The 54744-nt window shown below is 72.0% G+C and carries 59 protein-coding genes and 2 pseudogenes (1 of these 61 only partly in view); 34 read left to right on the top strand and 27 right to left on the bottom strand.

Annotated features, from left to right (window positions below):
- The 4 genes in view from E1286_RS11405 to E1286_RS11390 are tightly spaced (at most 27 nt apart) and all read left to right on the top strand, a layout consistent with a single transcriptional unit that may run on beyond the window.
- On the top strand, positions 1–188 hold the final stretch of the coding sequence (locus E1286_RS11405; RefSeq protein ID WP_132611499.1) for an AMIN-like domain-containing (lipo)protein. It extends 430 nt beyond the left edge of the window; the window shows 188 of its 618 coding nt (coding positions 431–618); its start codon lies off the left edge, out of view; the stop codon is at positions 186–188.
- Between the two features lie 5 nt (positions 189–193).
- The gene (locus tag E1286_RS11400; protein ID WP_132611497.1) at positions 194–544 is read left to right on the top strand and encodes a cupin domain-containing protein; all 351 of its coding nucleotides are present in this window, start codon (positions 194–196) and stop codon (positions 542–544) included.
- 27 nt (positions 545–571) lie between these two features.
- Positions 572–1645: an adenosine deaminase gene (locus tag E1286_RS11395; protein WP_132611495.1), complete on the top strand. Its 1074-nt coding sequence runs from the start codon at positions 572–574 to the stop codon at positions 1643–1645.
- On the top strand, positions 1642–2253 hold the full coding sequence (locus E1286_RS11390; RefSeq protein WP_132611493.1) for a PH domain-containing protein: 612 nt from the start codon (positions 1642–1644) through the stop codon (positions 2251–2253). The genes E1286_RS11395 and E1286_RS11390 overlap by 4 nt, the downstream gene beginning before the upstream one ends.
- A gap of 5 nt (positions 2254–2258) precedes the next feature.
- Here the strand turns inward: E1286_RS11390 and E1286_RS47755 are convergent, their stop codons facing one another.
- Positions 2259–2426 (bottom strand): hypothetical protein, encoded by a 168-nt coding sequence (locus tag E1286_RS47755; RefSeq protein WP_165969685.1) that lies wholly within the window; start codon positions 2424–2426, stop codon positions 2259–2261.
- Here E1286_RS47755 and E1286_RS11385 point away from each other — a divergent pair.
- The gene (locus E1286_RS11385) at positions 2425–3084 is read left to right on the top strand and encodes an MmyB family transcriptional regulator (protein WP_246074734.1); all 660 of its coding nucleotides are present in this window, start codon (positions 2425–2427) and stop codon (positions 3082–3084) included. The genes E1286_RS47755 and E1286_RS11385 overlap by 2 nt on opposite strands.
- Here E1286_RS11385 and E1286_RS11380 read toward each other — a convergent pair.
- Genes E1286_RS11380 through E1286_RS11370 form a run of 3 tightly spaced genes read right to left on the bottom strand, consistent with a single transcriptional unit; the run spans position 3065 to position 5917 of the window.
- Positions 3065–3793 (bottom strand): enoyl-CoA hydratase/isomerase family protein, encoded by a 729-nt coding sequence (locus E1286_RS11380; protein ID WP_132611491.1) that lies wholly within the window; start codon positions 3791–3793, stop codon positions 3065–3067. The genes E1286_RS11385 and E1286_RS11380 overlap by 20 nt on opposite strands.
- The gene (locus E1286_RS11375; protein WP_246074733.1) at positions 3790–5262 is read right to left on the bottom strand and encodes an AMP-binding protein; all 1473 of its coding nucleotides are present in this window, start codon (positions 5260–5262) and stop codon (positions 3790–3792) included. Before E1286_RS11375 ends, E1286_RS11380 begins: the two co-directional genes overlap by 4 nt.
- Positions 5222–5917 (bottom strand): TetR/AcrR family transcriptional regulator, encoded by a 696-nt coding sequence (locus E1286_RS11370; protein WP_165969689.1) that lies wholly within the window; start codon positions 5915–5917, stop codon positions 5222–5224. Before E1286_RS11370 ends, E1286_RS11375 begins: the two co-directional genes overlap by 41 nt.
- Before the next feature lie 109 nt (positions 5918–6026).
- Between E1286_RS11370 and E1286_RS11365 the strand changes: the two genes are divergently transcribed.
- Genes E1286_RS11365 through E1286_RS11355 form a run of 3 tightly spaced genes read left to right on the top strand, consistent with a single transcriptional unit; the run spans position 6027 to position 7676 of the window.
- A complete protein-coding gene (locus tag E1286_RS11365; RefSeq protein WP_132611487.1) occupies positions 6027–6251 on the top strand; it encodes a hypothetical protein in 225 nt (74 codons plus the stop codon).
- Positions 6248–7180 carry a sigma-70 family RNA polymerase sigma factor gene (locus E1286_RS11360; RefSeq protein ID WP_246074732.1) on the top strand — a complete coding sequence of 311 codons (933 nt, stop codon included), beginning with the start codon at positions 6248–6250 and terminating at the stop codon, positions 7178–7180. The genes E1286_RS11365 and E1286_RS11360 overlap by 4 nt, the downstream gene beginning before the upstream one ends.
- Positions 7181–7190: 10 nt before the next feature.
- Positions 7191–7676 carry a GyrI-like domain-containing protein gene (locus E1286_RS11355; protein ID WP_223189814.1) on the top strand — a complete coding sequence of 162 codons (486 nt, stop codon included), beginning with the start codon at positions 7191–7193 and terminating at the stop codon, positions 7674–7676.
- Between the two features lie 508 nt (positions 7677–8184).
- Here E1286_RS11355 and E1286_RS11350 read toward each other — a convergent pair.
- Genes E1286_RS11350 through E1286_RS11335 form a run of 4 tightly spaced genes read right to left on the bottom strand, consistent with a single transcriptional unit; the run spans position 8185 to position 12913 of the window.
- Positions 8185–9816: a phospho-sugar mutase gene (locus E1286_RS11350; RefSeq protein WP_132611482.1), complete on the bottom strand. Its 1632-nt coding sequence runs from the start codon at positions 9814–9816 to the stop codon at positions 8185–8187.
- The gene (locus E1286_RS11345) at positions 9813–10616 is read right to left on the bottom strand and encodes a purine-nucleoside phosphorylase (RefSeq protein WP_132611480.1); all 804 of its coding nucleotides are present in this window, start codon (positions 10614–10616) and stop codon (positions 9813–9815) included. The genes E1286_RS11350 and E1286_RS11345 overlap by 4 nt, the downstream gene beginning before the upstream one ends.
- Positions 10617–10619: 3 nt before the next feature.
- A complete protein-coding gene (locus E1286_RS11340) occupies positions 10620–11924 on the bottom strand; it encodes a M20/M25/M40 family metallo-hydrolase (protein ID WP_132611478.1) in 1305 nt (434 codons plus the stop codon).
- On the bottom strand, positions 11921–12913 hold the full coding sequence (locus E1286_RS11335) for an Lrp/AsnC family transcriptional regulator (RefSeq protein WP_132611476.1): 993 nt from the start codon (positions 12911–12913) through the stop codon (positions 11921–11923). Before E1286_RS11335 ends, E1286_RS11340 begins: the two co-directional genes overlap by 4 nt.
- A 110-nt stretch (positions 12914–13023) precedes the next feature.
- On the opposite strand from E1286_RS11335, the gene E1286_RS11330 reads away from it, so the two are divergent.
- A complete protein-coding gene (locus tag E1286_RS11330; RefSeq protein ID WP_246074731.1) occupies positions 13024–14328 on the top strand; it encodes an MFS transporter in 1305 nt (434 codons plus the stop codon).
- 10 nt (positions 14329–14338) lie between these two features.
- Positions 14339–15250, top strand: coding sequence for a phosphotransferase (locus tag E1286_RS11325; protein ID WP_132611474.1), 912 nt, complete (start codon positions 14339–14341; stop codon positions 15248–15250).
- Here the strand turns inward: E1286_RS11325 and E1286_RS11320 are convergent.
- Positions 15247–15735: a gamma-glutamylcyclotransferase family protein gene (locus E1286_RS11320; RefSeq protein WP_281282655.1), complete on the bottom strand. Its 489-nt coding sequence runs from the start codon at positions 15733–15735 to the stop codon at positions 15247–15249. The genes E1286_RS11325 and E1286_RS11320 overlap by 4 nt on opposite strands.
- A 123-nt stretch (positions 15736–15858) precedes the next feature.
- On the opposite strand from E1286_RS11320, the gene E1286_RS11315 reads away from it, so the two are divergent.
- Positions 15859–17280, top strand: a complete 1422-nt coding sequence (locus E1286_RS11315) for a vWA domain-containing protein (RefSeq protein ID WP_132611470.1) — start codon at positions 15859–15861, stop codon at positions 17278–17280.
- 26 nt (positions 17281–17306) lie between these two features.
- Complete coding sequence (locus tag E1286_RS11310) at positions 17307–18872, top strand: hypothetical protein (RefSeq protein WP_132611468.1); 1566 nt, start codon at positions 17307–17309, stop codon at positions 18870–18872.
- Positions 18873–18876: 4 nt separating this feature from the next.
- Here the strand turns inward: E1286_RS11310 and E1286_RS11305 are convergent, their stop codons facing one another.
- Positions 18877–20223: an SDR family NAD(P)-dependent oxidoreductase gene (locus E1286_RS11305; RefSeq protein WP_132611466.1), complete on the bottom strand. Its 1347-nt coding sequence runs from the start codon at positions 20221–20223 to the stop codon at positions 18877–18879.
- Between the two features lie 87 nt (positions 20224–20310).
- Between E1286_RS11305 and E1286_RS11300 the strand changes: the two genes are divergently transcribed.
- Positions 20311–22170 (top strand): ATP-binding protein, encoded by a 1860-nt coding sequence (locus E1286_RS11300; protein WP_223189812.1) that lies wholly within the window; start codon positions 20311–20313, stop codon positions 22168–22170.
- Entirely contained in the window at positions 22167–23555 is a 1389-nt protein-coding gene (locus E1286_RS11295) for an NAD(P)H-quinone dehydrogenase (RefSeq protein ID WP_132611464.1), read from the top strand. The genes E1286_RS11300 and E1286_RS11295 overlap by 4 nt, the downstream gene beginning before the upstream one ends.
- A gap of 97 nt (positions 23556–23652) precedes the next feature.
- Here the strand turns inward: E1286_RS11295 and E1286_RS11290 are convergent, their stop codons facing one another.
- Both E1286_RS11290 and E1286_RS11285 read right to left on the bottom strand, forming a co-directional pair.
- The gene (locus tag E1286_RS11290) at positions 23653–24162 is read right to left on the bottom strand and encodes a signal peptidase II (protein ID WP_132611462.1); all 510 of its coding nucleotides are present in this window, start codon (positions 24160–24162) and stop codon (positions 23653–23655) included.
- A 76-nt stretch (positions 24163–24238) separates the two neighbouring features.
- A complete protein-coding gene (locus E1286_RS11285; RefSeq protein WP_132611460.1) occupies positions 24239–24649 on the bottom strand; it encodes a VOC family protein in 411 nt (136 codons plus the stop codon).
- An 86-nt stretch (positions 24650–24735) separates the two neighbouring features.
- Between E1286_RS11285 and E1286_RS11280 the strand changes: the two genes are divergently transcribed.
- The gene (locus E1286_RS11280) at positions 24736–25680 is read left to right on the top strand and encodes a helix-turn-helix transcriptional regulator (RefSeq protein WP_132611458.1); all 945 of its coding nucleotides are present in this window, start codon (positions 24736–24738) and stop codon (positions 25678–25680) included.
- Between the two features lie 91 nt (positions 25681–25771).
- Here the strand turns inward: E1286_RS11280 and E1286_RS11275 are convergent, their stop codons facing one another.
- Entirely contained in the window at positions 25772–26890 is a 1119-nt protein-coding gene (locus E1286_RS11275) for an acetamidase/formamidase family protein (protein ID WP_132611456.1), read from the bottom strand.
- 59 nt (positions 26891–26949) lie between these two features.
- A complete protein-coding gene (locus E1286_RS11270) occupies positions 26950–27402 on the bottom strand; it encodes a hypothetical protein (RefSeq protein ID WP_132611454.1) in 453 nt (150 codons plus the stop codon).
- Positions 27403–27619: 217 nt separating this feature from the next.
- Between E1286_RS11270 and gvpJ the strand changes: the two genes are divergently transcribed.
- From gvpJ to E1286_RS11220, 10 genes are all read left to right on the top strand, one after another.
- Positions 27620–28072 carry a gas vesicle protein GvpJ gene (gene gvpJ, locus E1286_RS11265; RefSeq protein WP_132611452.1) on the top strand — a complete coding sequence of 151 codons (453 nt, stop codon included), beginning with the start codon at positions 27620–27622 and terminating at the stop codon, positions 28070–28072.
- A 34-nt stretch (positions 28073–28106) separates the two neighbouring features.
- On the top strand, positions 28107–28886 hold the full coding sequence (locus E1286_RS11260; protein ID WP_246074727.1) for a GvpL/GvpF family gas vesicle protein: 780 nt from the start codon (positions 28107–28109) through the stop codon (positions 28884–28886).
- A gap of 3 nt (positions 28887–28889) precedes the next feature.
- Positions 28890–29123 (top strand): gas vesicle protein GvpG, encoded by a 234-nt coding sequence (locus tag E1286_RS11255; protein WP_132611448.1) that lies wholly within the window; start codon positions 28890–28892, stop codon positions 29121–29123.
- A 4-nt stretch (positions 29124–29127) separates the two neighbouring features.
- Complete coding sequence (gvpO, locus tag E1286_RS11250) at positions 29128–29562, top strand: gas vesicle protein GvpO (protein WP_132611446.1); 435 nt, start codon at positions 29128–29130, stop codon at positions 29560–29562.
- A gap of 11 nt (positions 29563–29573) precedes the next feature.
- Positions 29574–29969: a gas vesicle protein gene (locus E1286_RS50120; RefSeq protein ID WP_246074737.1), complete on the top strand. Its 396-nt coding sequence runs from the start codon at positions 29574–29576 to the stop codon at positions 29967–29969.
- A complete protein-coding gene (locus tag E1286_RS11240) occupies positions 29962–30762 on the top strand; it encodes a GvpL/GvpF family gas vesicle protein (protein WP_132611444.1) in 801 nt (266 codons plus the stop codon). The genes E1286_RS50120 and E1286_RS11240 overlap by 8 nt, the downstream gene beginning before the upstream one ends.
- A complete protein-coding gene (locus E1286_RS11235) occupies positions 30762–30962 on the top strand; it encodes a gas vesicle protein (RefSeq protein WP_132611442.1) in 201 nt (66 codons plus the stop codon). The genes E1286_RS11240 and E1286_RS11235 overlap by 1 nt, the downstream gene beginning before the upstream one ends.
- Positions 30959–31255: a gas vesicle protein K gene (locus E1286_RS11230; protein ID WP_132611440.1), complete on the top strand. Its 297-nt coding sequence runs from the start codon at positions 30959–30961 to the stop codon at positions 31253–31255. Before E1286_RS11235 ends, E1286_RS11230 begins: the two co-directional genes overlap by 4 nt.
- A gap of 76 nt (positions 31256–31331) precedes the next feature.
- Positions 31332–32213: an RNA polymerase sigma factor SigJ gene (gene sigJ / locus E1286_RS11225; protein WP_132611438.1), complete on the top strand. Its 882-nt coding sequence runs from the start codon at positions 31332–31334 to the stop codon at positions 32211–32213.
- 73 nt (positions 32214–32286) lie between these two features.
- On the top strand, positions 32287–33384 hold the full coding sequence (locus E1286_RS11220; RefSeq protein ID WP_132611436.1) for an NAD(P)/FAD-dependent oxidoreductase: 1098 nt from the start codon (positions 32287–32289) through the stop codon (positions 33382–33384).
- On the opposite strand, the gene E1286_RS11215 is transcribed toward E1286_RS11220, so the two are convergent.
- Positions 33344–33865, bottom strand: coding sequence for an NUDIX hydrolase (locus tag E1286_RS11215; RefSeq protein WP_132611434.1), 522 nt, complete (start codon positions 33863–33865; stop codon positions 33344–33346). The genes E1286_RS11220 and E1286_RS11215 overlap by 41 nt on opposite strands.
- Positions 33862–34398 (bottom strand): GNAT family N-acetyltransferase, encoded by a 537-nt coding sequence (locus tag E1286_RS11210; protein WP_223189810.1) that lies wholly within the window; start codon positions 34396–34398, stop codon positions 33862–33864. Before E1286_RS11210 ends, E1286_RS11215 begins: the two co-directional genes overlap by 4 nt.
- A 226-nt stretch (positions 34399–34624) precedes the next feature.
- On the opposite strand from E1286_RS11210, the pseudogene E1286_RS50115 reads away from it, so the two are divergent.
- The 3 genes and pseudogenes from E1286_RS50115 to E1286_RS11200 all read left to right on the top strand — a co-directional run.
- Positions 34625–35077 (top strand): annotated as a pseudogene (locus E1286_RS50115) (class I SAM-dependent methyltransferase); the annotation flags it as partial.
- 183 nt (positions 35078–35260) lie between these two features.
- Positions 35261–35872 (top strand): GNAT family N-acetyltransferase, encoded by a 612-nt coding sequence (locus E1286_RS50110; protein WP_246074736.1) that lies wholly within the window; start codon positions 35261–35263, stop codon positions 35870–35872.
- A 25-nt stretch (positions 35873–35897) separates the two neighbouring features.
- Positions 35898–36401 (top strand): P-loop nucleotide/nucleoside kinase family protein, encoded by a 504-nt coding sequence (locus tag E1286_RS11200; protein ID WP_132611428.1) that lies wholly within the window; start codon positions 35898–35900, stop codon positions 36399–36401.
- Positions 36402–36510: 109 nt separating this feature from the next.
- On the opposite strand, the gene E1286_RS11195 is transcribed toward E1286_RS11200, so the two are convergent.
- The 4 genes and pseudogenes from E1286_RS11195 to E1286_RS51995 all read right to left on the bottom strand — a co-directional run.
- Entirely contained in the window at positions 36511–37884 is a 1374-nt protein-coding gene (locus E1286_RS11195; protein WP_246074725.1) for a hypothetical protein, read from the bottom strand.
- Positions 37885–38072: 188 nt separating this feature from the next.
- Positions 38073–39833: an acetyl/propionyl/methylcrotonyl-CoA carboxylase subunit alpha gene (locus E1286_RS11190; protein ID WP_132611426.1), complete on the bottom strand. Its 1761-nt coding sequence runs from the start codon at positions 39831–39833 to the stop codon at positions 38073–38075.
- Between the two features lie 35 nt (positions 39834–39868).
- The gene (locus E1286_RS50105) at positions 39869–39964 is read right to left on the bottom strand and encodes a hypothetical protein (protein ID WP_246074723.1); all 96 of its coding nucleotides are present in this window, start codon (positions 39962–39964) and stop codon (positions 39869–39871) included.
- A 131-nt stretch (positions 39965–40095) separates the two neighbouring features.
- Positions 40096–40245: pseudogene (locus tag E1286_RS51995) on the bottom strand (hypothetical protein); the annotation flags it as partial.
- A 128-nt stretch (positions 40246–40373) separates the two neighbouring features.
- On the opposite strand from E1286_RS51995, the gene E1286_RS11180 reads away from it, so the two are divergent.
- From E1286_RS11180 to E1286_RS11160, 5 genes are all read left to right on the top strand, one after another.
- Positions 40374–40646, top strand: a complete 273-nt coding sequence (locus E1286_RS11180; protein WP_165969688.1) for a WXG100 family type VII secretion target — start codon at positions 40374–40376, stop codon at positions 40644–40646.
- An 83-nt stretch (positions 40647–40729) separates the two neighbouring features.
- Complete coding sequence (locus E1286_RS11175; protein WP_132611424.1) at positions 40730–41002, top strand: hypothetical protein; 273 nt, start codon at positions 40730–40732, stop codon at positions 41000–41002.
- Between the two features lie 75 nt (positions 41003–41077).
- Complete coding sequence (locus tag E1286_RS11170; RefSeq protein WP_132611422.1) at positions 41078–43252, top strand: serine/threonine-protein kinase; 2175 nt, start codon at positions 41078–41080, stop codon at positions 43250–43252.
- A gap of 175 nt (positions 43253–43427) precedes the next feature.
- On the top strand, positions 43428–44576 hold the full coding sequence (locus E1286_RS11165) for a S8 family serine peptidase (RefSeq protein ID WP_132611420.1): 1149 nt from the start codon (positions 43428–43430) through the stop codon (positions 44574–44576).
- 63 nt (positions 44577–44639) lie between these two features.
- A complete protein-coding gene (locus E1286_RS11160) occupies positions 44640–46922 on the top strand; it encodes a serine/threonine protein kinase (protein ID WP_132611418.1) in 2283 nt (760 codons plus the stop codon).
- A 69-nt stretch (positions 46923–46991) separates the two neighbouring features.
- On the opposite strand, the gene E1286_RS11155 is transcribed toward E1286_RS11160, so the two are convergent.
- From E1286_RS11155 to E1286_RS11140, 4 genes are read right to left on the bottom strand one after another with little or no spacing between them, the layout of a single operon-like run.
- Positions 46992–47279 (bottom strand): YbaB/EbfC family nucleoid-associated protein, encoded by a 288-nt coding sequence (locus E1286_RS11155; RefSeq protein WP_246074735.1) that lies wholly within the window; start codon positions 47277–47279, stop codon positions 46992–46994.
- 11 nt (positions 47280–47290) lie between these two features.
- The gene (locus E1286_RS11150; RefSeq protein WP_132611414.1) at positions 47291–47671 is read right to left on the bottom strand and encodes a YbaB/EbfC family nucleoid-associated protein; all 381 of its coding nucleotides are present in this window, start codon (positions 47669–47671) and stop codon (positions 47291–47293) included.
- The gene (locus tag E1286_RS11145; RefSeq protein WP_132611412.1) at positions 47668–48525 is read right to left on the bottom strand and encodes a hypothetical protein; all 858 of its coding nucleotides are present in this window, start codon (positions 48523–48525) and stop codon (positions 47668–47670) included. Before E1286_RS11145 ends, E1286_RS11150 begins: the two co-directional genes overlap by 4 nt.
- 3 nt (positions 48526–48528) lie before the next feature.
- Entirely contained in the window at positions 48529–48777 is a 249-nt protein-coding gene (locus tag E1286_RS11140) for a hypothetical protein (RefSeq protein ID WP_132611410.1), read from the bottom strand.
- A 109-nt stretch (positions 48778–48886) separates the two neighbouring features.
- Here E1286_RS11140 and E1286_RS11135 point away from each other — a divergent pair, with 109 nt between their 5' ends.
- Entirely contained in the window at positions 48887–49129 is a 243-nt protein-coding gene (locus E1286_RS11135; protein ID WP_132611408.1) for a hypothetical protein, read from the top strand.
- Positions 49130–49308: 179 nt separating this feature from the next.
- Here the strand turns inward: E1286_RS11135 and E1286_RS11130 are convergent, their stop codons facing one another.
- The 3 genes from E1286_RS11130 to eccCa are packed head-to-tail and all read right to left on the bottom strand — an operon-like array spanning position 49309 to position 54729.
- Positions 49309–50427, bottom strand: coding sequence for a WXG100 family type VII secretion target (locus E1286_RS11130; RefSeq protein WP_132611406.1), 1119 nt, complete (start codon positions 50425–50427; stop codon positions 49309–49311).
- A complete protein-coding gene (locus E1286_RS11125) occupies positions 50424–50729 on the bottom strand; it encodes a hypothetical protein (protein ID WP_132611404.1) in 306 nt (101 codons plus the stop codon). The genes E1286_RS11130 and E1286_RS11125 overlap by 4 nt, the downstream gene beginning before the upstream one ends.
- Positions 50730–50778: 49 nt before the next feature.
- Positions 50779–54729, bottom strand: a complete 3951-nt coding sequence (gene eccCa, locus E1286_RS11120) for a type VII secretion protein EccCa (RefSeq protein ID WP_132611402.1) — start codon at positions 54727–54729, stop codon at positions 50779–50781.
- Between the last annotated feature and the right edge of the window lie 15 nt (positions 54730–54744).

Genomic DNA, 54744 nt, shown 5'->3' with positions numbered 1-54744 from the left:
AGAAGGGGCGGCTCACCTGGGAGGGCGGCCCGGTCTACCAGGCGGGGCTGGGCAACCTCACCGGCGTCGTCAGGACCGGTGACTTCGAGGCCCGCGTGGGCATCGCCCTGGTGCTCGACAGGAAGGCCCCGTTCGAGGTGAAGGAGATGGGCTCGCCCAACCGGCTCGTCATCGACGTGGCACACTGACGTCCGTGGTGAAAAAGATCGAGGGCCCGGCCCGCATCCCCGTCCCCGGCGGCAAGGTGATCGACGAGCACGTGGGCCGGGTGGCCGGCGGCGACGAGGCCGTCTCCATCGCCCATATGACCGCCCCGCCCGGATGGGAGGAACCGCCGCAGACGCCGTCGTTCACCGAATACACCGTGGTGCTGCGCGGCACGGTCATCGTGGAGCACGACGGGGGCGTCACCCGGGTCGAGGCCGGGCAGTCGGTGGTGACGTCGCCGGGGGAGAAGGTCCGCTACAGCGTCGGCCCCGAGGGCGCGGAGTACATCGCCGTGTGCCTGCCCGCGTTCTCGCCGGAGGCCGCGGGGCGCGACTGAGCCCGACGGTGCTCATATCATGGCCAGATGAGTCTCACGCTTGACGAGATCCGGCGGGCTCCCAAGGTTCTGCTCCACGATCATCTCGACGGCGGGCTGCGCGCCGAGACGATCGCCGAGCTGGCCAGGGAGTCCGGCTACGAGCGGCTGCCCACCCACGATCCCGACAACCTGCGCCGGTGGTTCGAGGAGGCGTCCGACTCCGGTTCGCTCGAGCGCTACCTCGAGACGTTCGCGCACACGGTCGGCGTCATGCAGACCCGCGAGTCCCTCGTCCGCGTGGCCGCCGAGTGCGCGGAAGACCTCTCCGCCGACGGCGTCGTCTACGCCGAGGTGCGCTTCGCGCCCGAGCAGCACACCACCACGGGGCTCAGCCTCGACCAGGTGGTGGAGGCCGTGCTGGAGGGGTTCGAGCAGGGCTCGCGCGGGCGCGGCATCCGCGTCGGCACGCTGCTGACCGCCATGCGGCACCAGGCCCGCTCCCGTGAGATCGCCGAGCTGGCCGTGCGCTACCGCGACGGCGGCGTCGTGGGCTTCGACATCGCCGGCGCCGAGGCCGGCTACCCGCCCACGCGCCACCTCGACGCCTTCGAATACCTGCAGCGCGAGAACGCCCACTTCACCATCCACGCCGGCGAGGCGTTCGGGCTGCCGTCGATCTGGCAGGCCATCCAGTGGTGCGGCGCCGACCGGCTCGGCCACGGCGTGCGCATCATCGACGACATCTCCGTGGCCGAGGACGGCACGGCCAAGCTGGGCCGGCTGGCGGCGTACGTCCGCGACAAGCGCATCCCGCTGGAGATGTGCCCGACCTCCAACCTGCAGACGGGGGCCGCCGCGTCGATCTCCGAGCACCCGATCGGGCTGCTGCGGCGGCTCTACTTCCGGGTCACGGTCAACACCGACAACCGGCTGATGAGCTCGACCAGCGTGTCGCTGGAGTTCCACAAGCTGGTCGAGGCGTTCGGCTACGGCTGGGACGACCTGCAGTGGTTCACGGTCAACGCCATGAAGTCGGCGTTCCTCCCCTTCGACGAGCGGCTGGCGCTGATCAACGGCGTGATCAAGCCGGGGTTCGCCCAACTCAAATGGCAGCCATGAAGCAGACCTTCCGTTCCAAGACCGCGTTCGTGCTGGCGTGGGTGTGGCTGGCGTTCGTCGCGCTCAACGTCTGGGACCTGATCGCCCGCTACACCGGCAAGCCGTCGCTGGTGGCGCTGGCCGTGCTGGCGTTGCTGACGTCCCTCGTGTACGCGATCGCGCTGCGCCCCGCCACCGTCCTCACCGAGGAGGGGCTGCTGGGGCGCAACCCGTTCCGCAACACGTTCGTGCCGTGGGCCGCCATCGACGACGTGAGCGTGTCGCACGCCATCGCCGTCCGCTACGGCGACGAGCAGGTGCTGCGGCTCTGGACGCCGATGAGCAGCGCCCGCGAGCGGGCCAAGGCGCAGCGCCGCGGCACGGTGCCGGAGCGGCGCGGGCGGTTCCAGACCGAGCCGACGCTGCCCAAGGCCGAGCAGGCGGCGGCCGAGGCGTTCGCGGGCAAGACCCACGCCGACTGGGTGGGCGACCAGATCCGTGAGCGCGCCGAGAAGGCGAGGCTCCGTGACGAGGCCGCGGCACCGGCCCGGATCACGTGGTCGTACGACTCGATCGCCTTCGTGGTGGTCACGGTCGTGCTGCTCGTCGGGGTCGTCGCCTTCGCGTAGCGCCGTCAGGCGCTCCCACCCCTGGGCAGCCGGCGCAGCCCGACGTACTCGAGCGCGGCGTAGACCGCGACCACCAGCGCGCCGGTCAGCAGGAAGGCGACCCCCAGGCCGGTCAGCGCGGCGCGGCACCTGTCGTACATGGAGAACGGCCGGGCGCGCCCGAGCCGGGCCATGCTGCTGCGCCTGTCCGCCGCTCTCGACGTGCCGCTGCGGGAGCGCAACACCCTGCTGCTGGCCGCCGACTACGCGCCGGCCTACCGGGAGAGCAGCCTCGATGACGGCTACATGACCTCGATCCGCTCGGCGCTGGAGACCATGCTGACGGCGCATGAGCCGTACCCGGCGGTCGTGGTCGACCGGCTGTGGAACGTGTTGCTGACCAACCGGGCCATGGGCGTCCTCATGGACGGGATCCCGCCGCACCTGCTGGAGCCGCTGCCGAACGTGTTCCGGCCGGCCCTGCACCCCGACGGGCTGGCCGCGCGGCTGGCCAACCTGGGCGAGGTGCGGGAGCTCTTCCTCGAACGGCTGTCACGCCAGGCCGACGCGACCGGCGACGCCGAGCTCCGGGCGCTGCACGAGGAGGTGGCCGGCTACCCCGTGACCGCGCGGGACGACGGCCCCTCGCGGCACCAGCCCAGCCCGATCCAGGTGCCGTTGCGGATCCGCACCCCGCTGGGTGAGCTGGCGATGTTCAGCACCATGGCGACGTTCGGCGCGCCGGCCGACGTCACGCTGTCGGAGCTGGCGATCGAGCTCTTCTATCCCCTCGACGCCTTCACCGCCGGCACCCTGCGCGCCCTGGGAGAGCTCACGGCCGGGGGCGGTTGACGAAGGCCGCCATGCCGGCCTGGGCGATGCCGGACGACTCCACCTGCCGGGCCGCCTCCGTCTCCGCCGCGAAGGCCCGTTCGACCTCCTCCGGCGCGGGGCGGAGCAGGGCGAGGTGGACGGACGTGGCCGTGCCCGGCTCGGTCCACCGGCGGACCCGGGCGATCGCCGTCTCCACCAGCGCCTCGGGGGCGACGATCTCGTCCAGCAGGCCGAGGGAGAGGGCGTCGGCGGCGCTCATGCGGGTCGAGTCGAGCACCAACCGCAGCGCCCGCGCGCCGACCAGTCGGGGGAGCAGGTAGCCGGCCGCGTTCGAGACCGACAGGCCGATGTGGTTCTCCGGGAAGAAGTACTCGGCCGCCGGGGCGCCGACGCGGGCGTCGAAGCTGAGCGTCCATTCGGCGGCGCCGCCGACGCACAGGCCGTTGACCGCCGCCACGACCGGGACTCGCGTTTCGAGCACGGCCCTGGTCATGTCGTGGAAGAGCTCCACCTCCTCGACCAGCGACCGGCCGACGGCCTGGTGCAGGTCCTCGCCCGCGCAGAACGCCCGCCCGGCGCCGGTCACCACGATCCCTCTCGTGCCGCTGCCGTGTTCGCGGACGGCCGCCGCGAGGTCCTCGCGCATGCCGGCGGTGAGGGCGTTGAGCTTCTCGGGGCGGGCGAGGGTGATCAGGGCCACCTCGTCGCGTACGGTCACGTCGATCATCGGGTCTCCTTGTCGACCTGGATGGCGGGGGCGGCGCGCTGGTCGCGCTCCGGCTGGAGGAGATGGCGTTTCTCGATGCGGGCCGACGGGGTGAGCGAGAACTCCTCGACGAACTCGACGTACGCCGGGATCTTGAAGCGGGCCAGGCGTTCCCTGGCGTGCTCGACCACGCTCACGGCGGTCTCCTCGGTCGGCGGGAATCCCGGGCGGAGCTGGAGGAACGCCTTCGGCAGCTCGCCGAACAGGTCGTCGGGGACGGGCACGAGCGCTGCCGACAGGACCGCCGGGTGCTGGGCGAGGACGTTCTCGACCTCGGCGCACGAGATGTTCTCGCCGCCCCTGCGGACCATGTCCTTGATCCGCCCGGCGTGGCGGATGTAGCCCCGGTCGTCGCGGACGCCGAGGTCGCCGGTGTGGTACCAGCCGCCCCTGAAGACGTGGGCGGTCGCCTCGGGGTGGTTCCAGTAGCCCTTCATCATGGGGACGCCCCTGACCAGGATCTCGCCGGTCTCCTCGTCGACGACCACCTCCTTGCCCGGCGGGGCGAGGCCCATCGCGCCCGTTCCCACCGTGTCCTTCGCCTCGACGGGCATCACCAGGTCGGGGCCGCTCTCCGTGGAGCCGTACAGCTCGCGCCAGGGGACGCCCCACCGTTCCTCGAACGTGCGGTGCAGGTCGGGCTGGATGCCGGAGCAGAGCACGAGCCGCATGCGGTGGTCGCGGTCGTGCGGGGCGGGCGGCTGCTTGTGCATGAGGAGGGGCATCGTGCCCAGCACGTACGTGAGCGTCGCCCCGTGCTCGCCGGCGGCGGGCCAGAAGCCGGAGGCGGAGAAGCGGGGGAGCACCACGAGCGGGATGCCGCCGATCAGCGCGAGCACGGTGACCCACTGCGGGTCCATGTACGAGTACGCCTGGGCCATCATGATCACGTCGTCGTCGCGCAGGCCCACCTGGTCGGCGACGACCTGCGCGCATCTGAGCCAGTAGTCGTGGGTGAGCATGCAGGCCTTGGGGAAGCCCGTCGTACCCGACGTGTACTGAAAATTCGCGACATCGTCGGGATTGATGCGAATGGCGGGAGAGGTCCCGTCGGTCAGGGCGTCGAAGAGGTGCACCGTGCCGGGGATGTGCGGGGCGTGCCCGGCGGTGGTGACGGTCGCGACGGCGCCCGAGTCGCGCAGGACGTGCTCCAGGTCGGCGGCGCGATAACGGACGTTCACCGGCACCGCTGTCGCGCCCGCCTTGAGCACGCCGAGCCACGTCAGCGGCCAGCCGGGCACGTTGTCCATCATGATCGCCACCCGGTCGCCCGGCCGCACGCCCTTGTCGGCCAGGGCGCCGGCCAGCCGGTCGGAGCGCGTGCCGGCCTCGGCGAAGGTGACGGATCCGTGGGAGGGGAAGCGGAGGAACTCGCGGTCGCCGTACGTCCTAGCGGCGTGCCTCATCAGGTCGGGGATCGTTGCGTACATCCGGCGGCTCCCATGGGAAGTCGGGCAGCTGGGAGAAATCGGCGGTGGGAACGGCGGCGTCGGCTGGGGCGCGGACGGCGGCCAGCCCGATCGTGACGAACTCGGCGCACACCTGCTCGAGCGTGGAGTCCCCGTCGGGGCGGTACCACTCGCTGGTGCCGGTGCACATGGACATCAGTGCCAGGCGGGTCAGCCTCCGGTCGGCGAGGCGGAACGTGCCCTCCGCCACGCCGTCGGCCAGGGAGCGCCGCCAGTGGTCCTCGTACGTGTCGCGCAGGGTGATGATCTCGTCGCGGGCGGCGGAGCCGGGCGTCAGGGACCGCAGCTCGCCGTCCATGACGCGGGTGGTCATGGGGTTGCGGGCGTGGATGGCGGTGAGCGAACCGATCAGCAGGGCGAGGCGGTCGGCGGGGCGGGCGTACGGGGCCAGCATGCGCTCGGTCGCGTCGATCAGCCCCTGCTGGGCGACGCGCATGAGGTCGGCCAGCAGGGCTTCCTTGCTGGAGACGTGGTGGTAGATGCCGGCGTTGGTCATGTTGACGGCTTTGGCGAGGTCTCTGACGCTCGTGGCGGCGTAGCCCTGCCGGGCGAACAGCAGGACCGCCGCCGTCCTGATCCGTTCGCCGGTGTCGCGGGTGGTGAGGTGAGTTGACATATTGCCTACCGAACGTTCGGTCGCCTCGACTTCGAAAAGTACCTCACGTCGTGAAAAATCGCCATAGGTTGGCTGTGACGCCGTGTCAGCCCCTACATCTGGTGAGGACATGTTCGGCATCGGAGAGCTCGGCTTCGCCCTGGAGCAGGTCAGGGCGAGCCTGGACGAGAAGACCGGCCCGGAGGAGCCGCACGGCAGCGCCCGGGCGGCGAGTTACGAGGTCGAGGACTTCGGCCCGATACTCGACCTTGCCAGGGGGATCTCCCTGCACTGCCCGGAGAACCCGGAGGAATGGGTGACCGAACTCCAGATCGAGGTGATCCCGTCCCCGTGACCGCGCAGGACCTCGGGCCGCTGCTGGAACCGCATCGGGTCGAGCTGACCGGCTACTGCTACCGCATGCTCGGCTCCGGTTTCGAGGCCGAGGACGCGGTGCAGGAGACGTTCGTCAGGGCGTGGCGGACGTACGATTCGGCCAAGGGGCCGCTGCGGGCGTGGCTGTTCCACCTGGCCACGAACATCTGCCTCGACATGCTGCGCGGCCCCCAGCGCCGCGCCCGGGCCATGGACCTCACGCCCGCCGCCGTTCCAGGCGCCGACCTGGGTGCCCCGTTGCCGGGGGACCGGTGGGTCTGGCCCGTCCCCGACGTGCGCGTCCTCGATCCCGCCGACGTGGCGGTGACGCGGGAGACGGTGCGGCTGGCGTTCGTGGCGGCCCTGCAGCACCTGCCGCCCCGGCAGCGCGCCGTGCTCATCCTGCGTGACGTGCTGAAGTGGAGCGCCGCCGAGACGGCCGTCCTGCTGGGCACGAGCGTCGCCTCCGTCAACAGCGCCCTGCAACGCGCCCGGGCCGCCCTGCCCGCCACCCGGGAGACCGACTCAGAGGTGGACGAAGGGCTGCTGGACCGCTACGTGTCGGCGTTCGAGCGCTACGACGTGGCCGCGCTCGTGTCGCTGCTGCACGAGGACGCCACGTCGTCGATGCCGCCGTTCACGTGGTGGCTGCGCGGGCGGGAGGACATCCGCACGGTGCTGGTCGCCGCCGCCGGCGACGCGTACTGCGCCGGCTCCCGCCTCGTCCGTACGCGGGCCAACGGCTGCCCGGCTTTCGGGCAGTACGTCAAGGGGGAGGCGTTCGCCCTGGTCGTGCTGGAGGTCGAGAGCGGCGTGATCACGGGGGAGACGACGTACCTGGATCCGGGGTTGTTCCCGTTCTTCGGGCTGCCGATGAGTTTCGGGGACGTCCTCCGTACTGATGGGTGAAGGAGGACACATGCCACAGATCATCGAACTTCCCGAGCGTCCGTACGTCGGGGTGCGGGGGACCATCACCATGACCACGTTCGGCGTGGTGGGCGACCGCATCGCCGGGATCATCGGCTGGCTCGCCGAACGCGGCCACCACCCCGCCGACGCCCCGTTCTTCCGGTACGAGGAGATCGACATGGCCGGTGACCGGCTGGTCGTGCAGGCGGGGGTGCCGGTGGCCGTGCCGGTGGAGGGCGAGGGAGACCTCTTCGCCGCCGTGCTTCCGGCCGGCCGCTACGTCACCGAGTCGCACCACGGCCACCCCGACCAGCTGTTCGGCGTCATCGAGTCCGTGCTCACGTGGGTCAAGGAGCAGGGCCTGACCCTGGACACGACCGAGAAGGACGGCACCGAGCACTGGGGCTGCCGCCTGGAGCTCTACAAGACCAACCCGCTGGAGGAACCCGACCTCAACAACTGGGACATCGACCTGCAGTTCCGCCTGTCCTGACGCCGTCCAGGCGGTGCGCCGCAACCCGCCGCACCGCCTGTCCCCAGGCCTCCAGCGGCTGCTCGGGAGCGATGTGGGCGACCCCGTCCACCTCGCACCCACTCCGGAGACCGCGTGGAGCGGGCTGACGCTCGAGGAGCTGGTGGGTACCGATCGAGCTCGGCTTGGTGACGCGATTGTCCCGCGCACATGCCGGCAGCGGGGCGGCCGCTGCTCCGGGGGCCGCATGTGTTGCTCTCCTGGTAGGGCCGGAGCATCGGCGCTCGCTCTTCAGAGCCCTCGCGACCTCTGGTAGCTTCACCATCAACTCGCCTGCTGAGCAGGCAGTTGACGTCCTGGTCGTACGCCGGACATCCGAACCCGGGACCTTGTCGGCCACTTCAGGCAGGGCCGAAGAGAACGGAAGCCACGCGATGAACAGTTCCGGCCGGCAGCCCCCGCAGATCGACACCAGCCGAGCGCACTCCGCCTGCATGTACGAGGCGGTCTCACCGATGAGATGTGGCCGTCAGAGACCCAGACGGGTGGTCAGGTCGTGTTCCAGGGCGCTGAGGGCGTGGGTGGCCTTGGTGCGGGCCTGCGGGACGTCGTCGGTTACCGGGACGACGACCTCCAGGTAGCACTTCAGTTTGGGTTCCGTGCCGGAGGGGCGGATGACGACGCGGGCGTCGCCTGACAGGTGGTAGCGCAGGCCGTCGGTGGGGGGCAGGCCGCCGTCGCCTCGCGAGAGGTCGTCGGCGCGTTCCACCGCCGGCCCGCCGAGCGTCGCGGGCGGAGCGGCGCGCAGGCGGGACATCGCGTCGGCGATCAGCGACAGGTCCGCCACCCGGAACGACACCTGCGACGTCGCGTGCAGTCCGTAGCGGCGGGCCTGGTCGTCCAGCAGGTCCAGCAGCGTACGGCCGTCGCGCCGGGCCGCCGCCGCGATGCCGGCCACGGTCAGTGCCGCGCCGATGCCGTCCTTGTCGTGGACCGGCAGGCCGGAGTCGGAGCCGATGCTGTAGCCGATGGCCTCCTCGTAGCCGAAGACCAGCCCGGGCCCGGCCTTGATGATCCACTTGAAGCCGGTGAGCGTCTCGCCGTACCGGACGCCGTGCGCCCGCGCGATCTTGCCGAGCAGGGTGGAGGAGACGATCGTGGTGGCCACCATGCGGTCGCCCGTGGTGTGCGTGATGACGTGCTCGGCCAGCAGGCCGCCGAGCTCGTCACCGGTCAGCATGCGTACGCCGCCGCCCGGCAGCGGCACCCCCACCGCGCACCGGTCGGCGTCGGGGTCGTTGGCCAGCACCAGGTGGGCGTCCGTCTTGGCGGCCAGCGCGACGGCGAGGTCCATCGCGCCCGGCTCCTCCGGGTTGGGGAAGGCCACCGTCGGGAAGTCCGGGTCGGGGTCGCGCTGCTCCTCGACCGCGATCGGCTCCTCGAACCCGGCCGCCTTGAACGCCCTGGTCAGCAGGTCCGCGCCGACGCCGTGCAGCGGCGTGTAGGCCACCCGCAGGTCGCGGGCGTCACCGAGGGGCAGCGAGGTCACGGCGTCGAGGTAGGCGGTGACGACGTCCTCGCCGAGCATCGTCAGCTCACCGGGGCCGTTCATGGGCAGCTCGTCGACGCGGCCTGCGGCGTCGATGGCGGCCGAGATCTCGGCGTCGATCGGCGGCACGATCTGCGAGCCGTCGCCCCAGTAGACCTTGTAGCCGTTGTCGCGCGGCGGGTTGTGGCTGGCCGTCACGGTGACGCCCGCGTCCGCTCCCAGGTGGCGCACGGCGAAGGCCAGGACGGGGGTGGGCAGCGGGCGTGGCAGCAGCGAGGCGCGCAGCCCCGCCCCCGTGAGCACGGCGGCCGTGTCGCGGGCGAACACGTCGGACTTGTGCCGCGCGTCGTACCCGATGACCACGTGCCTGCCCGGCCCCAGCACGGCGGCCAGTCCGGCGGCGGCGCGCATGACGGTGACGCGGTTCATCCGGTTCGGGCCCGCGCCCAGCTCGCCGCGCAGCCCCGCCGTGCCGAACTCCAGCCGGGCGCCGAACCGTTCCCGCAGCTCGCCGAGGTCTTCCCGCTCGATGAGGGCGGTCAGTTCGGCGCGGGTGTCGGGGTCGGGGTCCTGCTCCAGCCACCGGCGGGCCCGCGTCAGGAGATCGCTCACAGGTGGTCCACCGCCTTGGCGAGCAGCACGCCCATGCGGGCGGCCGTGGCGCGGCCCACCTCCAGCACTTCCTCGTGGTCGAGCGGCTCGCCGGAGAGCCCGGCGCCGGGGTTGGTGACGAGGGAGACGCCGAGCACCTCCACGCCCGCCTCGCGGGCCGCGATCGCCTCCAGGACGGTGGACATGCCGACCAGGTCGCCGCCCAGCGTGCGCAGCATGCGGATCTCGGCCGGCGTCTCGTACGTGGGCCCGCGGAAGGCGACGTAGACGCCCTCGGCGATGGACGGGTCGATCTCGCGGACCAGGTCGCGCAGGCGGCGTGAGTAGACCTCGGTGAGGTCGATGAACGTGGTGCCGGTGATCGGGTTGGCCCCGGTCAGGTTGATGTGGTCGCTGATCAGGACCGGGTCGCCGACGTTCTGCGTCTCGGGACGCAGCCCGCCTGCCGCGTTGGTCAGCACGAGTGTGCGGACGCCGGCCGCTGCCGCCGTGCGCACGCCGTGCACCACCGCGTCGACGCCTAGCCCCTCGTACAGGTGCGTACGGCCGAGGAAGATCAGCGCGGTCCTGCCCCCGGCGGTGCGCACGGCGCGGATCTTGCCGCCGTGCCCCGCCACCGCGGGGGCGCGGAAGCCGGGCAGGTCGGCGAACGGGATCTCGCTCACCGTCTCGCCGATCGCGTCGGCGGCGGGCACCCACCCCGACCCCATGACGAGCGCCACGTCGAAGGTGTCGAGGCCGGCGGCGCCGCGCAGCGCCGCCGCGGCCTCGCCGGCCAGGGTGTAAGGGTCGTTGTTCACAAATCAGTAGTTTAGGAGCAGCCGGTCCAGTACCCGGACGCCGAACTGCAGCGCGTCCACCGGCACCCGCTCGTCCACGCCGTGGAACATCGAGGCGAAGTCCATGTCGCCGGGCAGCCGCAGCGGCACGAACCCGAACCCGCGCACCCCGAGGTCCGCGAAGAACGTCTTGTTGTCGGTGCCGCCCGACATGCAGTACGGGATCGCCCGCGCCGCCGGGTCCTCGGCCTTCAGTGCCGCGATCATCGACTCCACCAGCGCCCCGTCGAACGTCGTCTCCAGCGCGATGTCGTGGTGGATGAACTCGCGCCGCACCTTCGGCCCGAGCAGCGAGTCGATCGTCTTGAAGAAGTCCTCCTCGAACCCGGGCAGGAAACGCCCGTCCACCACGGCCGTGGCCTGGCCGGGGATGACGTTCGACTTGTAGCCGGCGTCGAGCTGGGTCGGGTTGGCGGTGTGGCGCAGCGTCGCGCCGACGAACCGCACCAGCGGCCCGATCTTGTCCAGGACCGGCTGCGGGTCGTCCTCGTCGAACGGGATGCCGAAGGCGTCGGCGACCTCGGTGAGGAACTGCCGGACCGTGGCGGTGTAGGTCAGCGGCCAGTCGTGCTCGCCGATCCTCGCCACGGCCTTGGCGACCTCGGTGACGGCGTTGTCGGAGTTGAGCATCGAGCCGTGCCCGGCCGTGCCGTCGGCGATCAGCTTCATCCAGGACAGGCCCTTCTGGGCCGTCTCGATGAGGTAGAGCCGCAGCGACGGGTCCACCTCCAGCGAGTAGCCGCCGACCTCGCTGATCGACTCGGTGACGCCCTCGAACAGCTCGGGGTGGTGGGCCGTGAGGTACTTGGCGCCGTACACGCCGCCGGCCTCCTCGTCGGCCACCCAGGCGAACACGATGTCGCGGCGGGGCCTGCGGTTCTCCCGCTTGAGCTGGCGGATCAGGGCCAGCATCATCGCGTCCATGTCCTTCATGTCCACCGCGCCGCGGCCCCAGATGTAGCCGTCGCGGATCTCGCCCGCGAACGGGTCCACCGACCAGTCGGCGGCGTTGGCCGGCACGACGTCCAGGTGGCCGTGGACCAGCAGGGCGGGCAACGACGGGTCGGAGCCCTCCACCCGGGTGATCACGTTGCCGCGGCCGGGCTCGCTCTCGATGTACGTCGACTCGATCCCGACCTCCGACAGCCTGGCCATGACGACCTCGGCGGCGGCCCGTTCGCCGGGGCCGCTGCCGTCCCCGTAGTTGCTGCTGTCGGCGCGGATGAGCTCCACGCACAGGTCGGCGACTTCCTTCTCTGCGGGCGTCATGGTGTGGTCTCCCAACGGTGGTTCAGCGTGAGCAGTCCGGACTTGTGGAGATGGCCGCGTTTGTAGGCGCGGGTGATGAGGGTGAGATCGATGTCGGTGATCTCGTCGTACCGGCCGACCACCCCTGTCACGAAGCGATAGAGGTCGGCTTCGTGCGCCGCGACGACCTGCACGATGAGGGAACGCGTGCCGGTGGTCGCGGCGCAGTACCGGACGTCGGGGTGTGCGGCCAGCCGCTGGCCGACCAGGTCGAGCCCGTGCGGGCGGACCTTCAGCCAGAGCATGGCCTCCACCTGCAGCCCGAGCAGCGCGGGCTCCACCTCGGCGCGCGGCAGCAGCAGCCGCCGCTCCAGCAGCGAGGTGAGCCGGCGGCGGGCGGTCGGCGGGGAGAGGTCGAGCCGCTCGGCGACCGCGGTGTACGCGATGCGGCCGTCGGCGACGAGCAGGTCGGCGATCTGCTGCTCCAGCGGCGACAGGGTCTCCTCGTCGGGCAGGCACTCCGGCGGCGGCCCCGGCCGCAGCTCGGCGACCTCCTGCTCGGTGAGGTAGGGCGCGTGCCACTCCGCGACGGTCCTGAACGTGTGCAGCACCACCTGCGCCTGTGTGCGCACGATGCCGTCGATGCCGGTGAGCTGCTCGGACAGGATGCGGTGCAGGTCCTCGCGCGAGGGCGCGATCAGCTCGCAGCCGAGGTCGGCGGCGCCGGTCAGCGCGTACACCGAGCGGGTGTCGGGCCGCTCGGTCAGCGACTTGGCGACGTGGTCCGCCGTGCCCGCGTACACCTGGACGTCGAGGTGCACCGGACGCCCGTGGCCGGTGCGCAGGTCGTCGTAGATGGCGGTGACCCGGACGACGCCCTCGGAGATCAGCCGTTGCAGCCGCCGGGCGACCGTGCGCTCGTGCTCGCCCACGGCCCGGCCGATCTCGCCCCACGACGCGCGGGGGCTGACCTGCAGGGCGGCGACGAGCCGCCGGTCGAGAACGTCCACGTAGACCCGTTTCTGTGTCGGGATTGTAAATATATTCCTCGACATTTGACTGTTTCGGTCCGCTACCTGCACAGTAAAGCATTCCCGCACGTGGCAGCAAAGGAGTCCAGGTGGCCACCTCCCCCATGGCCCCGTCACCGCTCGGCATCCCCAAGAGCCGGGCTCGCCAGCTCATGGCGGCGAGCATCGGCAACGTCGTCGAGTGGTACGACTGGTACGCCTACACCTTCCTCGCGATCTACTTCTCCGCGCAGATCTTCCCCGCGAGCACCGGCAGCAGTCTCGTGCCGTTGCTCAGCTCGTTCGCCGTCTTCGCCGTGGGCTTCTTCATGCGTCCGCTCGGCGGCCTGCTGGTCGGCGCCTTCGCCGACCGGTACGGGCGCAAGGCCGCCATGACGTTCACCATCATCCTGATGGGCGTGGGCTCGCTGATCGTCGGCCTGACCCCCACCTATGAGGCGGTCGGCCTGCTAGCGCCGGTCATCCTCACCCTGGCCCGGCTCATCCAGGGTCTGTCGGTGGGCGGCGAGTTCGCCGCCGCCACCACGTTCCTCGTCGAGTCGGCCCCCGAGGGCCGCCGCGGCCTGTTCTCGAGCTTCCAGTACGTCAGCACGACCATCGGCCAGCTCCTCGCCTCGGGCCTCGCGGCGCTGCTGGCCACCAGCCTCGCCGAGGCCGACATGGACTCCTACGGCTGGCGCATCCCGTTCATCGTCGGCGCCGTGCTCAGCCTCGTCGGCCTGTGGATCCGCAAGGGCGCCGACGAGACGTCGGCGGTGGCCGAGGAGATCCAGCAGGGCAAGGCCGAGCGGCCGAAGATGTTCGAGTTCCTCAGGCACCACCCGAGGTCGGCGGCCACCATCGTGGGCATCACGATCGCCGGCACCGTCGCGTACTACACCTGGACCAGCTTCCTGCCCACGTACGCGCAGATCACGGTCGGCTTCGACGAGGCCGACTCGCTGCAGATCGGCACGATCTCGCTGGTCTTCTTCATGATCCTGCAGCCGCTGCTCGGCATGTTGTCGGACCGGGTCGGGCGCCGGCCGATGCTCATCACGTTCGGCGTCGGGTTCCTCGTGCTGCCGGTGCCGCTGCTCAGCCTGCTCACCGACGCGTACGCGAGCCTGCTCGTCGTGCAGCTCGTCGGCATGGTCTTCCTCGGCTGCTTCACCTCGATCTCGGCCGCGGTCAACTCCGAGCTCTTCCCGACGCGGGTGCGGGCGGCGGGCGCGGGGTTCCCGTACTCGCTGACCGTGGCGCTCTTCGGCGGCACCGCGCCGCTGATCGGCACCGCCCTGCAGCAGGCCGGCAACCCGCAGCTCTTCCCGTGGTACATGTCGGCTCTCGCGCTGATCTCGACCCTCGTCTACGTGTTCGTCCTCAAGGAGACGAAGGGCCGGCCGCTGAGCTAGCGTCCCGCTCGTGACTGACGACTACTCGGAGGTGTTCCTGCGGTTCGGCATCGAACCGCAGGACTCCTTCTACCCCTACGCCCCCGTGTTCCGCGGCGCGATCGGCGGAGTGGCCGTCGCCGTCAAACGCACCCACTCGGCCGAGGCCATGGGCCGGTGGGTGCGCCACCTCGCTGGCGCGGGCGTGCCGGTGGTGACGCCACTGGCCGGGCCGTACCGGATCGGCGAGGACGACTGGGTCGCCTACCCCTGGATCGACGGGCGCGCCTACGACGGCTCGCCGGCGGACATCCGCGCCGCCGGAGACCTGCTGGGACGCCTGCACGCGGCGCCCGACGGCTCGACCGGCCTGCCCGGCTTCGAGTGGCCCGGCCACGACGCGGCGTCGGTCGAGGAGGACGTGGCGGGCCTCGACAAGGTGCTCACCGCCTACCGGCCGGACCTGCGCGAGCAGGTGCTCGGCCGGCTCGCGCCGCTGTTGTGGTCGTTCATGACCACCACGCTGCCCGCGATCCGCGACGCCGGCCTGCCCGCGGCCGACGTGTCGCTGGACCACAAGGCCGTCAACCTCGTGTACGGCGCGGCCGGGCCCGTGCTGATCGACCCCGACAACGGGGAACGGGCGCCCCGGCTCCTCGACCTGGCACTGGCCGTGCTGCTGTTCCACAACGACCTGCCGGGCGGCCCCGCGCGGTCGTTCTCCGCTACGGAGTGGGCCGCCTTCCGGGACGCCTATCTCGCCCACGTGCGGCTGACCGATCAGGAGCGGGCGCTGTGGCCGGCCGCTCTGACGTACATGCTGCTGGAGTGGGGCGTGTGGACGGCCGTCCACGGCGGCGAGGTCGGCGACTGGGACGACCCGCGGCAGGCGGCCTTCCTCGCGGACCTGCTCACCGCGGACGCCACGCGTTACCCGATCTAGCCGCCGTACGACGTGCAGGGGCGCTGCCTGAGCTCCTTGACGTAGTCGTCGGGGGCTCCGGCGCGCTCGGCCGCCTCGGCCAGGCAGCCGAGGTAGCGGGCCGAGGGCAGGCCGCCCTCATAGCCGTCGAGCACGTAGAACCAGGCCACGACCTCGCCCTCCAGCGTCTGCACACGCAGCCGCACCTTGTGGTAGGCGCCACGCACCGCGCCCTCCCACTGGTCGAGCGAGGTCTCCTCCCACTCGGGCACGTCGTAGAGCACCACGAACACGTGCTCGCTGGGATCCTCCACGATCGTCGCGACCGCGCCCTCCCAGGACGAGTCGTAGCCGCCGAACGTCAGCCGCCAGCCGGGCAGCCAGCCCACGCCCCAGATCGGAGAATGCGGCGCACGCATGGCCATCTGCTCCGGATCCATGTTGGAGCCGTAAGCAGCGTAAAGCCTGCGGTCATTCGGCTTCCCCGAGTGCGAAAGCCATGCCACGATCCACCCCTCTCGACGGGTGACGCTCATCCAGCTACCGCGCTATCCTGTCACGCCCCGCGGCCGAGTCGTTCCACCCCCGGTACGAAGCCGTGTCATGCCACGGTCAGGCATGCTGGCTCCATGCCGTACGGACAGACGGGAAGGCCCAGGCCGCCGGTCGTCGAGCTGACCGACCGGCGCGCGCTGGAGCGGTGGCGGCCGGCCGATCCCGAGACGGTGGAGCGGGCGCGGCGGCTGAAGGAGCAGGCGCTGCTCGATCTCGGCCTGACGCACAGCGCGATCGCGTCGTGGATCTACAGCAAGTGTCACCACCAGGTCCCGACCACGGCCGTGGACACCGCGGCCGTGCTGGCCTCCGGCGACGGCACGTGCCTGCTGCTCTACAACCCCGGCTTCTTCGTGGCGCTGGGCCTGGAAGGGGTGCGGTTCGTCCTCTTCCACGAGGCCCGTCACCTGGTGCAGCGGCACCTGTTCGCCGAGCAGGAGCTGCTGGACGACCCCGTCTTCACCCTGGCCTGCGAGGTGACCATCAACCACGTCGCGCTCGTACGGCTGCGCGCCCGCGGGCTTCCCGTGATCGACGGGCGGCCGGTGGGCGTCGACCCGGCCAGGGTGCACCGGGCGTACCAGGCCGACCTGGCGGAGCAGGGGCTGGCGGCGCTCCCCTACGAGGAGTTCGCCGCCACCGACATGATCGTCTACCGGGAGCTGCGCCGGATGCGCCATCCGCCCGTGCCCCGGCAGCCGCCCTGCGTCCACCTGCTCATGGACGGGCTCGACCAGGAGACCGTCGACCGCGTCGGCAACGAGGTGCTGCGCAGCGTGCTGATCGCCGCCAGGCGCGGCAACGCCGTGGCGCGCGGCGAGCTGCTGGACCTGCTCGACCGCACCGAAGGCGCGGGGGCGCGCGCCGACCGGCTCTGGGGCGACCTCGGCGCGCACGCGCTGCGCGGGCGCACCGTCGCCACGCGCCGCGTCGAATGGTGGCAGCAGTGGCTCGTCGACGTGCTCGGCTCCAAGCTGAGGGACGGCGAGCGGCTGGTCTACCCGAAGAAGCGCGGCGCCGTGCTGGCCGCGCTCGGCCACGAACCCACGCTGGCCCGGCGCGGCCGGGAGCGGGTCAAGACGCTGGTGATCGCCCTCGACACGTCGGGGTCGATGCCGGACGGCGTGGTGGAGTGGCTCACCGAGCTGGTCGGGCGGATCGACGGGGTGGAGGCGCACTGGCTGAGCTTCGACGCCGTCGTCATGCCGTTCCGGCCGGGTGAGAGGGTGTACGGCGGGGGCGGCACGAGCTTCGCCGCGGTCCGCGACCACGTCGAGGGCCGTCACGGGGTACGCGACCAGCCGGACGGGCAGGCTGATCACCTTGATGGGCACCCCGACGCGGTGATCGTGCTCACCGATGGGCACGCTCCGCCGATCACGCCCGCCATGCCCGACCGGTGGATCTGGCTGATCACGCCCGGCGGCGACGACTGGCCCGAGCGGCATCACCCGCCGATGGCCTGCCACCGGGTACGCCCGGCGCTGGCGATGTGATCTCCGACCCCGTACGGTGTCGATCCGTGACTTTTGCCGCTGTCGCCCGGGTCAGGGCGGCCGACATCCGCGCCTGCGCCGCGGGCCTGCTGCGCTTCGCCGCCCCCGGCGAGCTGGACGCGCTGCTCGCCGACCCCCTGACCGCACAGGCCCACACCAGCTACGGAATGCTCAACCTGACGGTCGTCGAGGCGTTCCTGCGGCGGGACGGCCGCCCGCCCGCCGGCCTGCTGTCCGATCCGGCGCTGTTGGACCCGAAGTCGTGCCTGCTCGGCCGGCTGCTGGACCTGGACGACCCCGAGGTGAACGGCGCGCTCTTCCTCTCGCCCGCCGTGCCGCGCAACGTCCTGCGGCAGCTGGCCGGCCAGACCTCCCGGCGCGACGGAGTCACGCCCGTCCCGCTCCCGGCGCACGTCCTGCAGCAGGCAGGCTCCGAGCGGCTGCTGAACGCGCTGCTGCACTCCTCCGACCCCGACGTCGCCGCGCACGCCCTGCGGACGCTGGGCCGGGGCGCCGAGCCGCACGGCGCCGTACGGGCCTGCCGGTTGTTGCTGGACACCCACCGCTCGTACGAGCTGCGGCGGCTGGAGGAGGAGGACCGGCTGCCCGAAGCCCGCTGGGGGCCGGACGAGTCGGAGCCGAGCGTCGGCGCGTACGTACGGGCCGCGCTGCGCAGCCAGGACGGCGCCGACCGGCTGCGCGAGCTGAGCGAGCGGGTGCGGCGGCCGGAACGGCTCACCTCGGTGGCCGAACTCGGCGACGCGGCGGGCCGCGACCCGCTGGCGTCCGCGCCGCTGGTGCGCTCGGTCGTCCACCGCCGGCATCCCTGCGCGCCCCGGATCGACTGGCCCGCCCTGCTGGCGGCCGAACCGGAACGGCGGCGGCGCGACGGGCCCTTCCCCCACCTGGTGGCGCGGCTGCTGGCGCTGCGCCCCGACACGCCGTACGAGCTGCTCCGGCTCGCGGTCGCCGACCATCCCCATGTCGCGCCGCTCGCCCCCGCACCCACCGCCGAGCTGCTCGCGGACGTCTGCGAGCGCCTGGCGCTGGTCGGCGCGCCCGCCGCGGTGAAGGTGGCCGGCAACGGCTTCGTCATGGGCACCCTGACCGCCGAGCAGATCGTCTCCATCCTCCCGGCCGAGGCCCTGGAGCCGTACGCGGAGTCGCTGTGGCTTCCCGGGCTGCGCGGCACGGCGGCGGTTCGCACGCTGACCGGCAAGGACGGCGACGTGGTCCTGCGGCCGTTCTTCTGCGACGAGACCGGCCACGGCGCCCACCGCCGGCTGCGCTCACCCCTGCGGCGGGCGCACTGGGACGCCGCGGCCGTCTACGGGCGGCAGGTGGCCGACGCGCTGCGGCATCGCGAGCTGTCGGCAGACGAGGTGCTGTCCATGGTCTCCCCGGACGCCGTGCTCGCCCCCGACCCGGCGGCGTTGCCGGATCCGCGGGTGCTGCGCCGGCTGGCCGAGCTGGTGCACCAGAACCTCGGCGGGCGGCCGGAGGCGTGGATGGTGGCGCTGCGGCTGCTGCAGGACGGCTTCGTCGGCACCCTTCCCGAGCTGCTGGTCACCGCGGGCGCCGTGGCCGCCTGACCGGTCACCAGGGCGCGACGCGGTAGTCCTTCAGCAGGCACCCGTACGGCGGGTCGCCGGCCTCGCCGCGCGCGATCGGGTCGTACACGCGGGCCGCCGCGTCCACGTCGTCCAGCGGCGGGCGGAAACCGGCCGCGGCGCGGCGGCGGCGGTCCGGCTCCGGCTGCTGGTCGGAGAACCAGCCGGGGTCCACGCTCGTCACGTAGACGCCGTGGGCGGCCAGCTCGCCGGCGCTGGTGCGGGTGAGCATGTTGAGCGCGGCCTTGGCCATGTTGGTGTGCGGGTGCTCCGGGCCCTTGTGCCGCCGGTCGAACTGGCCCTCGGCAGCCGAGACGTTCACGACGTACCTGCGGGGGTGCGGCGAGCTCTCCAGCAGCGGGCGGAGTCGGCCGAGCAGCAGGAACGGCGCGGTGACGTTGATCAGCTGCACCTCCAGGAACTCCACCGGGTCGACGTCCTCGACCAGGCGGGTCCAGGAGTTGACCGGCGACAGGTCGGGGATCAGGCCCGAGACGTCTCTTACGGCGGCGATCTCCGCGCTCGCCCCCAGGCTCGGCCCCGCGGTCAGCTCGGCGGCCCGTTCGGCGACACGTTCGGCCGCCAGCAGCGCCGCGTACGACTCCGCCGGAGGCCGCACGGTCTGGGCGGCGAGGTTCACCAGGATGTCCAGCGGCTCGCCCGCGTCCACCTGCGCGTCACACCAGCGCAGCAGGGCGGGGACGTCGCGCAGGTCCATCCCGGTGACCGTCAGCCGGCCGGCCCACTCGGGGCTGTCGGGCACGGCGGCGAACCTGCGGCGCGCGTCGTGCGGGAACCGGGTGAGCGCGGTCACCGCGGCCCCGTCCCGCAGCAGCTTCAGCACCAGCTCGAAGCCGGCCTTCACCCGGCCGCCGGTGACGACGGCCCGCCTGCCGGACAGGTCGGCACGGGCGTGCCTGCGCGCCCGGTTCTCGGCATCACATGGCGGGCACAGCCTGCCCACGCCCCGGAAATGGCTCTTGCACACGTAGCACCGCCGCAGCCCGTCGCCGGAGCCGAGCGGCCACCGCACCGGACGGCCGGTGCCCTCCGGGAGCGGCACGACGGCCGCTTCCGGGGACCGTACGAGGGCCGTCGGCGCACCATCGGCGCACTCGGCCGCCTCCGTCCGGGGCGCCGGGCGGGGGCTCGCCAGGGCCGCGGCGTCTTCGTCCACGCGCCGACGTCGTTCCCTGGCCCGTGCGTTCTCCCGGGTGCGCTTGGTGAAGGCGCTGACCGCGTGCTGGAGGCGTACGAGATCGGGGTCGTCGTGCGGAGCCTCGGCCAGCTCGGCGAGCACCCGCAGGCATACTCGGAGATCGTCCTCACGCATGCCGGTATTAAACGGCAAATCGGATGATATTCCTGGCGGGCCCCGATGTACTGGCTCTCACACGACGTCCCAGGGGGAGGACACGAGGTGAACCAGCAGCCGCCCGGCCGCCGGACGAGGCGTTCCGCCCTCGCCGACTTCATCGACGCGATGATCGACCTCGGCATCACCGGCCAGGTCTTCGGCGAGCACGGCATCGGCAAGACCGCCACCTTCTTCACCCACGTCCGGGAGAACATGGAGGGCGTCCGTCTGGTCTACGTGCCCGCCGCGAACCTCACGCCCGACGACCTCCTCGTCAACGCCCCCGTACGGCAGGACGGCGAGCTGGTCCTGCGCCAGCTGATCATGCGTCAGCTCAGCCCGGGCCGCCCGTTCGTGCTGCTCATCGACGACTCCCTGCAGGCCGGCGAGACCATCCAGGCCCAGCTCATGCAGATCGCCTGCTCCTGGACGCTGGGCGAGCACGACCTGCGCGCGCTCGGCTGCGTCGGCGTCTTCCTCACCGACAACGAGTCGCTGACCGAGACCTCCGCCCGCCGTTCCGACCTCGCGATCCTCGACCGGATGGCCACCCTGCGGGTGACGGCGGCCGACACCGCGTGGCGCGCCGCGCTCGCGCGCAAGTTCGGTGACGTCGACCTCTCCGGCGTCTTCCGGGTGTGGGCGACGCTGCCGCCGGACCTGCGCCGCCTGATGTCCCCGCGCACGCTGGAGCACGTCCTCGACTGCGCCCTGGCCGGCCTCCCGCCGCACTGGGGCCTGCCGCTGGTGAACGGCGACCGGCTGCGCCTCGCCGTGCCCCGCCAGGACGGCACGCCCGGCCCTGACCAGGCACCCGACGTGCTGGCCGCCGTGGTCGAGGAGCTGCGCCGCGCGGGTGCCGACGTTCCGGCCCCGGCGCACCTGCCGGACGCCGTCCGCACGGTCGTCCGCGAGGCCCTGCGGCGCCGCTGGGCGGTGCTGATCCAGGGCCCGCCCGGCTGCGGCAAGACCGAGGTCGTCAAGCAGGTCGTACGCGAGGAACTGGGCCGCGACCCGGTCTACTTCTCCCTGCCCGTGACCAACGTCGAGGATCTGTGCGTCCCGGTGCCCACCCCGGACGGCACGCTCGACAACCTGATGGCCCGCGTCTTCACCGGCGAGGAGGCCAAGGCCGTGGTCTGGGACGAGTACAACCGGCCCAAGGACAAGTCCACCTTCGCCAGGCTCATGGAGATCACGCAGGAATGGTCGCTGGCCGGGCGACGCATCGAGGGGCTGCGGGCCCAGGTGGCGCTCCAGAACCCGCCGTACCACCTCGGACGCAAACTCCTGGTCGCCCGCAACACCGTCGCCCAGGCCTCCCGCTTCACCGTCTCGCTGGACATCACGCCCGAGGACATCCCGGCCAACGAGTGGCTGATCGAGCGGTACGGCCCGGTGGCGGAGACCGTCCTGGAGTGGTGGAAGAACGACATCGACGACGAGGGCCGCGCCTGGATCACCAAGCGCACCCTGGAGCGGCTCGTCAAGCTGCACGGGCGCGGGCTGCCCCTGGAGCTGGGAAAGATCTACCTGGGCGACGGCGAGTACGCCCCCGTGCCGCTCACCGACCTGTCGGCCCGCCTGGCCTCCCGGCAGGTGACCGGACTGCGCGAGCTGGCCGGCGACGTGGACGGCTGGGCCGCGCGGCTGCGCGAGGCCGCCGAGGACGGCCCCGAGGGCGCGGACGCGAGCGACGTCGTGCACCGCGTCCTGGCCAACGCCGAGCTGTCGCAACTGCGCGCCCACCGTGAAGTGGTCGCCCGGCTCGCGCCCCTGCTGCCGCCCAAGCTGAAGGCGACGTACCTGGTGGGGGCGGGTGACGAGCGCCAGCGCTTCTGGATCGAGATCTTCACCTCCGCCGGGAGCCGCCACAGCCCGGTTGCAGTGCAGTCCGGTATGTACGGGACAATGAAACCGTGACGAGGATCGTGATCATTGGCGGCGGACCCGGCGGCTACGAGGCGGCGCTGGTGGCGGCGCAACTCGGCGCGCAAGTCACGCTGGTCGAGCAGGACGGGCCCGGCGGGGCCTGCGTGCTGACCGACTGCGTGCCGTCCAAGACCCTGATCGCGACCTCCGTGCGCAAACAGGCGCTGCTCGACGCGGCCTCGCTGGGCGTGTCGTTCACCGGCGGGCCCGACGGCGACGTCGGATCGGTCGGGGTCGATCTGCCGCTGGTCAACAAGCGGGTCAAGGAGCTGGCGCAGGCTCAGTCGGCCGACATCGCGACGCGGGTCGAGGCCGAGGGCGTCGAGATCGTCAGGGCGCGCGGGCGGCTGGTCGATCCGCAGGTGGTGCGGGCGGGCGACCGTACGATCCGGGCCGACGTGGTGCTGATCGCCACCGGCGCGACGCCGCGCGTGCTGCCCGGGGCCGAGCCCGACGGGGAGCGCATCCTCAACTGGCGTCAGCTCTACGACCTGGAGGAGCTGCCCGAGCACCTGATCGTGATCGGCTCGGGCGTGACCGGGGCGGAGTTCGCCGGGGCCTACCGGTCGCTGGGGGCGGAGGTCACGCTGGTCTCCAGCCGCGACCGCATGATGCCCAACGAGGACGCCGACGGCGCGGAGGTGCTCGAAGAGGTCTACCGGCGGCGCGGCATGAACGTCATGGGCCGTTCGCGGGCGTCGTCCGTCAAGCGCACCGACGACGGCGTGGTGGTGACCCTGGAGGACGGCCGCACGGCCGAGGGCTCTCACGCGCTGATGACCGTCGGCATGGTGCCCAACACCTCCGGCATCGGCCTGGAAGAGGCCGGGGTCCAGCTCGACCGGGGCGGCTTCATCAAGGTCGACAAGGTCTCGCGCACCTCCGCGCCCGGCGTCTACGCGGCCGGCGACTGCACCGGCGTGCTGATGCTCGCCTCCGTGGCGGCCATGCAGGGGCGCATCGCGGTGTGGCACGCGCTGGGCGAGGCCGTGCAGCCGCTGCGGCTGTCCACCGTGGCCTCCAACATCTTCACCGACCCGGAGATCGCGGCGGTGGGCGTCGCGCAGCGGGCGATCGAGGCGGGCGAGATCGAGGCCAACGTGGTCAAGCTGCCGCTGGCGACCAACGCGCGGGCCAAGATGCAGGGCTTCAACGACGGCTTCGTCAAGCTCTTCTGCCGCCCCCACACCGGCATCGTGCTCGGCGGGGTGGTGGTGGCGCCGCGCGCGTCCGAGCTGATCCTGGCCGTGTCGGTCGCGGTGCAGCAGCGCCTGACCGTCGACCAAATCGCCCACACGTTCGCCGTCTACCCGTCCCTGTCCGGCTCCATCACCGAAGCCGCCCGCCGCCTCATGCAGCCCGGCGTCTCCATCTGATCTCCACCGTCACGGTCACCGCCCGCTCGCGCCCGTCCACCGAAACACCCGCCGGCCGCTCTGTGGCGCACCGCCGCCACGCGAGCCCGCCCGGGAGCTAGGCGGGCTCTTCGCCCGGCACCTTGGCGAGCGGCACACCCCGCATGCTGAGCAGCACCATCGCGACGCACCCGCAGGTGATCGCGATGTCGGCGACGTTGCCCACGAACGGGCCGTAGTCGATGAAGTCCACGACGCGCCCGCGGGCGAAGCCGGGCTCGCGGAAGAGACGATCGCCCAGGTGGGACACCGCGCCGCCGAGCAGCATGCCCAGCACGAGCGCCCAGCCGGGGGAGGCCAGCCGACGCGCGGTGTAGAGAATGCCGACCACCGCCCCTGCCGCAGCCAGGGCGAACACCCATGTCACGCCGGTGCCTGTGGAGAACGCCGCCCCGGCGTTGTACAGCAGCCGGAAGTGGATCAGAGGGGGGATCACGGCGACGCGTTCGCTGTCGGACAGCGCGGAGACCGCCCAGAGCTTGGTGAGCTGGTCCACGAGCAGGACCACCGCCGCCAGCATGAGCATCATGCCGTACAGCCGACTCGAACCCCGCTCCAACCGCATCATTCATGGCCTCCGTGCTGTACCAACCGGGATTTCCCCGAGACTACCGGGGCGCCTCATGAGGCGTCCCGTGCCGTGATCAGCCCAGGACCTTCAGGTAGTGCGGGTTGTACATCAGGCCCAGGATGTTGCCCCAGGGGTCGATCACCGAGGCGGTGATGAAGCCGGTGCCGCGGTCGCGCGGCGAGTCGTGTTCCTTCGCCCCCATCGCCACGAGCCGTTCCAGGGTCGCCGGCACGTCGTCGACGTGCCAGAAGACCACGGCGCCCGCCGGACCTCCGACCGTGCCAGGGTCGGGGGTCCTGGCCAGTTCGCCGCCCGCGTAGGAGCTGTGGATGAAGCCGAACTCGTGCTGGTAGTCGCCGACGCGCCACTCCATGTACGCCGGCGTGTCCATGTACGGCGGGATCCCGAGCAGGTCGGTGTACCAGCGCTTGGTCGCCTCGAAGTCGGGCGAGTAGAAGGTGATGGTGCTGAGTCCTCGCAACATTTCCGGTCCTCTCTCGGGGTGGTGAGACCCATACTCGCGTTCAAAGTGCTCATCAACTGAGCACTTTGTTTGCGAGGATGAGCGACATGCGCGCTGACCGTCTCGTGGCCGCCCTGCTGCTGCTCCAGGCCCGCGGCCGGGTGACCGCGTCCGAGCTGGCCGAGGAGCTGGAGGTGTCGGTGGCCACGGCGCGGCGTGACCTGGAGGCCCTGTCCGCCGCCGGGATCCCCGTCTACCCGCAGCCGGGGCGTGGTGGGGGCTGGCAGCTCGTCGGCGGCGCCCGTACGGATCTCAGCGGGTTGACCGCGGCGGAGTCCCAGGCCCTTTTCCTGCTCCTCGGTCCGGCCGGTTCGGGCGAGCCGGTGCTGGCCTCCGCCCTGCGCAAGCTCGTTCACGCCCTGCCCGCCACGTTCCGCGCCGACGCGGAGGCCGCGGCGCGGGCCGTCGTCTCCGATCCGGCGGGCTGGGGCGAGGCCGAGCGCGAGCCTCCCGCCCTCGTGCGGGCGCTGCGGGACGCCGTGGTGCGACGGCACAAGGTACGGCTGACGTACAGGGGGACGGAACGGCTGGTCGATCCCCTCGGCCTGGCCGACAAGGACGGCACCTGGTACCTCGTCGCGGGCACCGAGGCGGGCCGGCGGACGTTCCGCGTGGACCGCGTCGACTCCGCCGAGGTCACCGACCTCCGTGCCGAGCGTCCCGACGACTTCGACCTGCCGGCGGAGTGGGCGCGGGTGGTGGCGGAGATGGAGCGGCGGCGCTCGCTCGTCTCCGCCGTGGTGCTGATCGACGCCCGCTTCCTCCCGGTGCTGCGCTCGCATTTCGCACGCCACTGCGAGGTCATCGGCCAGGAGGACGGCCGGGTCAGGGCGCGAGTGGGCGCGCACCTGGTTCGTTCGATCGCCGAGCAACTGGCGGGCTGGGGCGCGATGGTGGAGGTGGTGGAGCCGGAGTCGGTACGCGCCGAACTCGCCCGGATCGGCCGGGAACTGACCGAACGGTACGCCGAGCGCCGCCCGGCCGGGAGCTGACTGCATGACCTCCGGCCGCGAACGGGCCGAACGACCCCGGTCCGTGTTCGCCGGGCCGGGAGCCGGCCGAACGGTACGCCGAGGGGCCCGGTCAGTGGCCGTCAGGGAAGATGTCCTCGGGGAGGAAGGCGGAGACCAGGAAGCTGGGGACGTCCACCAGCTGGCTGACCTTGAGGTCGACGGCGACGCTGCAGATCGCGTACGCCTGTTGCGCCGTCCACCCGCGTTCCCCCAGGTGGTCGATCATGTCGAGGAGGGCGTTGCGGGCGGCCAGGGTGGCGTCCTCGGCGGCCACCTGTCCGTCCCGGCTCACCGACATGCCGGTCGTGGCGTAGAAACGGCGCGGCGCCGCGTACGCCGGGGCCACCCAGTAGTCGGAGCGGGTGAAACGGGGAGCACGGATGCCCTTGGCGGCGGCCTCGCCGGGGTGCAGGTGGAAGCGCACCCGCAGGGTCGCGTTCATCTCGATGGCCGTGCCGCACGCTTCGCTGTCGCCCTGCGCGAAGTGGGCGTCGCCGGCCGAGAACAGCGCACCCGGCGCGTCCACCGGGACGAACAGCCGCGTGCCCGCCCCGAGCTGCTTGATGTCCACGTTGCCGCCCTGCTCCCTGGGCGGGATCGTGCGCAGACCGGCCGCCCCGGCGGCGGAGGCGGGCACCGCGCCCTCGGGCGAGGGCGGCAGCACGAAGCCGCCGCGCGACAGCGCCGCCTGCTCGCGTGCGGTGATCGCGGCCAGCGACGCGTGGCCGGGAGCGAGGCCGATCGTGCCCATGAAGGGCGCGGCGGGGATGCGCACGCCGGGCAGGTCGTCGGAGACCGCCCAGCCGTCGGCGAGCTGCCAGCGCACGATGAACGGCTCGGGGAACACGTCCCGCAGGAACCCGAAGCCCGGCACCTGCACGGTGTAGCCGTAGCCGTCGGGGACGACCTCGAGGATCTCGATCTCCAGCAGGTCGCCGGGCTCGGCGCCCTCGACGTACACCGGGCCGGTGAGCGGGTGGACGAGGTCGAGGTTCGGGGCCTCGACGGTCTTCAGCGTGGCGTCCGGGCCCATCTGGCCGTCGAACGCGTCGCGCGTCTCCATGACCACTTCGTCGCCGGGAGCGCAGCGGACGACGGGTGGGATGTCCGGATGCCAGCGGTTGTGGCCGGTGCCGGGTTCGTCACGTAAGGGGAGAGCGGGGTTGATGCGAATCTCGTGAACGGCCATGGCGGAACCCCCTCGGGTGGCGCGTGTGAACGCCACGCTTCGCCCGCTGGTCCCGCCTGTCAAGCCCTCAACATCTCGTACGCCGCGTACGCCGTGATCCCGTACGCCAGGTGCGGGACGGCGTCCGAGACCCAGCTGGACGCCGGCCACTCGCGCGGGTCGGTGACGCCGAGCGCGGTCAGCGGCGCGTTGGAGCCGAGCATGGCGAGGGCCGTGAGCGCGAGCACCCCGGCCGGCCACGGCGGGCGGCGGCGGGCCGACAGCAGGGCGTAGCACAGGGCCGCGCCCGCCCCCGTGCCGTAGCCCATGAGCGAGCCGAGCGCCTGCTTGCGGTTCTCGGCCCGCTCGGCCTCGCCGAGGTCCACGTCGGCGAGGTCGGTGAGCTTCTCCACGGCCTGCTGCGGCGTGCTGCTGGACCCGCGTCCCCGGATCACCATGTCGAGGTACGTGACCAGGTTGAGCGCGCTGGTCCCGGCCGCACCGGCGATCAGGCCCTTGACGAGAGTGTCCATGTACGCCAGCTACCCGGACACGCCGCAGCATGCGTCCCACCCTGCCCGTGGGAAACACTCCACGGACGCTTCCTGAGAACAAACTCCGGCGCTGGGAAAGGTCACGGAATGTCGCTACCCGTAAGCGCAATGTGTGCCAAGTCTGCCGGTTTTTTTGTCGTATGGGGTTCTGTGTCGGTTTCGATGGGCAGGCTGCGAAAGGCGAGGGGAGATATTCATGACTACGTCTGTGCAACCGGCGGCGTCCGGTCAGATGGCCGGACGTCCGTCGTCTTCGGGCCTGGCCGATGTCATCGACACCATCTTGGACAAGGGCCTGGTGATCGACGCGTACGTCAGGGTCTCGCTTGTCGGGATCGAGATTCTCACGGTGGACGCTCGCGTCGTCGTGGCCAGCGTCGACACGTATCTGCGCTTCGCCGAGGCCGCCAACCGGCTGGACCTCGCCGAGAGCGAGGAGGGCCTGACCGACGTCCTCGCCAAGACGAAGGGCGGCGGCGCCGACAAGGCCAAGGAACTGGTCGAAGGCGTGATGGACACGGCCGGCGACAAGCTGCGCGAGCTCACCGACAAGCCGCGCTCCGCCGCCGAGGAGCCCGAGGTCACGGTCGAACGTGAGCCACGCGAGGCCCCGCGCAAGCGGCCGCGCCCGCAGCGAGAGGAAGGGTAACGCCATGGGACGATCGAAGGTCTCAGAATCCTCCGTGCCGAAACAACGCACGCGCAAGGTCCAGAACCTCGCTTCGTACGTCTACGGCGTCGTGCCCGCCGACCTCAAGAGCCCGCCGGAGACCGAGGGGCTGGGCGACCCGGCGGGAAAAGTACGGCTCGTCCGTCACGGTGAGATCGCCGCGCTCGTCAGCGACATCGACGCCGACGAGCCGCTGGGCCGGCCGGGCGACTTCCTGGCGCACGAGCGGCTGCTCGACGCCACCGCCGCGAAGGCGCCGGTGTTGCCGTTCCGCTTCGGCGGCGTGGTGGCGAACGCCGACGCGGTCGTGGCCGAGCTGCTCGAACCGCACCACGACGAGTTCCTCGCCGCGCTGCGCGAGCTGGAGGGCAAGGCCGAGTTCATCATCCGGGGCCGCTACGTCGAGCGTGCCGTGCTGGCCGAGATCCTCGCGGAGAACGCGGAGGCAGAAAGCCTGCGCCAGGCCATCCGCGGCCGTCCCGAGGAGCTCACCCGCGACGAGCGGATCAGGCTCGGGGAGATCATCTCCGCCGGCATCGAGGCCAAGCGCGACTTCGACACGCAGCAGCTACTCGACCGCCTCTCCGGCCACTACGAGATGGCGTTCGTGCGCGAGCCGACGCACGAGCAGGACGCCGTGCACGTCGCGATGCTGGCCAGGACGAGCGAGCAGGGCCGGCTGGAGGAAACGCTCACCGCGTTCGGCGAGCGCTGGGAGGGCCGCGTGGACCTGCGACTGCTGGGGCCGCTGGCGCCGTACGACTTCGTCGTCACCGACCAGCAGGGGGTGTGACCCGTGGGCCTCGTGACCGGGATCCTGACCTTTCCGGTCAGTGCGCCGCTGCGCGGCCTGGTCTGGCTCGCGGAGCGGATTCAGGACCAGGCAGAGATGGAACTGCACAGCCCCACGTCCGTCCGGCGGCGCCTGGAGGAGATCGAGGAGGCCCGGCGGGCCGGCGAGATCTCCGAAGAGGAGGAGCGCCGGGCGGTCGAGGAGGTTCTGCAGCGCATGACCGCCACCCGGAGGTGAATAGATGCCCACTACCAGGCGCACCACCGTCACGAAGACGCGCGCCCGCCCATCGACCGACGAGGAGGAGGGCACTCGCGCCGCGGCCTCGGGGGAGGTGGACCAGCGTGCCCCCGCCTCGGGTGAGGCGGGGGCACGCGGTGCCGCCCGCCCGCAACGGCAGCAGCCCCGCGAGCTGACGGCCGCGACGGCGGGCGGTGTCGGCGTGCGCCACATCGCCGACCTGACCTCGAAGCACACCGAGGGCGTGACCTCGGTCGAGCCCGTCGAGGACGGCTGGATCGTCAGCGTCGAGGTCGTAGAGGACCGCCGGATTCCCTCCTCCGGCGACATCCTCGCCATCTACCAAGCCAAGATCGACAGGGAGGGCAGCTTGCTGTCATACCGCAGGACACGGCGCTACCGGCGCTCGAACGCCGACATCGGTGAGGCGTTCTGATGGACAGAATGATGGGATCCGGTTCGGCGGTCCGCCCTGCCTACGCGGGCTCGGCGGCCAACCGCGAGCCGACCAACCTCGGCGACATCCTGGAGCGGGTGCTCGACAGGGGCGTGGTGATCGCCGGTGACATCCGGGTCAACCTGCTCGACATCGAACTGCTCACGATCAAGCTGCGGCTGCTGATCGCGTCCGTGGACACCGCCAGGGAGCTCGGCATCGACTGGTGGGAGCACGACCCGTGGCTGTCGGGCCGGGATCGTGAGCTGGTGGAGGAGAACCGCCGCCTGCGCCGCCGCCTGTCCGCCATCGAACGACGGGGAGAGGCCATCGACGGCGGCGACTCCACGGAGCGGTACGACCGGTACAGGGACCACGCGGAGCGACATGGAGACGTCGATGTCTGACGCGACGTACCTGTACGCCGTGGCGCGCGACGCGCTTCCGGAGTGCCCGGCGGGCGTGGCGGACCTGCCGGTGCGCACGATCGGCCGGGAGGGGCTGGTCGCGTACGTGAGCACGGTGCCGCTGGAGCAGTTCGGCGAGCAGGCGCTGCGCCGGTCGCTGGAGGACATGGACTGGCTGGCCGAGACGGCCCGCGCCCACCACCGGGTCGTGGACGCCGTGGCCGCCGCCACCCCGACGGCCCCCGTCCGGCTCGTCACCGTGTACGACGACGACGGGCACGTGCGCGACCTGCTGGACCGGCGGGGGGACGACTTCCTGCGGGTCCTCGCGCGCGTGAGCGGCCGCCGCGAGTGGGGCGTCAAGGCGTACGCCGACCCGGCCGCCGGCGTCGGCCCCGGACCGGGAGCCTCCGGCGACGGGAACGGCGAGTCGTGCCCGGGACCGAGCGCGAGCGGCGGCGGGGGTGCCGGGCGACCCGGGACCGCGTACCTGCAGCGGCGCCGCGCGAGCCTGCGCGGGCGCGAGCAGGTGCGCAGGCAGGTGCTCCAGCGCGCCGACCACATCCACCGGGCGCTGTCGGAGCTGGCCGCCGCGAGCTACCGGCACCGCGCCCAGGACCCGCGCCTGTCCGGCCGGCACGACTGGATGTTGTTGAACGGCGCCTACCTCGTGGACGAGGGCCGCGACGCCGAGTTCGCCGAGCAGGCGGCGGCCCTGGGGGGCGACGGGGTGGAGATCCGGGTGACCGGGCCGTGGGCGCCGTACTCGTTCACGGTGATGGAGATGGGCTGATGCGTGATGTGGTGGCCGAGGAACGGCTGCCTCCCGAGCGCGTCGCGCTCGTGGACCTACTGGACCGGCTCCTGGCGGGAGGCGTGGTGATCACCGGTGACCTGGTGCTGTCCATCGCCGACATCGACCTCGTCCGCATCTCGCTGCGAGCCCTGATCGCGTCGATCGACGAAGACCTCGAGGGGAGTGCCGGCTGGTGAGCCAGACGGAGAGGCCGGCCTGGCGGGTCGCCGCCGACCCGGACACGGTGGAGCGCGACCTGACCCGTCTCGTGCTGACGCTCGTCGAGCTGGTCCGCCAGCTCGTCGAGCGCCAGTCCGTACGGCGGATGGAGCAGGGCGACCTGACGGACGAGCAGATCGAGGCGCTCGGCGTCGCGCTGATGCGGCTGGAGGAGGGAATGGACGACCTCTGCGACCACTTCGGCCTGCGCCCGCAGGACCTCAACCTCGACCTCGGCCCCCTGGGCACCCTCCTGCCGTCGAACGACTGACTCCGCGCGGATCGGCCGGGGACGGCCTACCTGGGGACCACGCCGTCCTTCGTTGACGGAGCCCTAGCATCGACGCGTGGAGTCCGGTGGCGTGGAGGTGTTCGAGGGGCAGCGGCCGCGGCTGCTGGGGCTGGCGTACCGGATGCTCGGCTCCGCCGCCGAGGCCGAGGACGTCGTCCAGGAGGCGTATCTGCGATGGAGCCGGGCCCGACCGGTCGGGGATCCGGCGGCGTGGCTGACCCGGGTGGTCACGAACCTCTGCCTCAACCAGCTCACCTCCGCCCGCGCACGGCGTGAGCGTTACGTGGGGCCGTGGCTGCCGGAGCCGGTCCTCACGGGCGGCGGCGCGCTCGGCCCGCTGGAGACCGTCGAACAGCGCGAGAGCGTCTCCATCGGTGTGCTCGTGCTGCTGGAGCGGCTGACCCCGGTGGAACGGGCGGTGTTCGTGCTGCGGGAGGCGTTCGGGCACCCGCACGCGGAGATCGCCGCGATCCTCGGCATCGAAGAGACCCACTCGCGCCAGCTGCACCACCGGGCCAGGACGCACGTCGGCGAGCCGCGCAAACGGTTCGACGGCGACCGGGAGCACCACCGGCGGATCGTGCGCGGCTTCCTCGCCGCCGCCCGCACGGGTGACGTCGCGGCCCTCGAACGGCTGCTCGCCGACGACGTGGCCGCCTGGGCCGACGGCGGCGGCACCACGACCGCCGCCCGGCGTCCGGTACGCGGGCGTGCGGCCGTGCTGCGCTACCTGGGCGGGCTCAGCCGACGGCCGGAGGCTGCCGTGGCGACGGGCGAGGTCGTGGAGGCCAACGGTGAGCCCGCCGCACTCTTCCGCGACGCCACGGGCGGCATCCTGGCGGTCGTGGCCATGGAGGTCGCGGCCGGCCGGGTGGTGGCCGTGCGGACGATCGTCAACCCGGCCAAACTCGCCTACGCCGCCGCCCAGCTCATGTGACCGGCATCACGGGCCGGGGGTGTCACGGATGACCCGGCTGTCCGGTTCAGGTGGTGACTCGATGGGAGGAACCATGACGGACCACATCGTGGTGCTGGGAGCCGGATACGCGGGGCTGGCGGCGGCCAAGCGCGCCGCCGCGCGGCTGCGCCGCACCGCCGCACGGGTGACGCTGGTCAACGCGTCCAGCCGTTTCGTGGAGCGGGTACGGCTTCACCAGCTCGCGGCCGGCCGGCGGCTGGCCGAGCTGCCGCTGGCGGGCCTGCTCGGCGGCAGCTCGGTGGAGCTGGTGGTCGCGCGGGCCACCGGGATCGACTTGGCGGAGCGGACCGTACGGCTCGACGGGCCGCCGTACGAGCTGCGCTACGACGTCCTGGTCTACGCGCTCGGCAGCGGCTCCGGCGGCGAGGCGGTGCCGGGGGTGCGGGAGCACGCGTACCCGCTGGCCACGGCGGACGAGGCGCTGCGGCTGCGGGCGCGGCTGGCGGAGACCGGCTCGGTGACCGTGGTCGGCGGCGGGCTGACCGGCATCGAGGCGGCGGCCGAGCTGGCCCGCCCGGGGCTGCGCGTGGAGCTGCTGACGACCGGCGTCGCCGGGCCCGGCCTGTCGGCCCGCGCGCGCGGCCACATCCGCCGGTCGCTCGCGCTCATGGGCGTCGCCGTACGCGAGCACGCGCCCGTCGCCAAGCTCGGCCCCGGCACCCTGCTGCTGGACGACGGCACGGAACTGCCCGCGGAGACGGTGGTGTGGGCGGCCGGGTTCGCCGTGCCGGCGCTGGCCGCCGACGCGGGCCTGGCCGCCGACGGGCACGGACGCATGCTGGTCGACGCGTCGCTGCGGTCCCTGTCGCACCCCGACGTGTTCGGCGCGGGGGACGCGGCCGCCGCCGACCGGCGGGGCCGGACGGCCCGTATGTCCTGTCAGACGGGCCTGCCCATGGGCAGGTACGCCGGCGAGGCCGTCGCCGACCTGCTCACCGGCCGCGAACCGCGTACCGCGCGCTTCCGTTTCGTCTGGCAGAACGTCAGCCTGGGCCGCCGCGACGGCGTCACCCAGTTCACCCGCGCCGACGACACGCCCCTCGACGCCGTCATGACGGGGCGTGCCTCGGCCGCCTTCAAGGAGGCCGTCACCCGGAGCACGGTCTGGTTCCTCCGTCATCCGCGCTGAGGTGCCACGGCAGCACGACGGGCTCGTCCACCGCGCCGCGGAGCAGCCGTTCCATCAGCTTGCCGAGCTCTCTCGGCACGACGGGCTCGTCGGCGCGGTCGAGCTCGTGCCGCGACCACCACCTGAACCGGTCGGTCGTCGCCCGCTCCTCCTCGTCCATGCCGGACGTGTCCACCTCCAGCCCCGGCACGCGCAGGAGGAAGAAGGAGTCGCGGGAGTGGTACCGCCGCCCGCCCAGCCGCCAGCCGCCCTCGCTCGTCGCCACCACCGGCCCGAGCGCCTCGGGGGCGACGACGTGGCCGAGCTCCTCCCGCAGCTCACGGGCGGCGGCCTGCGGGGCGCTCTCGCCGGGGTCGACGCCGCCGCCTGGCGTGAACCACGCGTACGGCGTGTCCTCCCGCTGCAGCAGCAGGCCGCGGTAGAGCAGGATCCGGTCGGCGGCGTCGACCAGCAGGACGCGGGCCGTCTCGCGGACGATCACGGTGTGGCCATCTCGGCGGTGATGGCCCAGCGCTCGTGGTCGCGCCAGGCGCCGTCGATGAACTGGAAGTTCGGCGAGTAGCCCTCGCGCTGGAAGCCGGCCCGCCGGATGAGGCCGAGCGAGGGCGTGTTCGCCGGCTGGATGTTGGCCTCCAGCCGGTGCAGCTCCATCTCGCCGAACGCGTGCCGCACGAGCAGCCGCAGCCCCTCGGTCATGTAGCCGCGCCCGGTCGTGGAGGCGTACGCGCAGTAGCCGATGGTCGCGCTCTGGTGGGTGCCGCGGATGATGTTGTTGACGTTGACGCGGCCGACGATCGCGCCGGTGTCGTGCCGGCAGATGAGGAACCCCTCGTGCGACGGCCCGTCGAACCTGGCCACGTACCTCTCGAAGTCCTCGTAGGTGACGATGGGGGCGCCGGGCATCCACCGGGCGAGCATCTCGGCGCTCTCCTCGTGCAGGGCCGCGAGCTCCTCGAAGTCCCGCAGGGTGACGTACCGGATGGCCACCCGAGCCCCCTGAGCAAGATAGATCACATCCGACATTCTGCTGCAGGTGCTAGGGTGCGATTCGTCCGCGATGAAGGGGGAGATGAGTTGATGGCCGCGCCGAAGGCCGCTGCCGTGCGCAGCGCCGCGATCGTCCTCATGTTCCCGGTCCCGGCCTGACCCGGTTCCCCGCTTCGTCACGAGCCGCACGGCTCGTCAGGTGGGTGACGCCTGAATCGCGTCGGGGCCCTTCTCGCAAGGATCACCCATCACCATGCACGACGCTTTGACGTCCGCGTTCCTCACCCTGCACCACGGCCTGCCCCGCCAGGGGCCGGGCTCCGACTCCTCCACCCGCCGCATGATGGCGCTGGCCGGTCCGCTGCCGGACCGCCCGCGCGTCCTGGACATCGGCTGCGGGCCCGGCCGTGCCTCGCTGCTCCTGGCCGAGGAGGCCGGGGCCGAGGTCGTCGCGCTCGACCTGTACCAGCCGTTCCTGGACGAACTGGCGCAGGCCGCCGCCGATCGCGGCCTCGCCGTCCGCACCGTACGCGCCTCGATGGCGGACCTGCCCTTCCCGGACGCGAGCTTCGACGTGATCTGGGCGGAAGGGTCGGCCTATTTCGTCGGTTTCGACGCCGCCCTGCGCTCCTGGCGGCGGCTGCTCGCGCCCGGCGGAGTCCTGGTGCTCACCGAGTGCGAATGGAGCACCGACTCGCCCTCCGCCCAGGCACGGGCGTTCTGGGACCAGCGGTACCGGCTGCGGACCAGGGCGGAGAACCTCGCCACGGCCCGCGCGGCCGGGGACGAGGTGCCGGGGCTGCACGAGTTGCCGGAGAGCGACTGGTTCGACGAGTACTACTCGCCCCTGGCCGAACGCGTCCAGACCGCCGACCTGACGGTGCCGGGCATGCGCGAGGCCGTCGCCGCCACCCGGGAGGAGATCGCCCTGCGCCGGGAGCACGGCGCCGAGTACCGCTACACCGGCTACGTCCTGCGACCGCACCCCGGCCACGACGCCTGGACCACCCGGCCCGAGAGCGCCGCCGACCGTCTCGGGATCCGTGCGGTCAACCTGGCCGCCTTCCCGGGCCCGCACGAGGCCGACCTGGTCGAGGCCCTGCGTGCGGACCCGGAGGCGTGGTCGCCCGGTCTGTCGTGGGTGGCGGAGGACTCCGAGGGAGACGTCGCGGCCTTCGCGCTGCTCACCCGCTGCCACGTCGACGGCGCTCCGGCCCTCACGCTGGGGCCGTGCGCCGTACGGCCGGAGCTGCAACGCCGGGGTGCGGGGTCGGCGGTCATCCGCGCGGCGCTGCGGGCCGCCCGTGAGCAGGGTGAGAACCTCGTGCTGGTCCTCGGCCACGCGGAGTACTACCCCCGCTTCGGGTTCGTCCCCGCCTCCCGTTACGGCATCCGCCCGTCGTTCGAGGTCGCGGACGAGTACATGATGGCGCTCGTCCTCGACCCCGGACGCCCGGTCCCCTCGGGCACCATCCGGTACCCGGCGGCCTTCGGCGTCTGAGCCGGCCTCTGGCAGCATGAGGGCTGTGCTCGTTGTCATCGGGGGGTTGCCGGCCGCGGGGAAGACGACGCTCTCGCGGCTGGCGGCCGCCCGGCTGAACGGCGTTCACGTACGCGTGGACACCATCGAACAGGCCATCGTGCGGTCAGGGCTGGCCCGGCAGCCGCTCGGGCCCGTCGGTTACGTGGTCGCGTACGCGCTCGCCGGCGACCATCTGCGCCAGGGGCTCACCGTCGTCGCCGAGTCGGTGAACCCGATCGCGGTCACCCGGGACGCCTGGCGGCAGGTCGGGGCCGAGGCGGGCGTCCCGGTGGCCGAGGTCGAGGTGGTCTGCTCCGACCCGGCCGAGCACCGGCGCCGGGTGACCTCGCGCTCGCCCGACATCCCCGGCCACCTGCTGCCCACCTGGCGGGAGGTCGTCGAACGCGACTACGAGCCGTGGACCCGCGACCACATCACCGTCGACACGGCCGGGCAGACCGCCGAGCAGTCCCTCGCCACCCTCCTGCGCGCGCTCGGTGCCAGGTGAACCGGGGGAGCCCCGGCTCCTCGGCTCTCCGCTCGGTGACCGGAGACGGCAGAAGCGCCCCTCCGGGACCCGTGGGTCCGGAGGGGCGCTTCTGGTGTGCTCGTGCGGTTTACCAGTCGCCGCCGCCGAAGTCGCCTCCGCCGAAGTCTCCGCCGCCGCCGAAGTCGCCCCAGCCGCCGCCGGCGTCACCGCCGAAGTCGCCGCCGGCACCGGCGTCGGAGGCACCCTCCGCGTAGCCGGCGCCGTAGCCGCCCATGCCGAAGCCGCCGGTGAGCATGCTGCCCATCATGGTGCCGATGAACATGCCGGTCATGATGTCGCCGAAGCCGCCGTAGTAGCCGTAGGCGTACGGCTGGTAGGCGGGGCCGGCGTCGTAGTAGGGCCTGCGCTGGCCGTCGACCATGACCTCGCGCATCTGCGGGTCGAAGCCGCGCTCCACGGCCTCGGCGTCCATCTTGCAGGCCGGCACGTCACGTGCGGCGCCGCCGGGCGGGGCCCAGCGCACGTCACGGAGGGACGGGCCGTGCTGCGGGTTGAAGAAGCAGGGCGCGCGCCGCTCGGGCACGGGCTCGTCGTTGACCTTGGCCTTCACCACGGCCAGCGCGTAACGGCCGTCCTCGAGGGTCTGCGTGACCTCGCGCACCTGGTCGGGCCGCTGGACGGCGGCCAGCTGCGTCTTGGCCTTCTCGTAGGAGTCGAGAGCGGTCTGCCACTCGTCGATGTGCTTGCCGCCGGCGCCGGACAGGGTGACGTCGGCGTCGACCGCGGTGATCTCCTCGCCCAGCTTGGTGACGTCCTCGTCGACGGTCTGCTTGACCGCGGCGAGGTCCTTCGCCTCCTGGATGGCCCGCTTCTTCTTCCTGTTGCTGGAGTAGAGGAAGTAGCCGCCGCCGCCGACCAGGACGAGCGCGCCCAGGGCGATCAGCGCCGCGGTGCCGCCGGCGCCGGGGTTGGCCTGGCTGTCGGGGTCGAGCGCGGAGTTGCGCCCGCGGACGGCGTCGTCGACGCGGTTGGTGAAGTCCTTCATCCCGGCGACGACGTCACCGGGGTTGGCGGTCACCGCGAGGTCGGACAGCCGGCCCGCGAGACCGTCCGCGCGCAGGGCGCTGGAGGCGGCGTACAGCTTCGTGCCGTCGAGCACCGCGTAGGTGGCCCGGGGCGCCCGCGCGGCCTCCATCGCGGAGTTGAGCTGGGTCATGTACGACGCGATGGTGGAGTCGGTCACCGTGTTGGGAGGAAGCGCGACAGCGTAGATCTTGCTGCTGGCTCCTTCGAGGGCGTCACGGATCTCACTCTGTTGGTCCGACGTCAGCGGCGAGCCGGACTGGACCAGAAGCGGATCTTTGTCCTTCCAGTGGGACACCACCGACTGTGCGTCGGGGGGAGCCGCCGCGTTGGCGGCAGGGGACAGCGCGAAAACGACGAGTAGACCGGCGATCAGAGCCGCGATCGCGGCCCCTGCGCGGCGCAGCGAATGGATCATTGGCAGCAAGCCTCCTTCGCCCATGAGGACGAACGGGCGGTCGGCAAAGTTCCTCAATGCGCACGCTACCCGTCCGGACCCTCATAGGCGTACATCGCGGTGGAACAGACAGGCACCGGTCCGGTCGATCGCCGGTCAACGGGCGGTGTGGCGCCTTGTGCTCCGGTCAAACCGCCCACCGCCGGCGATCAGGTGTCCTTGATCTCACAGATCGCCGCGCCCGCGGTGACCGTCTGGCCGACGGCCGCGGTCAGGCCGGTGATCGTGCCGGCCTTGTGGGCGGTGAGCGGCTGCTCCATCTTCATGGCCTCCAGCACCACGACCGTGTCGCCCTCGTTCACCGTGTCGCCGTCGGCGGCGACGACCTTGACGATGGTGCCCTGCATCGGGCTGACCAGCGAGTCTCCGCCCGCGGCCGATGCCTTCTTCGCCCCGCCGCCCGCGCGCCGCGGCGCCCTGGCCGGGGCCGGCGCGGACGAGGACGAGGACGAGGACGTGCCCAGCCCCGCGGGCAGGACGACCTCGATGCGCTTGCCGCCCACCTCGACCGTCACCGTCTCCCGTGCGGGCGTCTCGGCCGTGGCCACGTCGCCCGCGTACGGCTCGACGGGGTTGTCCCACTCCGTCTCGATCCACCGCGTGTGGACGGAGAACGGCGAGGACGTGTACGCCGGGTCGGACACGATGGCCCGGTGGAACGGCAGCACGGTCGGCATGCCGGCGATGTCGAACTCGGCCAGCGCCCGCCGCGACCGCTCCAGCGCCTCCTGACGGGTGCGGCCGGTCACGATCAGCTTGGCGACCAGGGAGTCGAACGTGCCCGGCACGGTCATCCCGGCCTCGTACCCGGCGTCGAGCCGCACGCCCGGCCCGGACGGCGGGCGCATGACGGTCAGCGTGCCGGGCGCGGGCAGGAAGTTGCGCCCGGCGTCCTCGGCGTTGATCCGGAACTCGATCGAGTGGCCGCGCAGCACCGGGTCGTCGTAACCGAGCGGCTCGCCGTCGGCGACCCTGAACATCTCGCGCACCAGGTCGATGCCGGAGACCTCCTCGGTGACGGGATGCTCGACCTGCAGCCGGGTGTTGACCTCCAGGAACGAGATCGTGCCGTCCTGGCCGACGAGGAACTCGCAGGTGCCGGCACCGACGTAGCCGGCCTCCTTGAGGATGGCCTTGGAGCTCGTGTAGAGGATCTCGACCTGCTCGTCGGTCAGGAACGGCGCGGGCGCCTCCTCGACCAGCTTCTGGTGGCGGCGCTGGAGCGAGCAGTCGCGTGTGCTGACGACCACCACGTTGCCCTCGCGGTCGGCCAGGCACTGCGTCTCGACGTGGCGCGGCCGGTCGAGGTAGCGCTCGACGAAGCACTCGCCGCGCCCGAACGAGGCGACCGCCTCGCGCACCGCCGACTCGTACAGCTCGGCGACCTCCTCAAGGCGGCGGGCCACCTTGATGCCGCGCCCGCCGCCGCCGTACGCGGCCTTGATCGCGATGGGCAGGCCGTGCTCCTCGGCGAACGCCACCACCTCGTCCGCCCCGGAGACCGGGTCCTTCGTGCCGGCGACCAGCGGCGCGCCGACCTTCTGGGCGATGTGGCGGGCCTGCACCTTGTCGCCGAGGGCGGCGATGGCGGCGGGCGGCGGCCCGATCCAGATGAGACCCGCGTCGATGACGGCCTGGGCGAAGTCGGCGTTCTCGGCCAGGAACCCGTAGCCGGGGTGCACGGCGTCGGCCCCGGAGCGCCGGGCGACGTCGAGGAGCTTGGCGATGTCGAGGTAGGTCTCGGCCGGGCTCTGCCCGCCCAGCGCGTACGCCTCGTCGGCGACCTTGACGTGCAGGGCGTCGAGGTCCTGGTCGGCGTAGACCGCCACGCTGCCGATCCCGGCGTCCTTGCACGCCCGGGCCACACGTACGGCGATCTCGCCGCGATTGGCGATCAGAACCTTCCGCACCGGACCACGTCCTTCCTCGTGTCTCTCATCTCGATTCAGCGGCTGAGGTACGCGCCGCCGTTCACGTGGAGCACCTGCCCCGTGATGTGCCCGGCTCCCGCCGAGGCCAGGAACAGAACGGTATCGGCCACGTCGGAGGGGTGCCGGGCCGGCCGTTACGGGTGTCGGCCACGCGCCGCCGGACGCCCTCGCCGGTCATCCGGCCGCGGAAGAAGTCGGTGTCCAGCACGAGGCCGGGGGAGACGACGTTCGCGGTGACGCCCCGGGGGCCGAGAACGGCGGCCAGGTCGGCGGCCAGGTCGGCGGTCCATGACTCCAGGGCGGCCTTGACGGCGCCGTACGAGCCGGATCCGGTGCTCCTGGCCGCGATCGCGTAGCCGATGCCGCCGCCGGTCACCACGACTTCCCGCATGTGCGGACTGCTCCCTGAACGCATCCGAACGATCCTCTGGTAGACCATAGCCGCTTGGCATAACCCGGGCGACGGCCGGTGGGCCGCTCTTAGGGTGAGGGCGCTTTCACCCCTTCCAGGAGGTATGCATGAGCCAGAGCATGCTAGGCGGCGACCCGACCGAGATGGCGGCGATGGCCAGCCAGTTCGACCGGCAGGCGGAGGCGGTCCAGGCCGTCATCGGCGCCCTCAGCAAGGAGGCCGCCAAGGTCGGCACGGTGTGGACCGGTCAGGGCGCCGTGCGTTTCAAGCAGGCGTGGGACAACTACCAGGTCTCGTTCCAGCGCATGTCGGACGAGCTCAGGGAGGCGTCACGCGTCATCGGCACGTACCGCCAGAACATCGAGTCCGCGACGCAGTGACCGACGGTCTGAGGCCCTGGCGACGGCGCCGGGGCTTCTTCCGTTGATTACCGGATGAATCGGGCGGGCTACCCTCTTTCCTCATGATTGGTCGCGCCCTCATGGCGAGCGCGCTCGCCCTGCACGTCCCGCTGGCGCCCGCCGTCGCCCCCGACAACTGCCGGCCGCCCCGGGGCACGATGCAGGTCGGCGAGTCGTGGGCGCAGAAACGGCTCGACCCCAAGCGCGTCTGGCCGCTGTCCACCGGCGCGGGCGTCACCGTCGCGGTCATCGACAGCGGCGTCGACCTGGAGCATCCCCAGATCCGCCTGGCCGGCCGGGCCGATCTCACCGGCACGGGCTATGTCAGCGCATGACCGAAACTCCTGATGCTTATGTGACATATCTGGTTGAATGTGCCCGATCATGCTTTGCTGGTGGAAGGTTTGGGCATGCACCCGTTGCGACCTGAGGATCCAGAGCGGATCGGTGCTTTCGAGATTGTCGGGCTGCTGGGAGAGGGGCCGAGGGGCGAGGTCTTCCTCGGACGCGAGTCGGCCGAGGCGCCCACCGTCGCCGTCAAGGTGCTCCCCGCCGAACCGGATCCCGGCCCTGACGCGCCCGCCCGGCTCCTCGGCGCGAAGCGGGTCTCCAGCTCGTACGTCGCCAGGGTCCTGGACGCGGGACTCCTGGAGGGCCGGCCGTACGTCGTCCGCGAGCACGTCGAGGGCAAGAGCCTGGCGCAGACGGTCGCCGACGACGGGCCGCTGAGCGGGGACGCGCTGGAACGGGTCGCGGTCGGCGTGCTGACCGCTCTGTCGGCCGTCCACCTCGCGGGCCTCACGCACGGCTCGCTCACCCCGCACAACGTGATCCTCGGGCCCGACGGCCCCCGGGTGACCGACGCCGCCCTCGGCGAGCCCGCGGGAGAGGCCGCCTACCAGGCGCCCGAGCAGATGAAGGGCCTCCAGTACGGGCCGTACGCGGACGTGTTCGCCTGGGCGGCGACCGTCGTGTTCGCCGGGACGGGGAAGCCGCCGTTCGCCGGGCGGGACGGTGTGCTCGACGCCGAGCCCGAGGTCGGCATGGAGCCCGAGCCGATGCGCAAGGTGCTGCTCGCGGCCCTGGCAAAGGAGGCGAGGGCGCGGCCGACCGCTTACAACGCGCTCATGCGGATGCTCGGGGACCACCGCGGGGATACTCCTTCGCCCGCCGCCGCCCAGGAGCCCGTCGAGGGCGTCCCCCTCCCGAGATCATCCCCCGATGCCCCGGCGCCGGGGCCGCTCCAGGGCCCGGTTCCCGGCGGTCCGGTCCTGGGCGGTCCCGTTCCGGGGCCGGTGGCGGGGGATCCCGGTGCGCGTCCGGTGCCGGGGGGTCCGGTTTCCGGTGTGCCGGCCCAAGGGCCGATGTGGCGTCCGGCCCAGGGCCCGAACGGTGGCGTGCCGGGTCAGGGGCCGACGGCTCCTGCGCAGAGGCCGTTCACGCAGGGACCGCCGCCGCACGTGCCGCCCCACGGGGCGCCGCCGCAGGGGCCGGTGAACGACGTCCCCCTCGCAGGGCCGCCGCAGCGGCCAGAGAGGCCGATGTGGGGGCCGCCGGAGGGCGCTCCGCAGCCGCCGAACGCCGTCAGGGACGAGCGTAGGCCGCCCGGTCACCCTGCCCAGCCCCCGCGTCGGGGTTTCCCCGTGATGGTGGTCGCCGGAGTCGGCGTGGTCGCGCTCGTCTCGGCCGTCGGCCTGTGGGGCGCCACCAGATACGTCGAGCTCCAGCAGGTCGACTCCGCCGCGGCGCAGGCCGACCGGGGCGGGATCCCGGCGCCGGTGGGCACCGCGCCGGCCCAGGGACCGCAGGGCTCCGATCAGGCCGGCGACGCGCAGCCCGAGGCCGTCGTGCCCTGGGGCACCATCAGCCCTGACCAGGACGTCGGCCCGATGGAGCTGCCGTCGGAATGGACGCCGGCCTCTCCGGTGGTGCCCGAGCTGACCTCCGTGCCGAGCGTGCCCGCGACCCCGGCGCCGCTGCCGAAGCAGCCGGTCGCGGTGCCCACGCCGTCGGTGAGCACCGCGCGGCCGACCGCGAAGGCCAAGAAGCAGAGCTCGCCCCAGGCGACGGTGACCAAGACCGTGCCTGCGAGCCGGACGCCCACGCGGCGGACGACCCCGACGCGGGAGCCGCAGCCCACCAGGACCAGCGCACGCCCGACCCCGACGACCGCCAAACCCACGCCCACGAGGACGACCGCCAAGCCGGCCCCGACGCCGACGAAGACCACCGCCAAGCCGACGGCGGCCGCCGCGCCGGTCAAGAACCCGCACACGCCCACCCAGGTGTGTGGGTCGGGCTTCGTGGTCCAGCGTTCCAGCTCCTTCTCCGGCGGTGTGACGTACCAGCTGTGGAACAACGGCACCGGACAGAACTGCGCGGTCACCATGAAGACCGCGAACGTCGGCAAGAGCACCTCCGTCAGCGTCACGCTGGAGGTGCAGGGCGGCGGGAGCCAGTCGGACAGCGGCAGCTTCCAGTACTACGCCGGCCCGGTCAAGCTGCCCGCCAAGGGCCAGTGCGTGCGCGTGTCCGGCAGCGCCGGCTCGGGCAGCACGAGCACCGGCTGGGCCAACTGCGGCTGAACCCCGCCGGAGAAGGCCCCTCGGATCCGTGGCCGGCGTGGCCCAGGCTCTGCCTGGGCCACGCCGACCCCGCCAGAGGCCGTGACACGACGAGTCGGCGAAGGCGCCAGGGCTTCTTCCGCTGATCACCGGACTGCCCGTGCCGGTTCTTTCCGGCAAGCTACGCTTTTCGGCCATGATTGGTCGCGCCCTCGTGGCGAGCGCGCTCGCCCTGCAACTCGTCGCCGCACCCGCCATGGCCGCGGACGAGGACTGCAATCCGAAGAAGGGCCTGCTGAAGCTGCCCGCCAGTGAGCCGTGGGCGCAGAAACGGCTCGACATCAAGAACGCCTGGCGCCTCACCCAGGGTGCGGGGGTCACCGTCGCCATCGTGGACAGCGGTGTGGACTACCACCCACAGATGCAGATCTCCAAAATCATCGACGAGACGCACACCAACTACCGCGACTGCGTGGGTCACGGCACCGCCGTGGCGGGCATCGTCAGCGCCCGCTACTACGCCGGAGTCCCCTTCCACGGAGTCGCGCCGCAGGCCGAGATCGTGGTGATCAAGCAGAGCAACAAGACCGAGGGTGACGTCGCCAAACTGGTCAACGGGATCGACGACGCCGTCGCGGCGGGCGCCGAGGTGATCAACATCTCCGTACGCGCCTCCGACCAGCCGGCGCTGAGGGCGGCCGTTCAGCGCGCGCTCGACCGGGACGTCGTCGTGGTCGCCGCGGCGGGCAACGTCACGGGCCCCGACGACGAGGACGTGCCCGCCTATCCCGCCGCCTACGAGGGCGTGCTGGCCGTTGGCGCGGCCGGTCCGGACGGCCGCCGCGCCGACTCCTCCAACGCCGCCACCCCCGTGGGCGTGCTGGGGCCCGGCGTGGACATCACCGCGCCGTGGCCCGGCCGCGGGTACATGCGCGGGCTGGAGGGCACGAGCTTCGCCACGCCGTACGTGGCCGGCACGGCAGCGCTGGTACGGGCCCGCTTTCCCAAGCTCACGCAGGACCAGGTGCGCCGTCGCATCATCGCCACCGCGGACGGCGGCACCGGCGCGGGCGCCGGCGCCGGGATGGTGAACCCGTTGCTCGCGCTCACGGCGGTGCTGCCCTACGAGGAGGCCAGCGCGCCGGTCGTCGCCGAGCCGCCGCAACCCGCGCTCCCTCCGGGCGCGATCGCCAAGGCGCCGCCGCGCGACCAGCGTGCCGTCGACGTCTCCATGGCCGTGGGCGTCGGCGTGCTGATCACGGTCATGGTGGTCGGCGCGCTCGCGCTCCTCGTCCCCCTCGGGCGGCGGCGGGGATGGCGCGCCGGCCGCGTGTCCGGAACGTGACGTGGTAGTGAAATATCAACCCGTGTCCGAAACCACTGATGCAGATGTGACTGATTTGGTTGAATGTCCCTTCAAGATCGTGCAAAAGCGAAGGGAATGCAGATGCACCCCCAGCGGCCGGGTGATCCAGAAAACCTGGGCGCGTATGTCATCTGCGGGCGACTGGCCGAAGGTCCGCGTGGACCGGCCTTGCTCGGCAGGGAGTCCGACGACGCGCCGTTACGTGTGATCAAATTATTGCCCGCTCCGGAATCGGACGATGACGATGTCGCTCGTCTCGCCGGAGTGCAACGCGTGTCCAGCTCTTACGTCGCCAGGACGCTGGAGGCGGGCAAGCACGGCGACCAGTCGTACGTGGTGCGCGAGCACGTCGAGGGACGCACTCTCGCCGAGGTCGTGGCTCAGGACGGCCCGCTCCGGGGCGACGCGCTGGAGCGGATGGCCGCCGGCGTGCTCACCGCGCTGACCGCGGTTCATCTGGCGGGCATCACGCACCGGGGGCTCACCCCCCACAACATCATCATGGGCTCGGACGGCCCTCGCGTGACGGACGCCGATCTCGGCGAGCCCGTCGGCGAGATCGGCTACCGGGCGCCGGAGCAGATCAACGGGCTGGGCTACGGTCCGTCCGCCGACGTGTTCTCCTGGGCAGCGCTGGTCGTCTTCGCCGCGACCGGCAAGCCGCCGTTCGGCCACGAGGCCGGCGCGGTGCTGGAGCGGGAGCCCGAGGTCGGCGACCTGGCTGACCCGCTGCGGCGGGTGGTGCTGCTGGCTCTGGACAAGGACGTCAGGCGGCGTCCGACTACGTACATGGCTCTGCTGCAGCTCCTCGGCAACAAGCGCGGGGACGCCGCGGTCATGGCGCAAAAGCCGCCGGTCCCGCCGATCGAGGGCGTACCGGTCACCGGCGTGCCGCCGATGCCGCCGATGCCGCCGATAGTCCCGACCCAGCAGTGGGGGCCGCTGCCGCAGGAACCCGTTCCTGGCGGCCCTCCGCACAACGCTCCCATGCAGGCCGGCCCGGGGCCGGTGCAGGGCGTGGCGCCACCGCCTGTGGGACCCACATGGGGTCCGTCGCAGGACGCGCCGCAGCAGCCGCTCCAGGGGCAGACGGTGTCCTCACGTGGGCCGCGCAGGCCGTTCCCGATCGGACTGGCCGCCGCGGTCGGCGCGCTGGCGCTGCTGTCCGGCGTCGGCCTGTGGGGCGCCAACGAGTACGCCTCCACGCAGCGTTTCGAGCCCGTCGCCCTGCAGGTGGGGGCGAGCCCGTCCGATGGTGGCGCGGGCATGGCCGGGACGGGCAACGGCGTCGGCCAGCCCGATCGGCCGGGTCAGCCCGCGGAACCGGGGCGGCCCGATCAGCCCGGGCAGCCTGCCACGGGCCAGTCGCAGCAGACCCAGCCCGACGTCACCGTGCCGTGGGCCTCGACCGCGGACCCGGACGACGTGGGCCCGATGGTGCTGCCGTCGGACTGGACGACGCCGACTCCGCCCGAGCTCAGCACCGTGCCGAACCCGCCGCAGGTCACCCAGTACGTGCTGCCGAGCACGCAGCCCACGCTCGTGCAGACGGAGACGGGCAAGCCCACGGTGACGGTGACCGCCACAGGCTCGGCGACGCCTACGCCGTCGGCCAGTGAGGAACCCGTCGTCCATCCGTCGGGCACCTCCGAGCCGACCCCCACGCCTACGGCTACCCCCGCGCCCACGGTGACCGTGACGGTGACACCGACCCCGACGGTGACGGTGACACCGTCCCCGACGGCGACGGTGACGGCGATGCCGCCGCAGACGCAGACCCCGGCCAAGCCGGCGCCCACCGCTACCGCGAAGCCGACCGTGACCGCGAAGCCGACCGTGACCGCGAAGCCGACCGTGACCGCGAAGCCGACCGTGACCGCGAAGCCGACCGCGAGGCCCACCACGACCGTGGTGAAGCCCGCGCCCACGAAGCCGGCGCCCACGAAGCCGGCGCCCACGAAGCCGGCGCCCACGAAGCCGGCGACGACCGCGCCGATGCGCAACCCGCACTCGCCGGTCCAGGTCTGCGGCAACGGCTTCCAGGTCCAGCGGTCGATGCCGTTCGCCGGTGGCGAGACCGTCCAGCTCTACAACGCCTCCACAGGCGAGAACTGCGTGGTCACCATGAAGACGGCGGACGTGGGCAAGCCGACCAAGGTGACCGCCACGATCGAGGTGCAGGGCCTGCCCCGCAAGACCGACATCGGCATGTACGAGTTCTACGCGGGCCCCGTGAAGCTGCCCGGCAAGGGCAAGTGCGTCCGCTTCGAGGGCAGTACGAGCACCGGTGGTACCGGCATGGTGAGCTGGGCCAACTGCGGTTGAGCCGGCACTGCGAATGTCACAGGGCCCCCTTCGGAGCGTGCATCCGAAGGGGGCTCTTCGTTGCGTGGGTCAGGAGTGGAGGCCGCGCAGGAGCTCGTCCTGGGATGCCGCTGCGGCCTGCTCGGCCTTCGTGACGGCGGCCAGGATCTCGTCGGCCAACCGTCTGGCATCCAGTCGTTTCCTGCTCAGCGGGCTGATCTCCAGCGTGACCAGGGCGCCGACGGCATCGGTCGTGGCCACGATCCTGCCCTCGTCGGCGCGGCCGACGTGCCGGCGGGTGCTCCACTCGGCCGCCATCTCCTCGGCCCGCCTGGCTGTGGAGACGAGGTGTTCCAGGCGCGCCGTGGCCTCGTCCATCTCATGCAAGGTCAGCCCTCCCTCAGCAGGCGCTCGACGTGGGGGGCCAACGGGTCGCCATCGGGCAGGTCCGGTCCGGCCGGATCAGCGGTCAGCTCCGTCAGCCGGTCGCCCATGGCGGAGCGCGCGGCGGCGATCGCTTCCATGACGGCCTGCGCGAGCTGGACGTTGTCGAGGTCGCGCAGGCCGCGCGGGTCGATGGTCAGCCCGACCAGCCGGCCGGCGCCGGAGACCCGGGCACGTACGGCGCCTGTGCGGTCCGTCCCGTCCAGGTGCTCGCGGGCCAGCGTCGTCAGCCTCTCGTTCAGCACGCCCGCCCAGTCATTCACGTGGCGCAGCAGGCCGGCGACATCGCTCTCCCTGCCTTCGGCGAAGGCGCTGACCTCGCTCATTCCGCCGCCCCCGCGGGAATCCACATGTTCTTCACGCTCTTCGGGTCGGCGATGGTGGGAGAGAGGTTGAGCCGGCGTGCTCCTTGGGCGGGGTCGCCGGACTGGTAGAAGGCGCCCCTCAGGTCGTTCAGCTTCAGCTCCAGCTTGTTGAGGTCGCCCTCGTAGGAGTTGTAGATGTCGGTGAATTGCTTGACCAGGTTGCCGAGCGCGGTCGTGAAGACGCCGACCTGGGTCATCAGGGCGGCGCGCGCGACCGGATTCGCGCTCATGCTCGCCAGCGTGCGCAGGATCGGTGCCGAGCCGGCGTAGAGGCCGAACACCGACAAGTCGTACTCCAGCACCTCTTTGTACTGGTTGTGCATCGCGCCGCTCATCTCGTCGCTGACCTTACCGAGCTGGCTGAACAGGCCGTTGACGTTGAATCGCACGTACTGCTGGAGCATTTCGGCTGCGTGGCCCTTCCAGTTCGGTGCGATGTCGTCGAAGTAGCCACGCCACAGATTGGAGCGGTTGCCCTCCAGCGAGCCCGACATCTCCTTCCAGGTCTCGCGGCGGTCGTAGAACAGGAACGGATTGCCGAGGTTGACCGTGGCCGCCACGTCGAGGGCCAGCGCGGCCACACCGAGCCCGGACATCACGGTCGCCGTCCTGGTGGTCTGCCGCAGCGGGTTGAGCTGGCCGACGAGGCGCTTGAAGAAGCCGGGATCGGTACGGGTCGCGGCGGCCGGAGGCACGGGCACGGTCTTCGTCACCGTCCCGCTGGCGTTGGTGAGGTAGAACTGCTGGGTGCTCTGGGGAACGGTGGGCCGGCCGGGCACGAGCAGCTTCGGCGGCTGGTTCGGAGGGGTCGACATCCTCTAAGGCTTTCCGCTGTCCAAGTTGGCGGCCCGGTAGTTGGCCGCCGATTTGATGATCTTGTCGCTGTCGTCCCTGAGGACGTTGCCCAGGATGCCGGTGCTGTCGCGCCAGGTGTCGGCGATGGCGTTGAGGCGGCCGACGAACCTCAGGCCGATCTGCGGCATGCCGGCGAGCGGCGCCAGGTTCCAGCCCTCGAAGCGCGGGGTCCGGTTCCCGGCCAGGTTCACCCCCGTCGCCGTGCTCTGCATGGTCCCGGAGAACGTGGCGAGGTGACCCGCCTCGACCTCGTAACCGGGCAGCTGCGAGCGGTCGCCCGAACTGCTGCCCGCTCTGGACGGTTGGGCTGGCGAGTTCGAGGTGGTGGGCGCAGACGAGGGCCGCAGCGACGGCGGCAGGCACGTCGGCGGCGGGCACGGCGGGACGTGTGGGCACGGGCTCACCATGCTGGGCAGCGGCGTGGGAGTCGTCGACGGCTCCGGCGCGCCCGATGTGGGCGCGGGGTTAGGTGTCGGGGACGTGCTCGGCGCCGGGCTGGACGACGGCGTCGGAGCGGGTGACTGCGTCCCACCGGTGGGGGACGGGCTCGCGGTGGGCGTGTAGGCCGACGAGGGGCCGCCCGAGGGGGATGGCGTGGCGGATGGAGGATCAGTCGACACCCGATCTTTTTACCATCGCGATATGTAGCACAAATTGCTGTTTTCGGGGGTTAAGGGAATGGGAGTCCACATTTAATGTCGTCGTAACCTGGCGTTCCTTGCGCTTTTCTTGCGCTTTCGCGGTTAGTAGGGCCGGTAGGGGCCGCCTCTCTCCAGCGATTGGATGCCGGGGTGGTGCGCGAGATCGCCGTAGCGGCTGTAGGTGTACAGGACTCCGGCGATGATGTTGTCCACCGGCTCCCGGATCCCGCCGTAGCCGGGCAGGGCATGCGCGTTGAACGTCGGAGGGATGGTCTGCATGAGGCCCTGGGACGGCACACCGTTCCTGGCGTTGACGTCCCAGTTGTTGACGGCGTTGGGATTGCCGCCCGACTCGTGGTAGATGACCGTCCAGATGCGCTGGATGTCGACGGGATCGTTCGGGTCCAGATCGCTCACGTCCAGACCGCGCCGGCGCATGATCGCGGCCATCCCGGGCGACGTGATGACGGTGAGCGCCTGTTTGATCCACTCGACGACCTGCGCCTTGGGCGCCGGGGCGTTCCCGTACGACGAGGCCGGCCCGACACCGCCGCCACCGCCCGCGCCGCCACCGCCAGCGCCGCCGCCGGGCGCGCCCGTCGAGGCGAGCGTCGTGGTGGGCCGGTAACCGGCCGCCTTCTTCCAGTCGACCGCGTGCTCACCGGACTGGAAGTCGGCGCCGCCGGGCTGGCGGATGCCGTGGAAGAAGCGGAAGCCGTCCTCCCCGAGCTGGCGGTCGAGGGCTCGGACGGCCGTGCTCAGGGCGGTCTCCGCGTCGGTCACTGCCTGGCGGGCCTTGCCGGCGGCTCCGCTGAGCGACGCCACGCCGCCGAGGTGGCCGTCGATGTCGGCCTGCGAGGCGTCGGGATGGTTCCGCTTGTACGCGTTCTCCTCCGCCATCGCGTCCCGGTGGAGACCGTCGACCGTGTTGTAGGCGGTCTCCAGCGCCCCCGCCGCGGTGTCGAGAGCCGAGGCGCAGGCGGTGATCGCCCCCTTCAGGCTCTGCCCGGCGCGGGGGTAGGCGGTCATGTACGTGGCGAAGGCCTCCGACGAGCGGCCCTGCCAGGCGTTGTCCACCTCGTCGACATACGCGGTGAGCCTGCCGGCGGACGTGGCGACGTGCTCGGCGACCGTGCGCAGGGCGGCGGCGATGTTCCTGATCTCCTGTGGGTCGCCGTCGAGCTTCCGCTTCAGCGAGGCCAGCGTCGATACGAGGCTCATCCGCCGTTGGCTCCTTCCGCTGACCTGAAGTTGCCGGCGACCTCGCCGAGTGCGTCGTGGACGTTCTTCAGGCGGTTGCGTCCTGCGCCGAGATCCTCCTCGATCGACCTCCAGACGGCGTTCACCTTGGCGGCCAGGGAGCCGGCGCCCTCGATGTCGCCGAAGACGGCGGCTCTGGCCTCGCCCGGCCGAGGGCCGTCTCCGCCGACGAACGCGTCGTCGACGTCGAGCATGTTGCGCACCCTGAGACTCTGCCGTCCGCACTCCTCCAGCGCCTGGACGTGCACGTCCACGAAACTCACGAGACTCCCTGACTGTTGTGCGCCGCCCGTGGCGACGGGCGCCTCTGTGTCACGACGGCTCCAGGAACGCCGTCTGGACCAGACGCGAGCCGGATCTCCGGTCGACGTAGAAACCACGGCCCACCGGCAGTGCCTGCGGCCGGATGTTGCCGAAGAGCGGCCCCTCCTCGCGGTTGCCCGACATGATCAGGGCCGGGCTGGCCATCTCCTTCATGCGCTGGACGGCCTGATCGTACATGGCCCGGCTGGCGCCTCCGCTCTGTCGGGCCAGCACCAGGTGCAGGCCGATGTCGCGGGCTTGGGGCAGCAGGTCGGCCAGGGGCGCCAGCGGATTGCTGGAGGTCGCCACGAGGTCGTAATCGTCGACCACGATGTAGAGGTCGGAGCCCTGCCACCAGCTGCGCGCGCGCAGCTGCTCCGGCGTGAGGTCGGCCGGTGGCAGCCGCTTGAGCAGCGCGGAGCGGGCCTCCTGGATCAGCTCGACGGCGGCGGTGCTGGAGGCGGCGTAGCCGATGCGGTGGTCGGTCACGGCGGTGTCCAGCAGCGAGCGCCGGTAGTCGATCACGATCATCATGGCCTCGCGCGGCGTTCTCCTCGCCACCACGCCCTCCATGACGAGCCTGAGCACGTTGGACTTGCCGCACTCGTTGTCGCCGAACACGATGAAGTGCGGATCGTTGTCGAAGTCGACCATGACCGGGGAGAGGGAGTCCTCGTCGATGCCGATCGCGATCCGTCCAGGGCCCGTCTGCTCGGGCACCGGCAGGGAGGCGGCAGGCAGCAGCGACGGCAGCAGGCGCACGGGCCGTGCCGCGGGCCCCTGCCACGACTCGCGGACGAGCTCGACCAGCGACCGCACGCCCTCGGCCACGTCGTCGGCGGTGGTCCGCCCGTCGATCCTCGGCAGCGCGGCGAGGAAGTGCATGCCGTCCCTGGTCAGGCCCCGGCCCGGCACCCCCTCGGGCACGGCGACCGAGGCCTTTCTACTGATCTCCGACTCGTACGGGTCGCCCAGCTTGAACTCGATCCTGGTGCCGAACAGGTCCTTGATGCCCGCCCGGAACTCCGACCACTTGTTGGTCGCGGCCACCACGTGGATGCCGTAACCGAGCCCGCGCGCCGCCAGGTCGGTGATCACGGCCTCCAGTCCCTCGAACTCCTGCCTGATCGTCAGCCAGCCGTCGATGACCAGGAACACATCTCCCCAGCCGTCGCTCGGCAGGCTGCCGTCGGCGACCATGCGCCGGTACGTGGCGACGGACTCGATGCCGCGGTCGGCGAACTCGCGCTCGCGTTGCCGCAGCAGCCCCGAGACCTCGGCGACGGTCCTGCGTACCCGGTCGGCGTCCAGCCTGGTGGCCACGCCGCCGACGTGCGGCACCCCTTCCAGGGCCGCCAGGCCGCCGCCACCGAAGTCGAGGCAGTAGAACTGCGCCTCCCGCGGCGTGTGGGTGAGGGCCATGCTGGTGATCAGAGTGCGCAGCACGTTGGTCTTGCCGCTCTGGGTGCCGCCCGCCACGCCTACGTGCCCGGCCGCGCCGGACAGATCCACCCAGTACGGATCGCGGCGTTGTTCGAACGGCTTGTCGATGATGCCGATGACGGCGTGCAGCCTGCCCCGTCCGTCCCAGCCGGTCGTGGACAGGCCGTACTCCGGCGTGACGGAGAGCGCCGGCAGCAGGTGGGCGAGCGTGGGCGGCTCGCTGAGCGGCGGCAGCCAGATGCGGTGCGCGGCGGGGCCCTGCCCGGCCAGGCGGCGCACCACGATGTCGAGCAGGCTGTTCTTCTGCGCGGCCCGCTCGTCGACCTCTGCCTTCCGCTCCTCGCCGGCCGGTTCCTTGACGACCGGGAGCGGCACGTAGGTCGGGCCGTACTCCACGACCTGCCGCAGGACGGTGTGGCCGTCGTCGGAGCTGGAGTGGCGGGAGTCGGGCTGGTAGGGGCCCGACACGTACGCGGCCTTGAACCTGGTCATGCCGGTGGTGTCGAACTTGAGATATCCGTTGCCGGGTGCGGAGGGCAGCTCGTACGCGTCGGCCACACCCAGGACGACCCGGCTCTCCATGGCCGAGAAGGTGCGCAGACCGATCCGGTACGACAGGTGGGTGTCCAGGCCGCGCAGCCGTCCCTCCTCCAGGCGCTGCGAGGCCAGCAGCAGGTGCACGCCCAGCGACCGGCCCAGCCGACCGATCATCACGAACAGCTCGATGAACTCGGGCTTGGCGGACAACAGCTCGCTGAACTCGTCCAGCACCACGAAGAGCGTGGGCAACGGCGCCAGGTTGGCCCCCTGCTCCCTGGCCCGCTCGTAGTCGCGCAGGGACGCGTAGTTGCCCGCCGAGCGCAGCAGTTCCTGCCGGCGCACCATCTCGCCGTGCAGGGCGTCGTGCATGCGGTCGACCAGCGGCAGCTCGTCCTCCAGGTTGGTGATGACCGCCGAGACGTGGGAGAGCGACTCCAGCCCGAGGAACGTCGCGCCGCCCTTGAAGTCGACCAGGACGAAGTTGAGGGTCTCCGAGGAGTGCGTGATGGCGAGGCCCAGCACCAGCGTGCGCAGCAGCTCGCTCTTGCCGGAGCCCGTGGCGCCGATGACCAGGCCGTGTGGCCCCATGCCGCCCTGCGCGGACTCCTTGATGTCCAGCTCCACCACGCGTCCGTCGCCGCCCAGGCCGATGGGGACCCTCAGCCTGTTGCGGCCGGCCCGCGGCCGCCAGGTCACGGACGGGTCAAGCTGGGCCGGGTCGCCAACGCCGAGCAGCTCGGTCAGCGTGGTGTTGGCGGCGAGCACGTCCTCGCTCTCCCCGGCGACGGCGGCGGAGGCGCGCAGCGGCGCCAGCTGGCGGGCCAGGCCCTCCACCCGCATGTAGTCGAGCCGGTCGGGGTCTCCGAGCCGCGTGAGGTGCTCCTTGCCCGCGTGGTCGAGCTTCACCATGTGGAACCCGTCGGACCGCACGTCCAACCGCAGCGTGTTCTGCTCCTCGACGTCGGCGGTCGAGCCGGACAGGTCGATCACGGTCACGCCGTGGATGGCGTCGCTGCCGAGCTGGGAGTCGTGCGGCACGTGCCCGTTGTCCACGATGAGCACGTGGTACGGCAGTGCGTCGGCCGGCGCGCCGGGCCGGAAGCGGGCGCGCTCCTTGAGCTCGTCGCCGACCAGCCGGTCCAGTTCGCCCAGGTTCTCCGTCATGAGCCGTACGGCGCCCGCCGCGTCCACCTCCTCCGGATGCAGCGCGTGGGGCAGCCACTTCACCCACTCCCACTGGGGCATGGTCTCCACGTCGGCGCACACCATGATCCGCATGTCGTCGGGACAGTGGAACACGGTGAGCTGGGCGATCATGGCGCGGACGAGGTCACGCATGGCCCCGGGTTCGCCGGTCAGCCGGATCCTGGCGAACGAGCCGAGCGCGACGGCGACGGGCAGCTCGGCGACCGTCGAATGTGCCCTGACGAACCTGCGCAACGCGCCGGCCGACAGCGCGTCCAGGTCCTCCACCGGCTTGGAGTCCGGCGGGATGATCTGGATCGCGAGCTTCTGGACGCCGGTGCCGAGCCGTACGGTGGCGAAGTCCTCGTCGCGGGGACGGCGCTCCCACAGCCGCGGGCCCATGGCGATCCACCACAGGGCATCGGGCTCGGGCCCGCTCCACTCGAGGGCCTCACGCTGCTGCCGGGCCGCGCGCCTGGCCCGCTTGCGCACCTGGCTCAGGTAACGGAAGTAGTCGCGGCGGGCGCCGTTGAGCCGGTACTTGCGCTCGCCTGCCTGGCGCGCCAGCTGGCCGATCGTCATCCCCACCATGGACAGCGCGAACAGGCCGCTGGCCACGTACATGATCGGGTTGCTGTTGCCGCCCACGGTGAACATCAGGCCCATCGCCGCGGCCCCGGCGACCATGGGCAGGTAGGTGAGTACCGCGGTGAAGCCCTGGCTCTGGACCTCGGGAATCTCGGGGGGAGATTCGAGCAGGATCTCGCCGCGCGGGGGCTGTCTCTGATACACCTCTGACGCTGACGC

The sequence above is a fragment of the Nonomuraea terrae genome (assembly GCF_004348995.1).
GTDB lineage: Bacteria > Actinomycetota > Actinomycetes > Streptosporangiales > Streptosporangiaceae > Nonomuraea > Nonomuraea terrae.
Note: the sequence above shows the minus strand (reverse complement) of the source record. Positions and strands in the feature narration are given on the sequence as shown.

Excerpts from the sequence above, each read along its gene's own strand:
- E1286_RS11395 (WP_132611495.1), top strand. The coding sequence starts at position 572 with ATGAGTCTCACGCTTGACGAGATCCGGCGGGCTCCCAAGGTTCTGCTC.
- E1286_RS11390 (WP_132611493.1), top strand. The coding sequence starts at position 1,642 with ATGAAGCAGACCTTCCGTTCCAAGACCGCGTTCGTGCTGGCGTGGGTG.
- E1286_RS11385 (WP_246074734.1), top strand. The coding sequence starts at position 2,425 with ATGCTGCTGCGCCTGTCCGCCGCTCTCGACGTGCCGCTGCGGGAGCGC.
- E1286_RS47755 (WP_165969685.1), bottom strand. The coding sequence starts at position 2,426 with ATGGCCCGGCTCGGGCGCGCCCGGCCGTTCTCCATGTACGACAGGTGC.
- E1286_RS11380 (WP_132611491.1), bottom strand. The coding sequence starts at position 3,793 with ATGATCGACGTGACCGTACGCGACGAGGTGGCCCTGATCACCCTCGCC.
- E1286_RS11375 (WP_246074733.1), bottom strand. The coding sequence starts at position 5,262 with ATGTACGCAACGATCCCCGACCTGATGAGGCACGCCGCTAGGACGTAC.
- E1286_RS11370 (WP_165969689.1), bottom strand. The coding sequence starts at position 5,917 with ATGTCAACTCACCTCACCACCCGCGACACCGGCGAACGGATCAGGACG.
- E1286_RS11365 (WP_132611487.1), top strand. The coding sequence starts at position 6,027 with ATGTTCGGCATCGGAGAGCTCGGCTTCGCCCTGGAGCAGGTCAGGGCG.
- E1286_RS11355 (WP_223189814.1), top strand. The coding sequence starts at position 7,191 with ATGCCACAGATCATCGAACTTCCCGAGCGTCCGTACGTCGGGGTGCGG.
- E1286_RS11340 (WP_132611478.1), bottom strand. The coding sequence starts at position 11,924 with ATGACGCCCGCAGAGAAGGAAGTCGCCGACCTGTGCGTGGAGCTCATC.
- E1286_RS11315 (WP_132611470.1), top strand. The coding sequence starts at position 15,859 with ATGCCGTACGGACAGACGGGAAGGCCCAGGCCGCCGGTCGTCGAGCTG.
- E1286_RS11305 (WP_132611466.1), bottom strand. The coding sequence starts at position 20,223 with ATGCGTGAGGACGATCTCCGAGTATGCCTGCGGGTGCTCGCCGAGCTG.
- E1286_RS11290 (WP_132611462.1), bottom strand. The coding sequence starts at position 24,162 with ATGATGCGGTTGGAGCGGGGTTCGAGTCGGCTGTACGGCATGATGCTC.
- E1286_RS11285 (WP_132611460.1), bottom strand. The coding sequence starts at position 24,649 with ATGTTGCGAGGACTCAGCACCATCACCTTCTACTCGCCCGACTTCGAG.
- E1286_RS11280 (WP_132611458.1), top strand. The coding sequence starts at position 24,736 with ATGCGCGCTGACCGTCTCGTGGCCGCCCTGCTGCTGCTCCAGGCCCGC.
- E1286_RS11275 (WP_132611456.1), bottom strand. The coding sequence starts at position 26,890 with ATGGCCGTTCACGAGATTCGCATCAACCCCGCTCTCCCCTTACGTGAC.
- E1286_RS11270 (WP_132611454.1), bottom strand. The coding sequence starts at position 27,402 with ATGGACACTCTCGTCAAGGGCCTGATCGCCGGTGCGGCCGGGACCAGC.
- gvpJ (WP_132611452.1), top strand. The coding sequence starts at position 27,620 with ATGACTACGTCTGTGCAACCGGCGGCGTCCGGTCAGATGGCCGGACGT.
- gvpO (WP_132611446.1), top strand. The coding sequence starts at position 29,128 with ATGCCCACTACCAGGCGCACCACCGTCACGAAGACGCGCGCCCGCCCA.
- E1286_RS50120 (WP_246074737.1), top strand. The coding sequence starts at position 29,574 with ATGGGATCCGGTTCGGCGGTCCGCCCTGCCTACGCGGGCTCGGCGGCC.
- E1286_RS11240 (WP_132611444.1), top strand. The coding sequence starts at position 29,962 with ATGTCTGACGCGACGTACCTGTACGCCGTGGCGCGCGACGCGCTTCCG.
- E1286_RS11235 (WP_132611442.1), top strand. The coding sequence starts at position 30,762 with ATGCGTGATGTGGTGGCCGAGGAACGGCTGCCTCCCGAGCGCGTCGCG.
- E1286_RS11220 (WP_132611436.1), top strand. The coding sequence starts at position 32,287 with ATGACGGACCACATCGTGGTGCTGGGAGCCGGATACGCGGGGCTGGCG.
- E1286_RS50110 (WP_246074736.1), top strand. The coding sequence starts at position 35,261 with ATGCGCGAGGCCGTCGCCGCCACCCGGGAGGAGATCGCCCTGCGCCGG.
- E1286_RS11195 (WP_246074725.1), bottom strand. The coding sequence starts at position 37,884 with ATGATCCATTCGCTGCGCCGCGCAGGGGCCGCGATCGCGGCTCTGATC.
- E1286_RS11180 (WP_165969688.1), top strand. The coding sequence starts at position 40,374 with ATGAGCCAGAGCATGCTAGGCGGCGACCCGACCGAGATGGCGGCGATG.
- E1286_RS11175 (WP_132611424.1), top strand. The coding sequence starts at position 40,730 with ATGATTGGTCGCGCCCTCATGGCGAGCGCGCTCGCCCTGCACGTCCCG.
- E1286_RS11170 (WP_132611422.1), top strand. The coding sequence starts at position 41,078 with ATGCACCCGTTGCGACCTGAGGATCCAGAGCGGATCGGTGCTTTCGAG.
- E1286_RS11165 (WP_132611420.1), top strand. The coding sequence starts at position 43,428 with ATGATTGGTCGCGCCCTCGTGGCGAGCGCGCTCGCCCTGCAACTCGTC.
- E1286_RS11160 (WP_132611418.1), top strand. The coding sequence starts at position 44,640 with ATGTCCCTTCAAGATCGTGCAAAAGCGAAGGGAATGCAGATGCACCCC.
- E1286_RS11155 (WP_246074735.1), bottom strand. The coding sequence starts at position 47,279 with ATGGACGAGGCCACGGCGCGCCTGGAACACCTCGTCTCCACAGCCAGG.
- E1286_RS11150 (WP_132611414.1), bottom strand. The coding sequence starts at position 47,671 with ATGAGCGAGGTCAGCGCCTTCGCCGAAGGCAGGGAGAGCGATGTCGCC.
- E1286_RS11145 (WP_132611412.1), bottom strand. The coding sequence starts at position 48,525 with ATGTCGACCCCTCCGAACCAGCCGCCGAAGCTGCTCGTGCCCGGCCGG.
- E1286_RS11140 (WP_132611410.1), bottom strand. The coding sequence starts at position 48,777 with ATGCAGAGCACGGCGACGGGGGTGAACCTGGCCGGGAACCGGACCCCG.
- E1286_RS11130 (WP_132611406.1), bottom strand. The coding sequence starts at position 50,427 with ATGAGCCTCGTATCGACGCTGGCCTCGCTGAAGCGGAAGCTCGACGGC.